The sequence below is a fragment of the Achromobacter sp. 1014246743 genome (assembly GCF_059760725.1).
In genome coordinates this window covers 1-49,934 of the sequence record NZ_JCBANA010000050.1, presented here as the reverse complement: position 1 = coordinate 49,934, position 49,934 = coordinate 1, and the positions used below count along the sequence as shown (strand labels likewise).

Here is a 49,934-nt window from a genome sequence, read left to right as displayed (position 1 = left end):
CCGTGTGACGCGGCCTTGCGTCACACGGGGTGCGGCAGGGCAAAGGCGGCTCAGGCCGCCGCAGGCGCCAGCCGCGCTTCAAATGCCGCTGCGTCTTCCAGCAGCCAGAACACGCGGCCCCGGTTGGTCTCGTAGGCAAAATCGCGCAGCGACTTGCTGGCGGCCAGGTGCGCCGAGATGTCGCCCACCACCGCGCAATGCAGGTGGTAGTTGACGAACTTCTGGATCAGTTCGCCCGCGATGCGGGTGTCGAGGCGGAAGAAATCGGGATGCACGCGGGCGGCCGGCAGCACCAGCCACTCGGCCTCGTGTTCCCACGCGGCGCTGATCAGGTCGTTGGTGTCGTGTCCCGTGGCCAGGACGGGGCCGCTGTCTTGGAACATCAGGGCGCGCTTGCCGCCGATGTTGCGCAGGGTCGGTGGTGAAAATTGAGCGTTCATGTCCGCTAGAATAACGCCCGTCCACCGAAGTCTGCCAACATGATCCTCGCTGCCTGAACACATCGTTCGCTGCCGCGCCTGAACGCCGGCCGCTGCCCGCATCACGTTCATGGAGGCCTCATGCCTGCTCATACTTCGTTCGACCTCATCGCCCACAACCGGGCCGCCTGGGACCAGCTCGCCGTGCAAGACTGCGAATGGTCGCGGCCCGTCACCGTCGATCTCATTGCCGCCGCCCGCCACGGCGACTGGGCCGTGCATCTCACGCCCGGCCCCTTGCCGGCCGGCTGGCTCGACAACGTCACCGGCCTGTCCATCCTGTGCCTGGCGTCCGCCGGCGGCCAGCAGGCGCCGGTGCTGGCCGCGGCCGGCGCGCAGGTCACGGTGTTCGACCTGTCCGAACGCCAGCTGGAACAGGACCGCGCCGTGGCCCGCCGCGACGGCCTGGCGCTGACCTGCGTGCAAGGCGACATGCGCGATCTGTCGGCCTTTGCCGACCAGTCCTTCGATGTCGTTTTCCACCCGATTTCCAACCTGTACGTGCCCGACGTGCGGCCCGTGTGGCGCGAGTGCTTCCGCGTGCTGCGGCCGGGCGGCAGCCTCTTGTCCAGCTTCTACAACCCGGTGGTTTTCGTTGGCGACCGCGATCCGGCGCTGGCCGAGCAGGGCCTGATCCGGCCATTGCACGCACTGCCGTATGCCGATGTCGACGCCCTGGACCCGGCCGCGCTCGTCGCCAAGCGGGCTCGCGGCGAAGCGCTGGTGTTCGGCCATACGCTGCAGGACCAGATCGGCGGCCAGCTCGATGCCGGCTTTGTCCTGGCCGGCTTTCACGAAGACCGCCAGCCGCGGCCGCGCTTTGTGATCGACCGCTACTTGCCGACGTTCCTGGCGACGCGCGCGGTGAAACTCACTGGCGCGTGATGTCGTCGATCATCCGTTGCGTCTTGCCGTTCGGAAATTGCAGCACGTAGGCCTCGCGCGGGGACTGCTCGTTCATCCAGCTGCCTGCCAGGGTGCCCAGGCGATCCAGCACGGCATCGGACACGCCTGCCAGCAGCGCTTCCAGCCCCTGGGCGTGCGTGTCGGCGCGCGTGGGGAAGTAGTCGTGCGGACCAGGGCCCCATTGAAAAGGCTGGTTGGTCATGCCGTCCGGGAACAATGCCTGGCCCGAAACCTGCCGGCTGAAGTAGGGGATGTCGTGCTGCTGGTAGGCGCCGTACATGGCTTGCCGAAGCGCGTTCAGCTTGGCGGCATCCTGGCTGCACAGGGTGATGTCGGCGAGTTTGTCGTCCAGCGATTGGGTATGGGTGGTCCCGTCGTACAGGTCGTTCACCGCCTGCAGGGCGCTGGCGTTGAATGATTCAAAGCGCAGATCGCTCAGCACGGTGCGCTGGTCCCCCGTGCTGATGGGGTGATAGCGCAGGTGGAAATCCGGGATCGACGCATGAAACTGAGGCAACCCCTGGCCGGCGGCATCGCGTACGGCCTTCAGGCCCGCCGTTACGCCTTGGCCGAAAGGCTGGTGGTAGCGCGCGTAGAGGTTGTCGTCTTCCCCGTCGGGGGCGTGCCGGTTGTCAAGGTATTGCGTACCGTCCGGACCCACCGTGCGCAGGATGACCAGGCTTTCGATGACTTCACTGCTGGTGTCGGCCGGATGGAACCGGCCCTGGGCCACCGTGCAAGGGCTGCATAGCGGATTGTTGTCGGTCGCTCGCTGGAATGTATCGTTCAATATCATGCTGCGCATGAGGTCGTCGTACTCGGCCCGCGCCGCCACCTGGTCGGAAGGCACGCCATCCGCATCGAGCGGGCCCGGCTGGCGCGACAACAGTTGCGTCGCATAGCCGATGGCTTGCGGCGACAGCGCGAATTCCAGGTCCGTGAAATAGAAGCGGCCGCCGCTGACCATGATGTTCTCGTGGTGCAGGTCGCTGGCGCCGGCCAGCATCAGCGCGCCGATGGCCCGGCCCAGGTCGCCGAACACGCGCGGGGCGTCGGTCGCGTCGATCACATGGTCTTGCGCGTCGCCGTGGGGCAGGAACTGCACGTAGCCATAATCCACGCCCGCTTGCTGCCGCGGCAGAAAGCGGTAGGTCATGGCGTCCGCGCCGGCCATTTCCAGCAGGCTCTGGCGGGGGCCTTGGGCGTCGGGCGCCAGGTGTGCGCCGGAAAGCGCCTCGTCGATGCGCACGTCGCGCGGCTTGTACACGACCTGCCGGTCTGCGCCGAAGCTCAGGATGGCGACGCGGTTGCCCTGCTTGTGGGGGTCGCTGTCGGTCAGCCTGATGCCTTGCAGCTTGCCCGGCGCGTTGTCGCCGAAGAAGCGCGTGCCGATGTCGGCCTTGTCCTGGTCGACCCGGTTCAACAGCGTGTTCAGGCAGGTCACGAAGCCCGCGACTTCGCGTTGCAGATGCACGTTCAGGGCCGGCACGTCCTGATGCAGGCGGGCCAGGCCGCCCAGGCTGTCCAGGGTCGCGATCACCTCATCTGCGGATTTGCCGTTCAGCCCCTTGACCGTGCTGGCGGGCTGCATCGATTGCGCAAACAGCGCACGCACGATGTATTCCTCGATCCGCGGGGCCAATTGCGAGGCCAGGCGGCCGGCCAGTTCCAGCCGGGCCGTGCCGTCGGCCTGCACCAGGGCAGGCAGCACCTGCCTCAGGGCATCACGCAATGTCGGCACGATGAGCGCGCTGTGGGCACCTTCCGGCAGCTCGCATTCGCCCAGGACATAGTCCAGCGCGGTATCCATGTCCGAGGTCGAGGCGCCGGGCTGCGATGCCAGCTGCAAGGCGGCCATGCGCGTGGCTTCCCAGCCTTCGGCCTGCTGGATCAGCGTGGCAACGCGGCCGGCTGTCAGGGGCTGTATCGGTTCGCGGGCCAGCACGGCATCGGCGGCTTGTGGGCTCAGGCCCTGGCTCAAGGCATCGTGGAAGGCCTGCAGCACTGCCTGCTGCTGCGCGAACAACGGGCCTTCGAGCAGGTTGTCGCCAAACTCGATGACCTGGTCGAGCAACCAGGCCAGCCCGCTGCTCTCGGGCCGCGTGGTCAATGTCGGCGCCTGCGGATTCTGCCTGTCGATGTCGATCTGGTCGCTCGCCGCGCGGTTGGCGGCGATGTTCCTGAATTGGCTGATGTCAAAGCCCATGGCGTGCTCCTCAGGCTGGCATCCAGGTGCCGGGGGCAGGCGCGGCGCCGGCGGTATCGTCGGCCGGCGCCTGCAGCGACGCCTGCCAGCGCAGGGCGTTCTGGGCGAATGCCGCAATGCCGTCCGCCAGGTCCGGCACGGCGGGCTCGGCCAGCGGCCGGCGCGCGCTGAGGATGGCGGTGTCGCCCTGGCGGGTCAGTCCCAGCGTGTAGGGCGAGGCGCCCGCACCATTGGCTTGCAGCATGCGGACATGGACGGCGGCACGGTGTTCGGCGGGCACGTGGCCCAGCGGGGCGAAGATCAGCACGTCGCGGCCCTGCGGATCCACTGCCAGGTTCACCGCCAACCGGCCGTCGATGATCAGCGTGCAGGTGCCGTCCTGCCCCACGGGCAGGGATGGCTGGCCCAAGGCCTGGGCCAGTGCCGCCAGCAGTTCCTCGAAACGTACTTGGGGGTTCATGCGCCTCTCCTGGTGCGATGCGTCGGCCGCCACGGCCGGGATGCCAGGAAAGTGAGTAACGCCCCGTCGCGGATGGTTCCGTCAGCCGGGGCGGCAGCGTCAGCCCGGGATCGGTCGGTCGCTGCTGCCGCGCACCACCAGCGCCGGCGCCAGCCGCACGCTGTCCGGCTTGCCGCCCGCGATCTTCTGCAACAGCAGTTCCAGGCCCAGCCGGCCCATCTGGTGCATGGGCGAATGGATGGTGGTCAGGCCGATGGGCAGGGCGCCCGCCAGCGGCGTGTCGTTGTAGCCCACGATGGCCACGTCGCGGCCGGCTTCCAGGCCCTGTTCGCGCGCCGCGCCCATCACGCCCACCGCCAGGAAGTCGTTGACCGCGAAGATGGCGGTCGGGCGGTCGGGGCCGGCCAATAGACGAGCGCCCACGTGGCGGCCCGCGGCGGTGTCGAACGGGCTTTCGATGCGCCAGTGGGCCGGCACGTCCACCCCTTGCCGGGCACAGGCCGCGAAAAAGCCCGCCGAGCGGTCGCGGCCGGTGCTGGCGAACGGCTCGCCCACCATCACCGCAATGCGCCGGTGGCCCATGGCCAGCAGGTGTTCGGCGGCCAGGCGTCCGCCTTCGACGTCGTCGCAGGTGACGGCGCAATGGGCATCGGCATGGCGGCTGACCAGCACGAAGGGCACGTCCCGCTGGGCCAGTTCGGCCAGCAGGGGATTGGCGGCCGTGCCGTCGTGGCTGTGGGCGTCGCCCAGGATCAGGCCGTCCACGCGCCGCGCCAGCGCCATCTCGATCAGCTTGCGCTGCTTGTCCGGCACGTCCTGGGTGTTGGACACGAAGGTCAGGTAGCCGTGTTCGGCCGCGGCTTCGTCCACGCCTTCGTAGATGGTGGCCAGCACCATGTCCGACAGGCGGGGCACCAGCACGCCGATCGTGCGGCTGCGGCGCGTCTTCAGGCTGGCCGCGTGCGGGTTGGCTTGGTAGTGCAGTTCGGCGGCCAGCGTGCGGATGCGTTTGACGGTGTCGGGCGCGGCGGCGGCGCGTGCGTCGTCCTCGGAACCGTTGAGGACGCGGGACACGGTCGAAACGTTCAAACCGAGCTGCCGCGCCAGGCTTTGCAGCGTGACAGGGCGCGATTTATTCATGGGGCTGGAGGATACACGCTCGAATACCTCTGGTGGGCGTCCCAGGGCAACCTAGGGTTTACACGGTGTCGATTTTTGGATTCCTAACCCTTAGTATTCCGCAACCCAAACGTTTGGGTAAAACGACTGGATTGATTCGCAATGACACCTGACACCCAGAATTCCCGGTTCCGCTACCGGATCTTCACCATGGTCGTGCTGCTGGCACTGATCAACTACATCGACCGCGGCGCCATGTCCTATGCCGCCGCCCACATCACCGGCGAATACGGCCTGGACCGTGGCGACTGGGGCTCGGTGCTGGGCTACTTCGGCTACGGCTACATGGTCGGCGCGCTGTTCGGCGGCATGCTGGCCGACCACTTCGGCCCGCGCAAGGTCTGGATCGTGGCCGGCGTGACCTGGTCCATCTTCGAGATCGCCACCGCCTGGGCGGGCGACTTCGGCCTGGCCTTCCTGGGCGGCTCGGCGCTGGCCGGTTTTGCCACCATCCGCATCCTGTTCGGCGCGGCCGAAGGCCCGGCGTACTCCATCATCAACAAGACCATCGCCAACTGGGCCACCACCCGCGAACGCGGCTTCGTCGTCGGCTTCGGCCTGCTCAGCACGCCGCTGGGCGCCTTGCTGACCGCCCCGGTGGCCGTGGGCCTGCTCAGCCTGACCGGCAGCTGGCGCGCCATGTTCTACATCCTGGGCGCCGCCGGCCTGATCGTGCTGGTGTTCTTCATGCGCATCTTCACCGACCGCCCGGAGACCAACCCGCGCGTGTCCCCGGCGGAATTGCAGGAAATCCAGGCGTCCCGCGCCCAGGCCGCGGCCGGGCAGGACGAAGACGCCCCGGCGCTGCCGTGGTGGAGCTTCTTTCGCAGCAAGACCCTGGTGCTGAACACCCTGGGCTACTTCTCGTTCATGTACGTGAACTTCCTGCTGCTGACCTGGACGCCGAAGTACCTGCAGGACAACTTCGGCTACAGCCTGTCGTCGCTCTGGTACATGGGCATGATTCCCTGGACCGGCGCCTGCGTCACCGTGCTGCTGGGTGGCCGTATTTCCGACCTGCTGTTCAAGCGCACCGGCAGCCTGAAGATCGCCCGCAGCTGGTTTGCCGCCGGCTGCCTGCTGGCCACCACGCTGTGCTTCCTGCTCGTGTCGCAGGCGCAATCGGTGTTCGCCGTGATTGCCCTGATGACGCTGGCCAACGCCCTGAACGCCTTGCCCAACTCGGTCTACTGGGCTGTCGTCATCGACACTGCGCCCGCCAACCGCGTCGGCACTTTCAGCGGCCTGATGCACTTCTTTGCCAACATTGCGTCCATCCTGGCGCCCACGCTGACCGGCTACCTGGCCGCGCGTCACGGCTATTCGGTCATGTTCGTGGCCGCCTCGGTCGCCACCGCGGTCGGCATGTGTGCGATGCTGCAGGTTCGCCCCGGGGTCGGTCCGCGCCTGTCGTCCGCCTCGCGCCAAGGAGCCGCACGATGACCTCGCAACACCCCTCACGCCCGCCTATGGCCGTCGAGCCCGGCTTCTTCGCCGGCCGCACGCTGGCCGACCTGCAGGACGCCCTGCGCCAGGGCGCGCTCAGCGCCGAAGCCCTGGTGCGCCATGCCGGCGCCGCGATCGACCGCCTGAACCCGCTGCTCAACGCCTTCGTGCACGTCGACATCGACGCCGCCCTGGCCACCGCGCGGGCCCTGGATGACGAACGTGCCCAGGGCCGCGTGCGCGGCCCGCTGCACGGCATTCCCGTCGCCATCAAAGACAACGTCGACACCGCCGACATGCCCACCACCATGGGCGCCGCGCATTTCCTGGGCCACCGGCCCGCGGCCGATGCCGACTGCGTGGCGCTGCTGCGCGCGGCCGGCGCCATCGTCGTCGGCAAGACGCTGACGCACGAATTCGCCTATGGCCCCACCGGCGACCGCAGCGTGCAGGGCGCCTCGCGCAACCCGTGGCGCACCACCCAGATCACGGGCGGCTCCAGCGCCGGCAGCGCCGCGGCGGTGGCGTCCGGCATGGTGCCGGTGGCGCTGGGCACCGATACCGGCGGTTCGGTGCGCGTGCCGTCCGCGCTGTGCGGCCTGGTGGGCTTCAAGCCCACGCATGGCCGCGTGTCGGCGCAAGGGCTGTTCCCGCTGTCGCCCAGCATCGAAGATGCCGGCGTGCTGGCCAACACGGTCCAGGATGCCCAGGCCTTCATGCAGGCCTTGTCCGGCGGCGCCATCGGCGCCTTTGCCGACGCCGCCGATCCGGGCCTGGCCGCGCCGCGCATGATGTGGGTGCCCAACGCGCCGTTCGCCATCGACGATGCGGCGGTCACCGCCTGCGTGCGGGCGGCGGCGCTGCGCTTTCTGGGGTCGCGGGACGACGCCGGCCTGCTGGACGGCGCCGAGGTCACGCGCCATGCCCGCGCGCTGCAAGGCGCGCTGGGCGCCATCCAGCGTTCGGAAGCCTACGCCGTGCATGCCGAACGGGTCGAGGACGAGCCCGAAAAGTTCGACCCCGAAGTCCTGGAACGCCTGCGGGCCTCGCGTCCGGTGCAAGGCTGGGAATACGTGCGCGCCATCAATACCCGGACCCGGCTGCGCGCCGTGTTCGCGGAACTCTTCGAGCGGGTCGATGTGCTGGCATTGCCGACGGTGGCGATCACCGCGCCCGCACTGCAGCAGCGCAGCGTGGCCGGCCCCGGCAGCGCGGGCGTGCGCGAAACCCTGCTGGGCCTGACCAATCCGTGGAACCTGCTGGGCTTGCCGGCCATCGCCTTGCCGGCGGGCTTTGTCGACGGCATGCCCGTGAGCCTGCAACTGGTGGCGGCCGAAGGGTCGGACGCGCGCCTGCTGGCCTTGGCGGCGCAGCGTTGGCAGCGGCCGGCCTGATCCGCCGGCGCCTGATCGTCAGTGCCATTCGGCAGCCGTGGGGCCGCCGATCCCTGCGGGACGTTCTGCCCCTTGGCTGGGCAGAACGCGCTGACCGACCTCAGCCGTTGTCGCCCTCAACCGGGCCGATCGATGTGTCGGTCTTGGTCACGTTGCGCTTGCCGACCAGATTGAACGTCTCTTCCTTGCCGTCCGGCCCCGGATCGCGGATCCAGAGCTGGGCGGCCAGGCCGTCCTTGTTGTAGCTGCCGAACCAATCCACCACCCGACCGATGTAGCAGCGCGGGCCGACGTACACGGCCATGTCGCCCACGATTTCGTAGCTGTAGTGGCCGGCACCGAAACTGTAATAACCTTCGCGCTCGTCCTGGGGCACGCCGTCCGGCATCGGGCACAGCGGTTCTTCGCCGCCGTAGGCCTCGCGCGCCTGGCTGGTGTCGATGCCCTTGAGCGCGCGGGTCAGCCCGGCGTGCAGCGTGTCGTCCAGCGTGCGGGTCGTGCCGCTTTCGTTCTTCTGTTGCTGGGGCACCGACATTCCGTAGCGGTAACGCACCGTCAGCGTCGGCACATCGCCGATGCGGTGCAGCGGCCGCATCAGGTACACGCGGTCCTGCCCGTAGGCGCCCACGCGGTAGGCCACGTAGACCCGGTCACGCAGACGGATCCAGCTTCCTTCCTGGTTGGCGCCGCGGCCATTGATCGTGTAGAGCGACGAGCCGGCGTCGCCATTGGCGTCACCGACGTCGGCGGGCACGAAGCGCGCCCCGTCGCGGCGCCAGGCACTGACATCCGAAAACAGGCCGGTGCCGCCCACATAGGCATCGATCACCAGGTCGCGCCGGCCGTCGCCGTCCAGGTCCATCAAGGTGTAGCCGACGTTGCCGCCTTCGGCCTCGATGTCGAGGTTCGACGCCTGCAGGGCGCGCCATTCGTCTTCCGTCACGCCCTGCGGCCGCGCCGAAGGAAAGTGCGCGGCGTCGTCGCTGTCCTTGTCGCGCACGTTGGCAAACGCCGTCGTGCCGGCCCTGACCGTCAGGGCCTCCAGCGTCTTTTCCAGCGCGAATTCCGGGTCGTTGGCTCGGGCGGCCTCCACGGCCTGGCGCAGGTCGTCCAGCGCCAGCCGGTCCGTTTCGTCGGGCTGGTAACCCTGTGCCCGGCTCAGTTGTCCCTGCAGGTCGGTCACGCGGCTTTCATAGCGCGCCCGCAGGCAGGCGGCATCGGCGCGGCACAGATCGCGCTGCTTCAACCAACTGCGCTGCGCCTGCCGCAATGCGTCGGCCTGCTGCGGCTGGGCCTTGCGCAGCTTGCCATAGGCCGTGCCCAGCTCGGCATCCAGCGCATACAGGCCCGGATCGGCGCAAATGGCGATTTCGGCCGTCGTGCGGGCGCGGCCACAGTCCATGCCGGCCGCCACCGCGGGCGCGGCAAACGCGGCAAGCGCCAGGGGCAGGGCGGCGAACAGGCAATGCGAGAAACGGCGCATCAAAGGGCAAACTCCTGAAGGGCGAAAAGGGGGCGGCGGCCGCATCGATCAACCCGACGCCATCCGCACACGCAGGCGGCATCGTATCGAAACCGGGATCAGGGTAAATACTAGAACTTGCCTTTGCTTACATTACACTAGAGGGCCTGGTGCACATCGGTGCAGGCGGATCATTGCGCGCCTGCCCCGATCCGCCGTTCTTCCCCCGCCGCGATGATTGATGATCTGGTTCAACTGGGCAAGCTGGTCAGCCTGGGCCTGGCGCTGATGCTGCCGCTGGCCAACCCGCTGACGTCGATGACCCTGCTGCTGTCCCTGGGGCAGCACATTCCCTACAAAGAGCGCGAACGCCAGATCCGGCAGGCCGCCTGTTATGTGGTGGGCATCATGCTGGTGACCTACTACGCGGGCGCCTGGATCATGGCCACCTTCGGCATTTCCATTCCCGGCCTGCGCATCGCGGGCGGCCTGATCGTGGCCAGTATCGGCTTTTCCATGCTGTTCCCGTCCAGTACCGCCACCGACGAACGCGAGGCGGACGTCGCCGCCGACGTGGCGGTGCACCGCCAGGTGCCCAACATTGCCTTCGTGCCGCTGGCGATGCCGGGCACCGCAGGCCCGGGCACCATCGCCATGATCATCAGCGCTGCCTCGACCGTGGGCGGTGAAGCCGCCGGCCAGTACCCCGCCTGGACCATTGCCGCCACGCCCATCATCGTATTCGTGCTGCTGGGCCTGCTGTTCTGGATCTGCCTGCGCTCGGCCGGCCGCATCGTCGCCCTGATCGGCAACAGCGGCGTCGAAGCCATCTCGCGCATCATGGGCTTTTTGCTCGTGTGCATGGCGGTGCAGTTCGTCATCAACGGCGTGCTTGAAATCGTGGCCCAACATGCCGCCGGCGCCTGACGCTTCCAGCCTTGGCCGGCGCTGCCTGCGGGTGCTGGGGCTGGCCGCGCTGAGCCTCGTGATCCTGTTTTCCATGGGGTGGGCCTGCCTGGCCCTGTGGTACCAGGGGCCGTCCGCGGCCTGGGCCAAGGGGCTGCTGATGCTGGCCTGGACGGCGCTGGGCCTGTATGCGCTCTTGCGCCTGTGGCATGGCATCGGCCGGCTGCGGCGCCGGCCCGCGTTGTGGGCCTACGGCGTGGCGCTGGTGTTGCTGGCGCTGTGGTGGCAGGCCATTGCTCCGTCGAATGACCGCGTCTGGGCCGACGATGTTGCCAAGACACTGCGCGGCACGGTTGCCGGCAATATCGTCACGCTGGACAACGTGCGCGACTTCAAGTGGCGCTCGGACACCGACTACACCCCGCGCTGGGAAACCCGCGTCTACGACCTGAACGACCTGCAATCGGTGGACATGGTGCTGTCGTACTGGGACGGTCCGGCCATCGCCCATACACTGGTGTCGTTCGGCTTTGCCGACGGCCGCCACCTCGTGTTCTCGGTCGAGATCCGCAAAGAGCGCGGCGAACAATTCTCGGAACTGGGTGGCTTTTTCAAGAAGTTCGAACTGAGCGTGGTGGCCGCCGACGAACGCGACGTGCTCTACGTGCGCGCCGGCCCCCGGGCCGAGAACGTCTACATCTACCCCGTCAAGATGCCGGTCGCGGACATGCGCGAGCTGTTCCTGTCGTACCTGCGCACCGCCAACGACCTGGCCGACACCCCGCGCTTCTATCACACCGTCACCGCCAACTGCACCACGCTGGTCTACCGCATGGTGCGCGCCATCGTGCCGGGGCTGCCGCTGGACTATCGCATCCTGCTGTCGGGTTACCTGCCCGAATACCTGTACGACCAGGGCGGGCTGGACACCCGCCTGCCGCTGCAGACGCTGCGCGAACGCGGCTTCGTCGGCATCCCGCCGATCCTGGGCGAGGACTCGATCGGTTTTTCGAAGACCATCCGTCGCCACCTGCGCGCCGGCCAGGCCGAGGGGGCGCCGTGATACCGGGCCGCGCCGTGCTGCTGTCGCTGCTGCTGGGGCTGCTCGTGTTCCTGCTGATGCGTGCACCGGGCGTGCGGCTGTATGACTACATCGCCACGCGCCTGCGGGGCGGTCAAGCCGTCAAGCCCGTGGCCCAGGCGCAGACGGCCGAGACGCCCGCCGCGTCCGCCAGCCAGGCCCCTGGCGGCCAGGTGCGTCAGCCGGGGTAGGCTGTCGGCGCAGGGCTGGTCACGTGGGTCTTTCGCAAACTCAGCCCGGTGCCCCATCAGCCCGGATAGCGTCGCGCCAGGCCCTGGCCCAGCAGCGAAATCACCGGTGGCGCCACAAAGGCCCACAGGCCGATGCCGGCGTGCAGCAACGCCGCCGCGCCGCAGCCCACCGCAAATGCCAGCACCGCCCGGCTCATCCGCGCCATGCGGCGCTTGCCCGCCTCGTCGCATTCGCCGCGCGCGACGTCCGCCAGGTCCAGCATGATCTGCGTGGTGGTGCCCGTCATCAGCGTCGACGGTGGGGCCGCGCTCAAATGCACCCGATGCACCGCGTTCTGGATCGACATCGCCAGCACCATCGTCATGCCGGTGGCGAACAGCCCCCAGGTGTCGCCCACCGGAAACGGCCCCCAGGTCAGCGCTATCGCCGCCGCTACGCCCAACAGCAGCGTCTTCATCGACAGCAGCCACATGAACGCCGGCCGCCCGGCATCGCGCCGCGACTGGCCATACAGCCGCGCCAGGAACACCCCCAGGCAGAACACCGGCAATGCCGCCAGCTTGGTCCACGCGCCGGACGCGCCGTTGCCCAGCGCATAGCCGATCGTCACGAAGTTGCCCGTCACGTGCGCCGAGAACAGGCCGTGCAAGGCAATGAACCCCAGGGTATCGACATAGCCGCCGTTCAGGCTCAGCAGCAAGGGCAGGCGTTCATCGGTGGGGGCGGCGGGGGAGGGCATGGGTTGTTCCGATAGCGTGTCTACGGGCGGCGCGGACGACAGCATGCCGTCGTTCGCGAATAGGCGCGGTTTCAGCGGCTCGAATCGCTTCCGTTGTCGTGCCTATGACCCGGGTCATTTTCACGGTGTGTTCCAATCGTTGCAGCGGTAAAGTGATTTGCCCTGTCGGGTGTCACGGTGAGGCTTGGCAGAGCATACCCGACGAGGCGCCTGCGCTAAGATAGCGGCCGCCGCAGCAGCCACCGGCAGATATCCAACGACTTGAAGGAAGCCGGTTGAAAATCGTTTTGATGAGGCATGGACAGCCCGATGTCGACAGGCGTGCCAGGCTCAATGCCGCGCAGTTCGGCGATTGGGTGAAGGCATACGATGTGGCGGGCATCGATACGGCGTCTCGGCCTTCGCAGGCTGCCATCGATCTAGCGGCCGAATGTGCCATCACCGTGTGCAGCAATCTCGCCCGCTCCCAGGAATCCGCCAGGCTGCTGGGCGCCAGGCGTATCGTCGCCGCGGACCGTCTGTTTCGCGAGATGGAGATGCCCCACGCCGCATGGCGTTTTCCCAGGATCGGGCTATCGCTGTGGCTGGTCTTTTTCAGGCTGGCCTGGCTGATGGGGTACGCGGGCGATATCGAATCTTTCAAAGCGGCCAGACGCAGGGCGCATACCTGCGCAGAGCGATTGGCAGCGATGGCGGCTTCGGAGGGCGGCGTGCTGTTTGTGGGGCATGGCTCGCTCAACTGGTTCATCGCCAGGCGCCTCAAGAAAATGGGCTGGCAGTCGTCGGATGCGTCCCCCAGACGGTATTGGGAATTCGCCGTCTTTCACCGCTGACGGGCAAGGCGCGCTGTTTCCCGATTGCTGTTTCGTCGTGTTTCCAAGCGCCACCAGGCGCTACCATGTTTGCGTGGCCGTTGGTAGACTGCGCAAACGGGTGTGGCGCCCGCTGCGGTGGCGCCCTCTGCGCCGCCACGCCCTTGCACGGAGAGCAAATCATGAGCACTTGGGAACTGGCCAGTACCGTCGCCGCCTTGGCCGCGGTCGCGGGCGGCGTGCTGATGCATTATCCCGGCGCGGTTCTGTACGACATGGTGGCCACGCGCCTGCGGCGCCAGCCGTCTGCCCGGCCTGGCGTGGCCCAACCCAAGCCGGCCCCTCGGGCGGGCAGGGCCCAGCCCGTGCCCGCGGCCAGGTTGCATAACCTGGCGCAATAATCCGCGGGCCGCGCATCGGCGGCCTCTGGATTGCGGCCTCTGGCATAAGAGGCCACGAACAAAAAAGCCTTGGACGCGAGTCCAAGGCTTTTTTGTCTGGAATGTGGTGGAGCGGAGGAGGATCGAACTCCCGACCTTCGCATTGCGAACGCGACGCTCTCCCAGCTGAGCTACCGCCCCAATCAAGCAAGACCAAAACTATACAGGAATATTTACAGGCCGCGCAAGCAGGCGGCCTGCGAAATCTGCCTTCAATCAAACGCCAGCGTCGCCACCACCGGCGCGTGGTCCGACGGCTGCTCGTTGCGCCGCGGTTCCTTGTCGATCACGCAGGCGATGCAGCGCTTGACCAGCGGGGCCGACAGCAGGATGTGGTCGATGCGCAGGCCGGCATTGCGGCGAAAGGCGAACTGGCGGTAGTCCCACCAGGAAAACGATTTTTCGGGCTGGTCGAACAGGCGGAAGGAGTCGGCCAGGCCCAGGTCGATCAACTGCATCAGCGCCTGGCGTTCGGGTTCGGACACCAGCACCTGGCCTTCCCACTTTTCGGGGTTGTGCACGTCTTCATCGGCCGGGGCGACGTTGTAGTCGCCCAGCACGGCCAGGCGCGGGTATTGCTTGATCTCGTCGGCCAGCCAGGCGCGCATGGCCTCGAACCATTCCAGCTTGTAGGCGTACTTGTCCGAGCCGACCGCCTGGCCGTTGGGGCAGTACGCGCAGACGACGCGCACGTCGCCCTCGGGGCTGGGGAAGGTCAGCGCCAGCACGCGCTGCTGCGGGTCTTCGTAGCCGGGGATATTGCGCACCATGGACGTGCCCGGCATGCGCGAGACGATGGCCACGCCGTTGTACGTCTTCTGTCCGGCCCAGACGGCGTGGTAGCCCGCCTCTTTGAAAGCGGCTTCGGGGAACTTGTCGTCGGTCAGCTTCAGTTCCTGGATGCACAGCACATCGACAGGGTTGGCGGCCAGCCAATCCTGGACTTGCGGCAGGCGCACGTTGAGGGAATTGACGTTCCAGGTGGCTAATTTCATGTTTCGCGTAGACCTTGTATTGATGCGGCCAGATGATACCGCGACCGCGCTGGCGGACTACCCCTTCACCAAGCCCCCATCCACGATCAGGTTCTGTCCCGTCACCGCGCGCGACCACGGGCTGGCGAAGAACAGCACCGCGTCCGCGAACTGTTCTGGCGTGGTCACTTCACGCAGCGGCGTGCCTGCGGCGATCAGGTCGAACACGGCTTCGGGGGTGGCGGCCGATGCGTCGGTGGTGCGCAAGAGGCCGCCGGACACCATGTTGACGGTGATGCCGTCGGCGCCCAGTTCGTGCGACAGAGTGCGGGTAAAGGCCAGCAGCGCCGCCTTGGCGGCGGTGTAGTCGTGGTACGGCACCACCGGGTTCTGGACCAGGTTGGTGCCCACGTTGATGATCCTGCCGCCGCCGGCCGCGCGCATCAGCGGCAGCACGGCCTGGGTGGTGTTCAGGGCCGCGCGCACGCTGCCTTCAAGCTGCGCCTGCATCTGCGCCCAGTTCAGGGTGTCGGCATGCGGACGGGCGTCGCCGTTGAACTGGAAGGCGGGCAGGGCGTTGTTGACCACGGTGCCGATGGGGCGGCCAAAGTGCTGGCTGGCGCGGGCCACCATCGCGGCCACGGCCTCGGCGTCGCGCACGTCGGCCTGCACCGCCAGGGCGCGGTCGGGGGCGCTCGCGGCCAGTTCGCGCGCCTGGGCCTCGCTGTGCAGATAGTTGATGACTACCTGCGCACCCTCGCGCAGGAAGGCGCGGGCAATGGCCGTGCCCAGGCCGCGGCTGGCGCCGGTGACAAGGACGAGTTGCTGGTTCAGGTTCAAGACGGGACGTTGCATGGGGGATTCATGGCGCGGCAGGCGCCGCGCTTCGGATTCAGGAAAACGGTCGCTGGCCGGCGGCGTGGCCGGGCAAGCGTCGAAGGCGCAGTGGCGCCGGTTCAGTGTTCCGAGCCGCTGTTGAGCATGCGGCTGCGGGCCTTTTCGATATGGGCCAGCATGATGTGGCGGGCGCCGTCGGCGTCCTGCTGCTGGATCAGGCGGTAGATCTGGCGGTGTTCGTCGATGGCGGCGCGGGTGCGCTTCCAGGGTTCGCTGTGCACCAGGTGGCGCATCATGTTGACGGCATGGCTGACGTCGTATTCCAGGGATTTGAGCACCTGCACGAAGCGCTGGTTGCCGGTGGCCGCGGCGATGGCCCGGTGAAAGCCATAGTCGTGGTGGTGGGCGATGGCGCCGGACGCGTCCGCGGCTTCATAGCCGGTCAGCATGCGGTCCATTTCGCGCAGGTCGTCGTCGGTGCGGCGCAGCGCGGCCAGGTAGGCGCATTCGGGTTCGATCACGCGGCGCAGTTCCAGCCCTTCCAGGATGTGGCCCACGCGGCGGGCGGGGTCCACGGCGGGCATGCCGCCCATCAGGTCGGGCTTGGCGCGCACGTAGCTGCCGGACCCGCGCACCGATTCCACCAACTGGTCTTCGCGCAGCCGGTCCAACGCCTGGCGCACCACGGGGCGCGACACTTCGAACAGGGCGGCCAGTTCCAGTTCGGTGGGCAGCTTGGCGCCCGGGCCGATCTTGCCGGTGGCGATGGCGTAGAACAGGCTTTCGTAGACGCGCTCGGCAAAGCGTTCGGCCCGCACGTAGCCCAGGCCCGAGGCCACTTCGGCCAGCACATCCAGTTCAGGCCGCGGCCGGCTGGCCGCGATCAGCAGCTTGTCCAGCTGCGGGTCACGCACATTGCTCATCGCCTTCGCTCCACCGGCGGACCGGTCGGGTTTGTTATTCGTCATGACAAATCAGGGGGGCGGCAGGATAGTGGGCAATGCATTGCGATACCTAGGGATTTCCCGAAGGCGGCCCAAATTATCCTGAAGCTTGGGACGAAAGGTGTCAATTGAATTGACAAGTCAGGGAGGGCTCCCGTACCTTGGCTGGATACCGACACCCCGGCCATACGGCCCACACTTTACTCCGCACATCGTGACTCAGAAGAACTTTATCGCCAACCAATGGGTGGCTGCCGCCACCGGTGAAACCATTCCCGTCCTGAACCCGTCCGATGGCAAGCCGTTCGAGGCCATCGCGCGTTCGGGCGAGGCGGACGTGGACCGCGCCGTGACGGCCGCGCGCGAGGCCTTCGAAGGCGAGTGGGGCCAGATGGCGCCGGCCGCCCGCAGCCGCCTGCTGATGCGCATTGCCTTCGCGCTGCTGGACCGCCAGGAGGAACTGGCGCAGATCGAGTCGGCCGACACCGGCAAGCCGATCAAGCAGGCCCGCGCCGACGCGGCCGCCGTGGCGCGTTATTTCGAGTTCTATGCCGGTGCGGTCGACAAGCTGCACGGCGAAACCATTCCCTACACCCCCGGCTTCACCGTGCTGACCGTGCGCGAGGCGCATGGCGTCACCGGCCACATCGTGCCGTGGAACTATCCGCTGCAGATCTTCGGCCGCAGCGTCGGCGCCGCCCTGGCGGCGGGCAACGCCTGCGTCGTCAAGCCGGCCGAAGACGCCTGCCTGTCGCTGCTCAAGGTGGCCGAGATCGCCGCCGAAGCGGGCCTGCCGGCCGGCGCGCTGAACATCTGCACGGGCTACGGCCACGAAGCCGGCGCGGCCCTGTCGGCGCACCCGGGCATCGACCACATCTCGTTCACCGGTTCGCCGCAGACGGGCAAGATGGTGGCGCACGCCGCCGCCGACAACCACGTGCCGGTCACGCTGGAACTGGGTGGCAAGTCGCCGCAGATCGTGTTCGACGATGCCGACCTGGATGCCGCCATGCCGGTGCTGCTGGCCGCCATCATCCAGAACGCCGGCCAGACCTGCTCGGCCGGCAGCCGCGTGCTGATCCAGCGCGGCGTGTACGAAAAGGTGCTGACCCGCCTGGGCGAGGCCTTCTCGGCCACCGTCACCGGCCCGGCCGCGCAGGACCTGGACGTGGGCCCGCTGATCAGCGCCCGCCAGCACGACCGCGTGCGCGGCTTCCTGGCCGAGGCCGAAGCCGAAGGCCTGAAGGTCGCCGCGCGCGGCAAGCTCAAGGACGGCACGCCGGATTCCGGCTTCTACCAGCCGCCCGTGCTGTTCCGCGACGTGCCGCCCAAGAGCCGCCTGGCGCAGGAAGAAGTGTTCGGCCCGGTGCTGGCGGCCATGGTGTTCGACACCGAGGAAGAGGCGCTGGAAATCGCCAACGGCACGCTGTACGGCCTGGTGGCCGGCGTATGGACGCGCGACGGCGCCCGCCAGCTGCGCCTGGCGCGCAAGCTGCGCGCGGGGCAGGTGTTCGTCAACAACTACGGCGCCGGCGGCGGCGTGGAGCTGCCCTTCGGCGGGTCGCGCCAATCGGGCTACGGCCGCGAAAAGGGCTTCGAGGCGCTGTACGGCTTCACCACCCTGAAGACCATCGCCATTCGCCACTGATCCGGCGGCAACCGGGCGCCGCGCCCCGCCCGGGGCGGGCGTCCGGTGGCAAAATATCGGTTAACTTTGATGTTTTGCCAGGGGCGCCACGCCCCGTATCCAGGATCAGCATGTTCACCGGTATTGTCCAAGGCACCGCGAAGATCGCGAACATCGCGGACCGCGAAGGCCTGCGCACGTTTACGCTGCAATTTCCCGAAGGCTTCTGCCAGGACCTGGCCATCGGCGCCAGCGTCTCGACCGACGGCGTCTGCCTGACCGTCACCGACATCCTCGACGCCAACCAGGCCACTTTCGATGTCATGCTGCAAAGCCTGGCCATCACCACCCTGGGCAGCTACCGGGAAGGCGATCGCGCCAACGTCGAGCGCGCCGCCAAGGATGGCGCCGAGATCGGCGGCCACCCGCTGTCCGGCCACGTCGATTTCACCTCGGAAGTCGTGATGGTGAAGTCGTCGGACACCAACCGGCTGATGCGTTTTTCCATCCCCGAGGCATTCCGCAAGTACGTCTTTGCCAAGGGCTACATCGCCATCAACGGCGCCAGCCTGACGGTATCGGAAGTGAACCGCGCCGAAGGCTGGTTCGAAGTCTGGCTGATCCCCGAAACCCGCCGCATGACGGTGTTCGAAGACAAGCAGGTGGGCGACTCGGTCAATGTCGAAATCGAACGCAGCACCCAGGTGGTGGTGGACACCGTGCGCGAAACGGTCCAGGAAAGCCTGGGCCGCCTGCAGCCGCTGCTGGAAGCCATCCTGAAAGAAAAAGGGCTGACGCTCGAAGATTTCGTCAGCCCCCAGGGCAAGCTCAAGTAACGCTGGCCATGCGCGGGGCGGCGGCCGTCGTGCCGCTTGCCGCGTCATTCGCGCCTATTCGCGCCCATTCGTTCACTCGGTAAACGCGCGCCCCAGCGGCTTGACGCGGATGCCCGGCTGCAGCCGGGTCCAGGGCAGGTCGGCAGGGTCGGCCTGCATCGGGCCGGGGGCCTTGGCCACCAGCACCTCGTGCGCGATCGGCTGGAAGTCGGCGCGAAAGTGCACCGAGCTCTTCACCACCAGGATGGCCATTTCCTCGGGCTGCACGCCGCCCACGCGGAACAGGTTGCGGTCCAGCATCTGGGTCTTGGTGGCGCTGACCACCACGCGCACGCCGCCCAGCCGCAGGCCGGCCACGGCTTCCAGGTCCACGTCCATGCCGTGCATCATCGGACCGTCATAGCGCAGCTTGCCGGGCGACAGTGTTTCCACCACGAAGTCGCCCTCGAAGGGCGCATCGCCGGCCACGCCGGACTGGCCACCCAGCCGCAGCCGCACCGTGTTGCCCACGCCCGCGGCGGTGGCCTGGCGCACGGCCTCGGGGTCGCAGATCAGCCCCAGCGCCGCGTTCTGTGCATCGGCCTCGACCAGCGCGCGCAGCATGCCGGTGGTGTTGGCGTCGCCGCCCGCACCGGGGTTGTCCTGTGTGTCGGCGATGACCACGGGCCGCGATGCGCCCGCCGCCAGGGCCTGCGCGCGCTTGACGGCGTCGGCTGGCGCCAGGAAGTCGGGCGACCACTGCGGCTCCAGTGCCAGCACGCGCTGGTACAGCGCTTCGGTCACGCGTTCGACCGCGGCGGCGTCGGTGCCATAGGCCCAGACCACCGGCCCGCATTCGGGAAAGTCCGCCGCTGGAAAGCCCGGCGCGAACGAGATGGACGCGACGCCCGGCGTCTGTTCCAGGCGTTCCAGTTCTTCGTACACGCCCTGCGAGGGCTGCAGCAGCGTGCACATGCCATTGATGGGAATCAGGAAGGGCAGGCGCCGCTCGGCCCGCACCCAGCGGTCGCCCGCCTGGAGGCGCGCGGCCAGCAGGCGCGCGGTGTGCTCGCCGGTATCGGCCATGTCCACGTGCGGGTAGGTGCGAAACGCCGCCAGGCCATCGGCCTCTTGCAGCATCTGGGCCGTGACGTTGGCGTGCAGGTCCAGGCTGGCCACCACCGGCAGATCGGGGCCGGCCACGGCGCGCACGCGCGCCAGCAGTTCGCCTTCGCCGTCGTCCAGGTGCTCGGCCACCATGGCGCCGTGCAGGTCCAGGTAGATGGCGTCGTAGCCGCCGGCGCGCGCGGCCTCGACGATCTCGCCGGCGATGCGCTCATAGGCGTCGCGGGTGACGTGGGCCGACGGGCTGGCGCCCGCCCAGATCACCGTGCTGACGGTATGGCCGTCGGCCAGCACGGCGTTGATGAAGCCGCCCGCGGGGATGTTGACCTCGCGCAGCGCCAGCATGTCTTGCCCGCGCACCATGGCGGGAAAGCCCTCGCCGCGCACGAAGTTCTCGTAGGCGGCCTTGGACGGCGCGAAGGTATTGGTTTCGTGCTGGAAGCCAGCCACCAGGATATGCATGATCGATTCCTTGGTTCGTCAGGCGCGCGCGGGCGCGGATTGCGGAGGACGGTTCACGAGCAGCAGCAGGGCCCCGGCCACCAGCAACGCGGAGATCACGTACAGGCCGCCGGCCAGGCTGCCGGTGGCCTGTTTGGACCAGCCGATGATGGATGGGCTGAGAAAGCCGCCCAGCAGGCCGATGCTGTTGATCAACGCGATGCCGCCGGCCGCGGCCTCGCCTTGCAGGTACTGCGACGGGATGGCCCAGAATACCGTGTATGCCGCCCACATGAACCCCGTGGCCAGCGTGATGGCCGTCAGGGATAGCGCGAATTGCGTCGGCGCGGCGGTGGCCACGCACAGGGCGATGCCGGCCAGCAGGGCGGGCGCCAGCGTGTGCCAGCGGCGCTCGCGGCGGCGGTCCGAACTGCGCGCGAACGCCAGCATGAAGATGGCCGCGGCGATGTACGGAATCGCCGAATACAGGCCGATCTCCATGGTGTCCTGCACGCCCGCCAGCTTGAGCAGGGTGGGCAGCCAGAAGCTCACGGCGTAGATGCCGCAGATCAGGCAGAAGTAGGTCAGCGCCATGCCGTAGATGGCCGGGTCGCGCAGCACCTGGGCAAAGGCGTGCTTCTTGTGCGCGCCGCGGCTTTCCAGGTCGGCGGCCAAGAGGGCCTTTTCGTCGGCGCTGAGCCAGCGGGCGTCGGCCGGCTTGTCGTCCAGGAAGCGAAAGGCGATGACGCCCAGCAGCACGCAAGGCAGGCCTTCGAGCAGGAACATCCATTGCCAGCCGTCCAGCCCGTGCGCGCCGGAAAACGCCGTCATGATCCAGGCCGATACCGGGCCGCCGACGATGCCGCCAATGGGCCCGGCCAGCATCACCACGGCCATCACGCCGGCCATGCGCGACTGCGAATACCAGTAGGTCAGGTAGAAGATCATGCCGGGCGCGAAGCCGGCTTCGAACACGCCCAGCATGAAGCGCAGGACGTAGAAGCTCCATTCGCCCTGCACGAACAGCATGGAGGCCGACGTCAGGCCCCACAGCACCATGATGCGGCTGATGGTGCGGCGTGCGCCGATGCGCGTCAGCAGCAGGTTGCTGGGCACCTCGAACATGACGTAGCCCAGGAAGAAGATGCCGGCGCCCAGGCCGTAGACGGCATCCGAAATGCCGATGTCCTGCTGCATCTGCAACTTGGCAAAGCCGATGTTGATGCGGTCCAGGTAGGCGAACACATAACAGAGCAGCAGGAACGGCAGCAGGCGCCAGGTGATCTTGCGGTAGAGGGGTGCCAGGCGCGGATCGGCGCCTGGTGTGGCCTGATGGGGCATTGTCGAGTCTCCTCGCGCGGGTCTGCGCCCGCGGCGGCTGAAATGGGGGGCCGGTCCCGGGGCGGGTCCGCGCGGCGTCCATATTGCGAGAGCCGGGTGTTCGAAACAATGACCGGGGTGATAAATTATCGTTGCCTTGAAGGCAACACAGCAGGCAACACAGCAGGCAACACAGCAGGCAACACAGCAGCCGGCGCGCCAGGCCAGGCCGTGGGCAACACGACGGGCGGCTCGACACACAACCAGGAAAACCAGACGCAGCGCAGGACGGTTGCGCGGCAGGGACGGCATGCGCGCTGTCGCGGGCCGCGCCGGTCGCGACGCGTCGGACGGGGAAGCACCATGCAGGAAATCAGCCAGACGCGACTGAAATACTTCAACGAGGTCGTCGCCTGCGGTTCGATCCGCGGGGCGGCGGACAAGCTGGGCACCGCGCCGTCGGTCATCAGCCGCCAGATCCAGCTGCTGGAAAAAGAGCTGGACGTGGCGCTGTTCGAGCGGCGCTCGCGCGGGCTCACGCCTACCGAGGCCGCCGACATGCTGCTGGAATACCACCGCGGCTGCCGCGCACAGCAGGAACACCTGAATACGCGGCTGCAGGAATTGCGCGGCATGCGGCGCGGCAATGTGCACCTGATGATCAGCGAAGGCTTCATCGACAGCCTGATGGAACACGTGGTGGGGCCGTTCTGCATCGAGCACCCACAGATCAACATCAGCGTCAACGTGGGGTCGGTGAACGAGGTGGTCGAGGCGGTGGCCACCGATGCCGCGCATATCGGCCTGGCCTACAACCCGCCGGTGGACCCGCGGCTGCGCTGCCGCGTCAGCCGCAAGCATCCCGTGTGCCTGCTGGCGGCGCGCGGCCATGCCCTGGCGCGGCACCGCGCGCCGCTGACCATCGCGGACATCCTGCCGTATCCGTTCGCGCTGATGTCGGCGCCCTATGGCCTGCGCCAGGCGGTGGACCTGCTGGAATTCACCGAGCGCATTCACCTGACGCCCAGCCTGACCACCAATTCGCTGCGTGTGCTCAAGCAATACGCCATCAGTGGCGCGGGCGTGACGCTGATGCCCAACCTGGGCGTGCACCACGAACTGGCCAGCGGCCAACTGGTGGCGTTGCCGATTGCGCATCCGATCCTGAGCGCACCCGAATGCCAGGCACTGCTGCGGCTGGGGCGCCCGTTGTCGTCGGCGGCGCTGGATGTGATGCGGCGCATCGAGCAGCGCCTGCCTGCTTTTGCGACGCCGTAGCACGACATGCCGTACTACGGCCATGGGAGCGGCCGGGCAGGAAGCCGGGCGGCGTCAGTCTTGCTGGCGCGGCCGGACCTGCCGCCAGATGTCCGCCGGCATCAGGTTGGCCAGCCATTGCTGGCGCTGGCGCAGGATGTCGTCGGCGTAGGTGGACCCGAGCACCTGGCAGAAATCGCTTTCGATGGCACCGGTGAGCGCCGAGGTGATGCGGGCACACCAGGCGGGATCGTCGTACAGCGCGGTGTGCACACCGATGACGACGGTGCGCAGGGCCTCGAGCTGGGCCTGGCTTTGCAGCAGCGCGATGTGCATTTTCTGGACGGTTTCGGCCAGCGTCAGCAGCAGGTCGTGTTCTATTTTTTTCAAGCGGTGTCTCCCCTTGCACCCCCAGGGGCAGGAGCGCCGCGGGCGGGTACTGGAGATCATGGGCCGGCGCACCGGGGGCCAGGAATCAGAACTTTCTGAAAAGTGTCCGCTCGTCCGAAGGGCGTGGATGCGGTTGCCGTCGGTCAGGTGGAAAATAATGGATATCCAGCATTCATGCGCTTTTTGGGGCATTTTTTTGCTGTAGGTCAATGAATACGCCACTTTCATTCAGAGAAAACCGTGTGACGGGCATTTCAGGGCGGTGTCAGCTACAATGAAGGCACTTTCGGAGGTTTCTATGTCGGTCATATCCGATATCAAAATACGCCCCCTGGAGCGCGGGGACCTGCACTTCGTGCACAAGATCAACAACAACGACGTCATCATGCGTTATTGGTTCGAAGAGCCCTACGAGGCCTACGACGAACTGGTCGCCCTCTATGACCGCCACTTGCACGACCAGAACGAGCGGCGCTTCATCATCGAGCACGACACCGGCCAGCCCGCGGGCCTGGTCGAACTGGTGGAAATCGACTACATCCACCGCCGCGCCGAATTCCAGATCATCATCGCGCCCAGCTACCAGGGCCGGGGCTACGCCAAGGCCGCGACCCGCATCGCGGTGGGCTATGCGTTCCGCGTGCTGAACCTGCACAAGGTCTACCTGGTCGTCGACAAGGACAACACCGCCGCCGTACACGTTTACGAGCGCTGCGGCTTCCAGATCGAAGGGCTGCTCAAGGAAGAGTTCTTTTCCAACGGCATGTACCGCGATGCCTACCGTATGGCGCTGCTGCAGCACGACCACCTGCGCGACGTGGGGCCGGGCGCACCCGATGCGCCGGTGCTGCGCGACTGGCCGCAGGAAGAGCAGACGGGCTGACGGCCGGCCCCAACGCAAACGCCCTGGAGGTCTCCCTCCAGGGCGTTTTGCATGGCGACGGCCGTGGCGCGCGGGATCAGGCCGCCTGCGGCGCGGCGCGCAGCAGGCGCAGGCCGTTGGCCACCACCAGCAGGCTGGCGCCCACGTCGGCGAACACCGCCATCCACAGGGTCGCGTTGCCGGTCATCGCCAGCGCCAGGAACACCACCTTGATGCCCAGCGCCAACACGATGTTCTGGATCAGCACGCGGTGGGTGGCACGCGACAGCCGCAGGAAGGTGCCGATCTTGCGCAGGTCGTCGTCCATCAGGGCCACGTCGGCCGTTTCGATGGCGGTGCCGGTGCCGGCCGCGCCCATGGCGAAGCCGATGTCGGCGCGGGCCAGCGCGGGGGCGTCGTTGATGCCGTCGCCCACCATGCCGACCTTGCCCGCAGGCGCCAGCTTGCTTTCGATGGCGGCCAGCTTGTCTTCGGGCAATTGGTCGCCGCGGGCTTCGTCGATGCCTACCTGGCGGGCAATCGCCTGGGCGGTGGGCGTGTTGTCGCCCGTCAGCATCAGCGTGCGCACGCCCAGTGCGTGCAGGTCGGCAATGGCGGCGGCGCTGGTGGGCTTGACCGTGTCGGCCACGGCCGCCACCGCCAGCACGCGGCTGCCGTCGGTCAGGGCGATGGCGCTCTTGCCCTGGCGTTCCAGCTCGTCCACACGGGCTTCCAGCTTGGGGCTGGACACGCCCAGCTCGCGCATCAGGCGGCGGTTGCCCAGCTGGAATTGCACGCCGTCCACGCGGCCGCTGACGCCGCGGCCGGGCAGGGCGCTGAAGTCGTCGACTTCCAGCAGGGGCTTGCCGGCTTCGCGCGCCGCGTTGGCCACGGCCAGCGACACCGGGTGGTCCGAACGCGCAGCCAGACTGGCGGCAATCAGCGCAGCGGGCTGGCGCGTCTGGTCGGACACGTCCCAATCCAGCAGGTCCGTCTGCACGGGCTTGCCGTGGGTCAGCGTGCCGGTCTTGTCCAACGCCAGCCATTTCAGGTTGCGGCCTTCTTCGAGGTAGACGCCGCCCTTGACCAGGATGCCGCGGCGCGACGCCGCGGTCAGGCCGCTGACGATGCTGACCGGCGTGGAAATCACCAGGGCGCAGGGGCAGGCGATGATCAGCAGCGCCAGCGCGCGGTAGATCGCGTCGAACCAGGGCTGGCCCCAGAACAGCGGCGGCAGCACCGCCACCAGCAGCGCCACGCCGACCACGGCCGGCGTGTAGATGCGCGAGAAGCGGTCGATGAAGCGCTGGGTCGGGGCGCGCGCCCCCTGGGCCTGCTCGACGGCGTGGATGATGCGGGCCAGCGTGGTATTGCCCGCCGCGGCGGTGACACGGTAGTCGAACGAACCGGCGGCGTTGACGGTGGCAGCGTAGACGGGGTCGTTCTCGGCCTTTTCCACCGGCAGGCTTTCGCCGGTGATGGGCGATTGGTCGACCGCCGATCGGCCGCTGACGATGATGCCGTCGGCGGCGATGCGTTCGCCGGGGCGTACCCGCACCACGTCGTCCACCTGCAGTTGCGCGGCCGGCACCTCGCGCCAGCTGCCGTCGGCCTGGCGTACGGTGGCGGTTTCAGGCGCCAGGTCCAGCAAACCGCGGATGGCGTTGCGGGCGCGGTCCAGCGAGCGCGCTTCGATCAGTTCGGCGACGTTGAACAGGAACATCACCATGGCGGCTTCGGGCCATTGGCCGATCAGCACGGCGCCGGTGACGGCGATGCTCATCAGGGCGTTGATGTTCAGGTTGCCGTTGCGCACGGCGATCCAGCCCTTGCGGTAGGTGCTGATGCCGCAGGCCAGGATGGCGGCCAGGGCCAGCGCGGCGGTGGCACCCCAATGCATGCCGGCAAAGTGCGAGGCTTCGGACAAGGCGGCCAGCACGCCGGCGCCGCCGATGGCCCACCAGTTCACGGGGGCGGCGGCGGGGGCCGGCGCGCGCGGGGCGTCGTCGGCGAGCGGTTCGGGCGTCATGCCCAGCGAGTGGATGGCGGCGATGACGCGGTCCAGCGCGCCTTCGGCGTGCACCACGGTCAGGATGCGCTGCATCAGGTTGAAGTCCAGGGCGTGGACTTCATTCATGCCGTCCAGCTTCTTGCGGATCAGCGTTTCCTCGGTCGGGCAGTCCATCTGGCCGATGCGCAGGCGCGCCAGCACCTGGCCCGGGCCGGCTTGCAGCACGGCCGCGCCGCCCGCGGACAGGCGCACATCGGCCGCGCCATGGTCGTGGCCGCAGCAGGCGGCGGCGGGGGCGTGATCGTGGGCGTGGCCGTCAGTGTGGTCGTGCTTGTGGCCGTGGTCATGGTCGTGCCCATGGTCATGGCCGTGATCGTGCCCGTGGTCATGTTTGGGGTCATGATCCTGCGCCCGGGCCTGGGCATCGCCGTGGCCGCCACAGCAGGCGTCCGGCTGCGCAGGAGGGGTGCCGCGAGAGTTTTTGATGGGTGCCAGGGACATGCGCGTTGCCTTTTCGTAAGCGATTGGGCGCATTTCACACCTTGGAGTTACTATAGGGTCAACCCCCAAATCCATCGGATGCGTTCCGGGAGGCGTCATGCGTATCGGCGAATTGGCCACGGCGGCCGGCACCACGGTCGAAACCGTCAGGTATTACGAGAAGGAAGGGCTGCTGCCCGCCCCGGATCGGGGCCTGAACAACTACCGCAGCTACGGCCAGGCCCATCTCGAGCGGCTGCGGCTGATCCGCAACTGCCGCGCGCTGGACATGACGCAGGACGAAATCCGCGCCATCCTGTCGCTGGCCGATAACCATCAGTCGGGGTGCGGCCCCATTAACGAGCTGTTCGACGAGCACATCTCGCACGTGGACGAGCGCATCGCCGAACTGACCCAGCTGAAGTCCCAGTTGACCGAGCTGCGCCAGCGCTGCCTGTCGGCGCGGCCGGACACGGACGACTGCGGCATCCTGCATGGCCTGTCGGAAATGCAGGTCGAAGAACGCCAGGAACGCCATACCCACCTGGGATGATGCGCCGGGCGTGTGCCGCGCCCGCGGACCCCGAGTCGCCATGCCCGGGGCAGGGGGATAGCCCACCCCCATCGCGGTCGTGGCGTAATATGAGAACCTTTCCTATTTACGCTGTTGCTGTCTTTCCCGCTTCAGCCCCATTGCGCCAGATCCATGACCCAGACCACCACTGCCACTCCGCTGCACGCCATCACCTCGCGCCGTTCCGTCAAATTCCTGCGGGCCCCGGCGCCCAAGCCCGACGAACTTGAACAGATCCTGCAGGCCGCCATGTCGGCCCCCGACCACGGCGCGCTGCGTCCGTGGCGTTTCGTGGTGATCCAGGGCGAGGCCATCGGCAAGCTGGCCGACGTGGCGCTGGACGCGGTCAAGCGCAGCGGCGATCCGCGCATGACGCCCGAAAAGGAAAAGTCGGTGCGCGAATGGATGGCGGGCGTGCCGCTGTTCATCGCCGTGGCGCAGAAGATCGCGCACGACAACACCAAGATCCCCGAAACCGAGCAACTGCTGGCCACGGGCTGCGCCACCATGAACATCCTGAACGCCGCCCACATGCTGGGTTACGGCGCCTTCTGGAGCACCGGCATCGGCACCTACGTCGAAGACGTGCAGCACGCGCTGGGCCTGGATTCGCTGGATTACCGCTTCCTGGGTTTCCTGGCCATCGGCACGCCCGCGTGCGCGGTGCCCCCGGCCAACCGCCCGGCGTACAGCGAATTCGTCACCACCTGGACCGGTCCGGTCTGACGCGGGGCGCATGTCCGACATCAAGTGAAAAACCCGGCCGCGAGCCGGGTTTTTCGTTCTCCCGCCGGGCCATCGCAAGCCCTCGTGCCCTGTGCTAATCTGGCCCCCGGCCATGCATGATCATCCCTTTGCATGCGCCGACGATGGCAATGTTCGAGGTCACCCCCTTGAACAGTGTCTTTGGCAAGAAGAAGACGCATGACACGATCAAGCGTGGAGACAATACATGAGCCAATATGGGCCGCTGAAGTTGCACGTCCCCGAGCCTACCGGGCGTCCGGGTTGCAAGACAGACTTTTCCTACCTGCGCCTGTCGCCGCCAGGCGAGGTGCCCAAACCCCCCATTGATGTTGCCGCGATCGATACCGGCCCCCTGGCATACAGCCTGATCCGGGTCATCGACGATGAAGGGCACGCCGTCGGGCCGTGGGCACCGCAGATCAGCAACGAGCTGTTGCGCGCGGGCATGCGCGCCATGCTCAAGACGCGCATCTTCGATGGCCGCATGCTAACCGCCCAGCGCAAGAAGAAGATTTCCTTCTACATGCAGAGCCTGGGCGAAGAAGCCATCGGTTCGGCCCATGCGCTGGCGCTGGAGCAGGGCGACATGTGTTTCCCGACCTACCGCCAGCAGAGCATCCTGCTGTCGCGCGACGTGTCGCTGGTGACCATGATGTGCCAGCTGATGTCCAACGAGCGCGACCCGCTCAAGGGCCGCCAGCTGCCGGTGATGTATTCCGACAAGCCCAACGGCTTTTTCACCATTTCGGGCAACCTGGCCACGCAGTTCATCCAGGCGGTGGGCTGGGCCATGGCCTCGGCCATCAAGGGCGACACGCGCATCGCGTCGGGCTGGATCGGCGACGGCGCCACCGCCGAAGCCGATTTCCACACCGCGCTGACCTTTGCGCACGTGTATCGCGCGCCGGTCATCCTGAACGTGGTCAACAACCAGTGGGCCATCTCGACCTTCCAGGCCATCGCCGGGGGCGAGGGCGCCACCTTCGCCGGCCGCGGCGTGGGCTGCGGCATCGCCTCGCTGCGGGTGGACGGCAACGATTTCCTGGCGGTGTATGCCGCCTCGCGCTGGGCCGCCGAACGCGCCCGCCGCAACCTGGGCCCGACCCTGATCGAATGGGTGACTTACCGCGCGGGCCCGCACTCTACCTCCGATGACCCCTCCAAGTACCGTCCGGGCGACGACTGGAGCCACTTCCCGCTGGGCGATCCGATCGAGCGCTTCAAGAAGCACCTGATCCTGCTGGGCATCTGGTCCGACGCCGAACACGACGCCGTGCGCGCCGAGCTCGACGCCGAGATCCAGGCGGCCCAGAAAGAAGCGGAAAGCTACGGCACCCTGGTGGACGGCCACGTCCCCAGCGCCGCCAGCATCTTTGAAGACGTCTACAAGGACATGCCGGAGCATCTGCGCCGGCAGCGTCAGCAGCTCGGAGTGTGAGTGATGGCTATCGATAACAACGCTGGTCCGGCCTCTGCGCCGATGACCATGATCCAGGCTTTGCGCTCGGCCATGGATGTCATGCTGGAGCGCGACAACAACGTGGTGGTGTTCGGCCAGGACGTGGGCTATTTCGGCGGCGTGTTCCGCTGCACCGAAGGCCTGCAGGCCAAGTTCGGCAGTTCGCGCGTGTTCGACACCCCCATTTCCGAAGGCGGCATCGTCGGCGTGGCGGTGGGCATGGGCGCGTATGGCCTGCGGCCCGTCTGCGAAATCCAGTTTGCCGACTATTTCTACCCGGCTTCCGACCAGATCGTGTCCGAGGCCGCGCGCCTGCGCTACCGCTCGGTGGGCGAATTCACGGCGCCCATGACCATCCGCATGCCCTGCGGCGGCGGCATCTACGGCGGCCAGACGCACAGCCAGAGCCCCGAGGCGATGTTCACGCAGGTCTGCGGCCTGCGTACGGTGATGCCGTCCAACCCGTACGACGCCAAGGGCCTGCTCATCGCGTCCATCGAGAACGACGACCCGGTCATCTTCCTGGAACCCAAGCGCCTGTACAACGGCCCGTTCGACGGCCACCATGACCGCCCCGTCACGCCCTGGACCGGGCGCCCGGGCAGCGTGGTGCCCACCGGCTACTACACCGTGCCGCTGGATACGGCCGCCATCGTGCGGCCGGGCAATGCGCTGACGGTGCTGACCTACGGCACCACCGTGCACGTGTCGCTGACGGCCGCCGAGGAAACCGGCATCGACGCCGAAGTCATCGACCTGCGCAGCCTGTGGCCGCTGGACCTGGAAACCATCGTCAATTCGGTGAAAAAGACCGGCCGTTGCGTGGTGGTGCATGAAGCCACGCGCACCTGCGGCTATGGCGCCGAACTGATTGCGCTGGTGCAGGAGCACTGCTTCCATCACCTGGAGGCGCCCGTCGAGCGCGTGACCGGTTGGGACACTCCCTACCCGCACGCGCAGGAATGGGCGTACTTCCCCGGCCCGCGCCGGGTCGGCGAAGCGTTCAAACGCGCGATGGAGGTGTGAGATGGGGATTCATGTCATCAAGATGCCTGACATCGGCGAAGGCATTGCCGAGGTCGAACTGGTCGGTTGGCACGTCAAGGTCGGCGACACGGTCGCCGAAGACCAGCCGCTGGCCGACGTCATGACGGACAAGGCCACGGTCGAGATTCCGTCGCCGGTGGTGGGCCGTGTGGTCGCGCTGGGCGGCGACGTCGGCCAGGTGATGGCCGTGGGCGGCGAACTGATCCGCCTGGAAGTCGAAGGCGAGGGCAACCTCAAGGCCGACGCGGCGCAGAAGCCGCCAGCGGCGACGGTGTCGACGGCTGCCCCGGCGGCGTCCTCGCCGGCGCCCGCCAAGGCCGACAAGGCGCCCGCGGGCGGGGTGGCGGGGCAGATCGCCGCGTCGCTGCAATCTGCGGCGCCAGCGGCTTCGCCAGGCGCTGCGACCGCAGCCGCGCACGCGAGTGCGCCGCAAGGCCAGGGCCGTTCGACCGCTGCGCGCCAGGCGCCCGCCGCGGTCCGCCAGCCGGGTGAAAAGCCGCTGGCCTCGCCGGCCGTGCGCAAGCGCGCCTGGGACCTCGGCATCGAACTGCGTTTCGTGCCGGGCAGCGGCCCGGCCGGGCGCGTCATGCACGAAGACCTGGACGCCTACCTGCAAGGGCAGGGCGTGGCCAGTGCGCGCAGCGGTCCGGCCTACGCCGAACGCAACGACGAGGAACTCGTGCCGGTCATCGGCCTGCGCAGGAAGATCGCGCAGAAGATGGCCGAGTCCAAGCGCCGCATTCCGCACTTCAGCTACGTGGAAGAGATCGACGTCACCGAGCTGGAAGACCTGCGCGTGCAACTGAACCAGAAGTTCGGCGAGGCGCGCGGCAAGCTGACGCTGCTGCCGCTGCTGGCGCGCGCCATGGTGATAGCGCTGCGCGATTTTCCGCAGATCAACGCACGCTATGACGACGAGGCCGGCCAGGTGACGCGCTACGGCGCCGTGCACATCGGCATCGCCACGCAAAGCGACGGCGGCCTGATGGTGCCGGTGATGCGCCACGCCGAAGCGCGCGACGTCTGGGCCATGGCGGCCGAGATCGCGCGGCTGGCGCAGGCGGTGCGGTCCGGCAGCGCCGGGCGCGACGAACTGTCCGGGTCGACCATCACCATCACCAGCCTGGGGCCATTGGGCGGCATCGTCACGACGCCGGTCATCAACCATCCCGAGGTCGGCATCGTGGGCGTGAACCGCATCGTCGAGCGGCCCGCCTTCCGCCAAGGCGCCGTGGTGGCGCGCAAGCTGATGAACCTGTCGTCCTCGTTCGACCACCGCGTGGTCGACGGCATGGACGCCGCGCGGTTCATCCAGGCCGTGCGCGCGCTGCTGGAACAACCCGCGCTGCTTTTCGTGGAGTAAGCATGAGCCAGACTACCAAGACGACAACCTTGCTGGTGATCGGCGGCGGGCCCGGCGGCTATGTGGCCGCGATCCGGGCCGGCCAGTTGGGCGTGCCCACCATCCTGGTCGAAGGCGACCGCCTGGGCGGCACCTGCCTGAACATCGGCTGCATTCCGTCCAAGGCGCTGATCCACGCGGCCGAGGAATTCGACAAGGCGCGGCACTACGCCGGGCAGTCGGCGCTGGGCATTTCGGTGTCGGCGCCGGCGATCGACATCGGCCGCACCGTGGCCTGGAAAGACGGCATCGTCGGCAAGCTGACCGGCGGCGTGGGCGCGCTGCTCAAGAAGAACGGCGTGCAGGTGGTGCACGGCTGGGCCAGCCTTCTGGACGGCAAGACGGTCGAGGTCGATACCGCCGACCAGGGGCGCCTGCGCATCCAGTGCGAACACCTGCTGCTGGCGGCGGGGTCCGAGCCCACGCCGCTGCCGTCGGTGCCGTTCGGCGGCATCGTGGTGTCCTCCACCGAAGCGCTGTCGCCCACCGACATTCCGAGGAAGTTGGTGGTGGTGGGCGGCGGCTACATCGGCCTGGAACTGGGCACGGTGTACCGCAAGCTGGGCGCCGAGGTGGCCGTGGTCGAGGCGCAGGACCGCATCCTGCCCACCTACGACGCCGAACTCACCAAGCCCGTGGCGGCCGCGCTGGCCAGGCTGGGCATCGAATTGCACCTGGGCCGCAAGGTGCTGGGGCTGAACGGCGCGGGCAACGCGGTGCGGGTGCAGGACGCCAGCGGCGCTGAAACCCAGCTGCCGGCCGATCGCGTGCTGATCGCCGTCGGCCGGCGCCCGCGCACGCAGGGCTGGGGCCTGGAAAACCTGCAACTGGACCGCAAGGGCAACGCGCTGCGCATCGACGATCAATGCCGCACGTCCATGCGCGACGTCTGGGCCATCGGCGACATTGCCGGCGAGCCGATGCTGGCGCACCGGGCCATGGCCCAGGGCGAGATGGTGGCGGAATTGGTGTCCGGCAAGCGCCGCCACTTCCAGCCGGCCGCCATCCCGGCGGTGTGCTTTACCGACCCCGAAGTGGTGGTGGCAGGCTTGTCACCTGCCGACGCCGAGGCCGCGGGGCTGGACTGCCTGGCGGCCTCGTTCCCGTTCGCGGCCAACGGCCGGGCCATGACGCTGGAATCCACCGACGGTTTCGTGCGGGTGGTGGCGCGCCGTGACAACCACCTGATCGTGGGCTGGCAGGCGGTGGGGCGCGGCGTGTCCGAGCTGTCCACGGCCTTTGGCCAGTCGCTGGAAATGGGTGCCACGCTGGAAGACGTGGCGGGCACCATCCATGCGCATCCGACGCTGGGTGAAGCGGTGCAGGAAGCGGCGCTCAAGGCGCTGGGGCACGCGTTGCATATCTAGCGGGCCTGGCCTGAACTGACTGGTTCGGCGTGACCGGCCGCGGCGCGAGGAAATCGCGCCGCGGCTTTTTCATGGGAAATGACGATGCCGCCGCCACGTATTGGGCGGCACGGCGGCGCCGCTTAACGGCGGCCGTCGACGTAGGGCCGCGATTGCAGGATGACGATCTTGTCGCCCACCACGGCCCACTCGATGTCCTGGTCCACGCCGCCCAGCCGCTGCTTGATCTGCCGTCCCACGGTGGCCAGCCGCGCGACCAGCGCGTCATTCAGCACCTGGCGGTTGTCGGTCAGCGCCACCTCGCGCACGCCGCCAGCGGCATCCGCCACCAGTTGCGTGTCTTCGGCGGACCGGGTCAGCACCTGCACCGCCTTGGACCAGCTGGAATACATCACCTGTTCGGCCTGGCGCTTGCCTTCGACCACCTTGATGCCCAGGCCGCGCTTGGCCGAGATGTAGCTCACGTAGCGCCGGCTGGCATCGAACGGGTCACGCGTGATCATCACGCCGGAGCTGTCGGACGGCGCGGCCAATTGCACCAGCACGGCCATCACTACAGCGTCCTGGCCGATGCCGGCGGCGCGGCGCGCCTCGTAGGCCTCGAAGTTGTAGACCGAGGCCCACACGGTCAGCACGGCCTGCGTCAGCGCGTCGGCCTGCACGACGTTGGGCACGGTGGTGTACAGCCCGGCGCCGCTGAAGCCCGGCAGGTCTTCGGAATTGGACGAGCTGCGCACGAACACGCCGCGGCCCTGCAGCTGCCGTTGCCAGCGCGCCTGCCAGGTGGCCACCAGCGCCGGGTCGGGGCGGGCCGCCTGGATGTCCTGGCGCAGCCTGGCCAGTTCCTGCCGGCGCACGGTGGCGTCGGCCTTGAAATCGTCGCGCTGTTCCAGCGCCGCCACCCGTTGGGCAATGCCCAGCTGCTTCATGAATGCCGCGTATTGCGCGAACGGAATGCAGAAGCCGTCCGGCACGCTGGCGGCCGGGCGCAGGGCGGATTTCAGCGCACCCAGGTTCGCGGCCTTGACGCCGCAGTGGCGGCTGTCGCGCACGGCCAGGGCGTCCAGCGGCTTGAGGGCCTGCACCGTCAGGTCGGGCCGGGGCAACTGCGCCTGCGCTTTCGGCGGCGTGGCGGGCGGGCTGCCCGGGCCAGCGGTGGCCGGGCGTTCAGCAGGCTGGACCTGGTAGTCGTTGCCCGTGACGGTCAGCGTCACCCATTGGCCGTCGTACTGGCGCAGGGTCTTGGCTGCGTCGCGCACGTAGGCGTTGGGTACCCCCCAGCCCTTGGCCAGCAGGTTGACGTGCGACAGCAGGGTGGACGGCCGCTGCGTGATCAGCCCGGCAACCGGCGGCAGCCAGATCGGCACTTCGTCCAGCACCACGATGTCGTCGCGCGCCAGGTCGGGGGTGTTGTCCACCGAGGCCACGATGCGCAGCCGGCCCTGCGCACGGCCCGGGTTCAGTGGCAGGAAAGGCTGCTCGCGCAGCAGGGCTTCCTGCGTCACGAAGGTCACGCCGGCATCTTTGGCGGTCTGCTCGTGCAGGGTGGAATTGGTCTTGAAACTGGCGTGCGCGAAAAACGAGCGCTTCACGGCGTCGTCGGCCAGTTTCAGCAGGGCCGGCGTCAGGCGGTCGCCTTCCCAGAATTCGTAGGTATAGCCGGGCAGGTCGCGTTGCTGGCTGAGCGTGCCGAACAGGAAGCGCCGTTTCGGATCCTTGTACTGGGCGATCAGGGTGCTGCGGGTCAGATCGGGCGCCAGGCGCGTACGGCGCACGAAGTTCTCGTGCAGGTCGAAGCGCGGGGTATTGATGTAGTAGATGCGGTTGCCGTGCTGCCGGTCGATGGCGAACAGCACATGCGGGATCTCCAGCGGCGTGCCGGCGTTGTAGGTGCGCGCCAGCCGCAGGAAGTCCTCCTGGCTCGCGATGTTGCCCAGCGAGTCCGGGGCCGCCGGATCGCCTTGCGACGTGGCACCCGCATCCGTGGGTTCGCCGATGCGCAGGTCGACCCGGTTTTCGTATGGCGACGGCTTGCGCGCGGTCTGCGCCTGGGCAAGCGGGCCGGCCGCCAGCGCTATCAGACTGGCGCCGGCCAGCAGGGCCAGACGAAAACGGGGCAGGGCGAACGGCGTGATGACAGGCGCGCGCAAGGAGGGCATGGGCAGGAAATGGGGCCAGAAAGCGAACATGATAGCGAACCTGACGGGGCTTGCGGCGGACCCGCAAGTTCGAACGCCCGGGATAGCTTCAAACAGGCGTCCGTCTGATAAATGCCCTGCATTTCCCAGGTCGAGCCGTCTCTGCCGACGAAGGGCCACGCTTCGGTGACTTTGCCTGCCTTGGTCACCAGCAAAGTCTTCTTGTCTAACGAGATGATCTTCCAAGGTGTTCGCAAGGCGGAACTTGCCCGCCGCATGGGAGTGCACATGCCGCAGGTGGATCGCCTGTTGAATGTGAGGCATGCGTCGCGAATTGAACAAGTCGAATCGGCTCTGCAACAGCTTGGGCGGCGCCTGGATGTTTCGATCGCTTGAATCGGATCTGCTGGCCCCAAGCATCCAGTCGATCTCGGCGCTCCATACCGACAGACAATGAAAAAAGTACAGATTACGGCCATCACCGACTTTGAATGGTACGACGGTTTCGTATCCGGCTTGGTCTTCCATGCCGGCGGCGCGATGTGGGTGGCAACGGTCGCCTTTTATCCTGACGAACTTCGCAAAGAGTACGTTCTGGTCGAGCTCGCTGACGGCGCGCTCGACGAGGTGCAGGCGGTGTTTTCTCAATACGGCTTCGGTGACGCCCTTGATAGCGTATGGAAAAAATGCTGCAACACGTCCTATGTTGCTAGCGGAATAGTGGCCGTGGGCAGCGCATTGGTGCTTGAGGCCGCCCCAGCGCAATGGCTAAGGAATGCACGCGAACTACGGTTTCCTTGTCTGGAGAGATCGATAGACCATCCTTGGGATGCCGCGCCTGAAAGTTAGACCGCAGGAAGAGAGACTCTGAATGAATACGGCCCCGAGATCGGGGCCGTATTCATTTCATATCTGCAGCCGATTGGCGTGTCAGGTTGCCGTTTCCTGCAACACGCGGCGGGCTTCTTCGGCCACGCGTTCGGGGGCGGTGCCGCCCACGTGCTTGCGAGCGGCGACGGAGCCTTCCAGGGTCAGGACCTGGTGGACGTCGTCGCCGATCTGGGCGTGGTAGGCCTTGAGTTCGGCCAGCGACAGGTCGGCCAGGTCGCAGCCGCGTTGTTCGCAGTCGCGCACGGCGTGGGCCACGACTTCGTGGGCGTCGCGGAAGGGCACGCCGCGCTTGACCAGGTAGTCGGCCAGGTCGGTGGCGGTGGCGAAGCCTTGCAGGGCGGCGGCGCGCATGTTGTCGGCCTTGACCTTGATGCCGGCAGCCATGTCCGCGAAGATGGTCAGCGTATCGCGCACGGTGTCGACCGTGTCGAACAGGCCTTCCTTGTCTTCCTGGTTGTCCTTGTTGTAGGCCAGGGGCTGGCCTTTCATCAGGGTCAAAAGGGCAACCAGGTTGCCGTTGACACGGCCGGTCTTGCCGCGGGCCAGCTCGGGCACGTCGGGGTTTTTCTTTTGCGGCATGATCGAGCTGCCGGTGCAGAAGCGGTCGGCCAGGTCGATGAAGCCCACGCGCGGGCTCATCCAGAGCACCAGCTCTTCGGACAGGCGCGAGACGTGCGTCATGATCAGGGCGCCGGCGGCGCAGAATTCGATGGCGAAGTCGCGGTCGGAGACGGCGTCGAGCGAATTGCGGCAGACGCCGTCAAAGCCCAGCGTCTTGGCGACGCGTTCGCGGTCGATCGGGAACGACGTGCCGGCCAGGGCGGCGGCGCCCAGCGGCAGGCGGTTGACGCGGCGGCGGCAGTCGGCCAGGCGCTCGGCGTCGCGACCGAACATTTCGGCGTAGGCCAGCAGGTGGTGGCCAAAGGTGACGGGCTGGGCCACTTGCAGGTGGGTGAAGCCGGGCATGATGGTGCTGGCGTTGTCCAGCGCGACCGAGGCCAGCGCGTGGCGCAACTGGCGCAGCAGGTCGATCAGGGTGTCGATTTCGCCGCGCAGCCAGAGGCGGATGTCGGTGGCGATCTGGTCGTTGCGCGAACGGCCGGTGTGCAGGCGCTTGCCCGCGTCGCCGACCAGCTCGACCAGGCGCTTTTCGATGTTGAGGTGGACGTCTTCCAGGTCGAGCAGCCACTGGAAGCTGCCGGCATCGATTTCGGACAGGATCTGGGCCATGCCGCGCTGGATGTCGGCCAGGTCCTGGGCGCCGATGATGCCCTGGGCGGCCAGCATGTCTGCATGCGCGAGCGAGCCTTGAATGTCGACGTGCGCCAGGCGCTTGTCGAAATCCACGGACGCCGTATAGCGTTTGACGAGTTCGGAAACCGGTTCCGAGAACCGGGCGGACCAGGCCTGCGCCTTGTTGGCGAACTGGTTTTGATCGGGGGAGGGAGTGTTTGCCATGATGGCCCGAATTATAGGGCCTGCCATGGGGGGCTGACGAATCCGGACTTACCGAGTCCGTAGTGACCGTAGGGCACGGGGGCGCCGCGGCCCGGCGTCCTGGTAGCGCCTGGAAACCTTGCCCCGCCGCGACTTGTCGGATAATTCAGGGTCGCATCCGCGGGCCACCGGGATATATCCTGGCGGCAGCGATCTTGCCGGTTCGCGCCGCGCCCCCTTGTCCGAATCATTAGAGAGCACTCGAGCTATGCCCATGGAATGGGAAGAACTGGCCACCGAACTTGATACCTACATGCCGCACCAGCCCTGGGCCCAGACGCTGGTCGGCATCGGCGTGCTGATCCTGACGGCGTTGTTCGTCCAGTGGGTGGTCGCGCGGGTGGTGCTGCTGCTGGCCCACCGGCTGCTGGTGGTGAGCGGCCACGAAGACTGGGACAAGGCGCTGCAGCGCCGCCGGGCCTACCAGAACCTGTGGTACGCCGTGCCCTTCGCGGTGGTGTCGATCGGCATCGAGCTGGTGCCGCACGTGGAAAAGGCGGCCGCGCTGGTGGGCCGGCTGGCGCATGCCGGGGCCTGGATCTGCGTGTTCGTGGCGTTTTCCGGGGTGCTGAGCGCCTGGCAGGACACCTATTCGGCCACCACGCGCGCACAGACCCGCTCCATCAAGGGCTACATCCAGATCAGCAAGCTGATCCTGATGGCGGTATGCACCGTTTTGGTGCTTTCGATCCTGATCGACCGGTCGCCGCTGTGGATGATTTCGGGCCTGGGCGCGTTGTCGGCGGTGCTGCTGCTGGTGTTCAAGGACACGTTGCTGTCGCTGGTGGCCAGCACCCAGCTGACCAGCAACGACATGCTGCGCATCGGCGACTGGATCGAGATGCCGCAGTCCAACGCCGACGGCTTCGTCAAGGATATCGCCCTGCACACGGTCAAGGTGCAGAACTGGGACAACACTGTCACCACGGTGCCGACCTACAAGCTGTTTTCCGAAAGCTATCGCAATTACCGTCATATGTTCGAGTCGGGCGGCCGGCGCATCAAGCGCACGCTGCGCATCGACGCCAGCAGCGTGCGCTTTCTGACCGACGAAGAAGCCCAGCGGCTGATGCGGTTCCGGCTGCTGCACGACTACCTGCGGGTCAAGACGCACGACATCGCCCAGGCCAACCAGACCATGGGCGAACTGGCCAGCGTGCCGGCCAACCGCCGCCGGTTGACCAATATCGGTACGTTCCGCGCCTATGGCCTGGCGTTCCTGAAGCAGAACACCGAGGTGCGCCAGGACATGGCGATGATGGTGCGCATGATGGAACCCACGGCCGACGGCATCCCGGTCGAGGTCTATTGCTTCACGGCGGTCACGGCCTGGGTCGAGTACGAGCGCATCCAGGGCGACATTTTCGACCACCTGCTGGCGATCCTGCCGGAATTGGGCCTGCGGCTGTACCAGCAGCCATCGGGCGCCGACATCGGCGCCATGGGCAGCTACCTGCGCGACGGCGCCATCCAGGCCGCGCTGGCGGCGGAAGGCGCACGGCAGGGGCCGGACCGCGACCGCCTGGCGCCGCCGCCGTCCGCGTAGACCCTCGCCGGCCGGGCGGGGGCTCGGCCCGGGGGCTTGCCGCACCCTGTCGTCCCCAGGGGATTGCCCGCTTGGCCGGATGACGCCGTGAGATAATCGGCGCTTGGATTCCCAGGCGATAGAAACCCGATGTCGAACCCGTTCTTCAACCTGTATTCCCACGGATTCGCCCGCGTGGCGGTGGGCGTGCCCGAGTGCCGGGTCGCGGACCCGGCCTTCAATGCCGCGCAGACCATTGCGCTGGCGCAGCAGGCCGCCCAGGGCGGCGCGGTGCTGGCCGCTTTTCCCGAACTGGGCCTGTCGGCCTACACCTGCGACGACCTGTTCCACCAGCAGGCCCTGCTGGATGCCTGCGAGGCGGCGCTGGACCAGGTGGTGCAAGCCACGGCCGAACTGGACATCGCCCTGATCGTCGGCGCGCCGCTTCGGGTAGCGCACCAGTTGTTCAATTGCGCGGTGGTGGTGGCCGGGGGCCGCATCCTGGGCGTGGTGCCCAAGACCTACCTGCCGAACTACGGCGAATTCTACGAAGCGCGCCAGTTCAGCGCGGCCGATTGCACCGCGGCGACCGAAATCGCGCTGCTGGGCCAGACGGTGCCGTTCGGCGCCGAGCTGCTGTTCCAGATGGAAAAGCTGCCGCTGTTCCAGTTCCATGTCGAGATCTGCGAGGACGTGTGGGTGCCGATCCCGCCGTCGTCGTTCGCGGCGCTGGCGGGCGCGACGGTGCTGGTGAACCTGTCGGCCTCGAACATCGTGGTGGGCAAGTCCGCATACCGCCATCAACTCGTGGCGCAGCAGTCGGCGCGCTGCCTGTCGGCGTACATGTATACGTCGGCCGGGCGCGGCGAGTCATCGACCGACCTGGCCTGGGACGGCCAGGCGCTGATCTACGAAAACGGCGAACTGCTGGGCGAGTCCGAGCGCTTCCTGGCCGAATCGCATCTGTTGTTCTCGGACGTGGACCTGGAACGCCTGTCGCGCGAGCGCATGCGCCAGACGACCTTCGGCCAATCGGTGCGGCGCCACCAGGACGAGGTGCGCAAGTTCCGCAACGTGCGGGTGCCGGTGAATCCCCCGCTCGAAGACGCCGAGCTGCCGCTCGAGCGCCGCGTGGCACGGTTCCCCTATGTGCCGGCCGACGCGCAGCGCCGCGACGCGCGCTGCAAAGAGGTCTACAGCATCCAGGTGCAGGCGCTGGCGCAGCGGCTGTCGGCCAGCGGCATGTCCAAGGTGGTGATCGGCATTTCGGGCGGGCTGGATTCGACCCATGCGCTGCTGGTGTGCGCGCAGGCGATGGATACGCTGGGGCTGCCGCGCGCGAACATCCTGGCGATCACCATGCCGGGCTTTGCGACCAGTACGCGCACGCTGCAGCAGGCGCGCCAGCTGATGGCGGTGGTGGGCTGCACGGCGTCCGAGATCGATATTCGCCCCAGCTGCCTGCAGATGCTGAAAGACCTGGGGCATCCCTATGCCGATGGCCAGCCGGTGTACGACATCACGTTCGAGAACGTGCAGGCGGGCGAGCGCACCAACCACCTGTTCCGCATTGCCAATTTCAATGGCGCGATCGTGATCGGCACGGGCGACCTGAGCGAATTGGCGCTGGGCTGGTGCACGTACGGGGTGGGCGACCATATGTCGCACTACAGCGTGAACGCCAGCGTGCCCAAGACGCTGATTACGCACCTGGTGCGCTGGGTGGCCGAGTCGGGCCGCCTGGGGCCGGAAGGCGCGGCGGTGCTGCTGGATGTGCTGGGCACGGACGTGAGCCCCGAGCTGGTGCCGGGTGGCGCCGACGGCAACCCGGGACAGAAGAGCGAGGACACGATCGGGCCGTACGAGCTGCAGGATTTCAACCTGTATTACACGCTGCGCTACGGCTTTTCGCCGACGAAGGTGGCATTCTTGGCCCTGGCGGCCTGGCGCGACCGGGATGCCGGGGCGTGGCCGGAAGGCGGCCACGTGGCGCGCAACCAGTACGACCTGGCGGCAATCAAGCGCAACCTGAAGATCTTCCTGGACCGGTTTTTCCGGCTCAGCCAGTTCAAGCGGACGTGCGTGCCGAATGCGCCGAAGGTGGGCTCGGGCGGGTCGCTGTCGCCGCGGGGCGACTGGCGGGCGCCGAGCGATTCGGAATCGGTGGTGTGGATGCGGGATGCGGACCGAATTCCGGACGAGGCGCCGGGCAGCTAGGCTGCGGGTTTTCCCGGCGGCATGGGAGGCGGCGCCAGGGTGGCGGCCGCTATGCCGGGTGGTATTCTCTTAATCATTGCGCTTTGCCGGCATGTGGCCGGGGCAGGGCGTTGCAACAGATCAAAAACCAGGACGACGAACGTGAAACAAGTCACCGCCATTATCAAACCCTTCAAGCTCGACGAAGTCCGCGAGGCGCTGGCCGAGGTGGGCGTCAGCGGGCTGACCGTGACGGAAGTGAAGGGGTTCGGGCGCCAGAAGGGGCATACCGAGCTTTATCGGGGGGCGGAATACGTGGTGGATTTCCTGCCGAAGATCCGGGTGGAAGTGGTGTTGCCGGATGACCAGGTCGAGGCAGCGATCGAAGCGGTCGTGAAGGCGGCGCGTACGGGCAAGATCGGGGACGGGAAGATTTTCGTCACGCCGGTCGAGCAAGCCATCCGGATTCGGACGGGTGAGAGTGACGAAGAGGCGCTTTGATTTTTTTATTTTTGCGTGGGTTGTTTTCTTCGTAGGTACCCTTTCTTCGTAGGTCGCCCGGCACGGGCCGCGCACCGCGTGTGCGCGCCAACGATTGCGGTCCGGAGCCTTCGCTCCGGACTTGCCTCGGCGGCCCCCCCCCTTCGTCATCTTCGTCCTCGCCTTCGGCGACTCCTACAGATTCCCTCGGGCGCATCGACGGCGCGCACACGCGGTGCGCGGCCCGCGCCGGGCTACGAGCGTCTAGGGTTGTCGCGCTGTCAGACCTGTGTGTGGGGGAGAGGTTTGCGGGGCCCGCCGAAAACTGCCGCGCGGGCGGCCGTCCCCGGCTTACGCGTTGTGCTGCGTCGTCGCGATGCTCGCGGTGCGCTGGCGATGAATGCTTTTTGTTTTCGGCGGTATTGCAGTTTTTAGCCTGCTATCGCTTGCTTTGGCACAGCGCGTGCAATGCGCGCCTCGCCTTTCTTTCCCTTCTAGCGGATCAGCTGATTCATCTCCAGGATCGGCATCATCACCGCCAGCACGATCAACAGCACGAATCCCCCCATCAGCAGGATCAGCGCGGGCTCCAGCAGCGCGGTCATGGCCATGGCGCGGCGTTCCAGGTCGCGGGAGAGGTTTTGGGCGCCGCGGTCCAGGAGTTCGGGGAGTTGGCCGGTTTTTTCGCCGCTGGAGATCAGGTGGACGAGGAGGGACGGGAAGACTTTCTGGGCGGCCAGCGAACTGGACAGGGCGGCGCCTTCGCGGACGCGGGCGGAGGCTTCGTCGACGGCGGTGCGCAGCACGTCGTTGCCGAGGGTGCGGCGGGCGGCTTCGAGGGCGGTGAGCAGGGCGACGCCGCTGCCGCACAGGATGGCGAGGGTGGAGGCGAAGCGGGCGGCGTTGACGCCCAGGACGAAGCGGCCGGCCAGGGGCAGGCGCAGGACGCGGGCGTGCCAGGCGTGGCGGGCGGCGGGCACGCGCAGGGAGTAGCGCCACAGGATGATGGCCAGGGCGATGGCGGCGCCGGTGGCCAGGCCCCAGTCGCGGACGTAGTCGGACAGCGACAGCATGATGCGGGTGAGCAACGGCAGCTGCTGTTTGGCGTGGCTGAAGGCGGAGACGACCTGGGGCACGACGTAGCCGAGCAGGAAGATGACGATGATGACCGAGACGCAGCCGACGACGGCGGGGTAGATGAACGCGGTCATGACCTTGCTGCGCAGGGTGTTGCGTTCTTCGATGTAGTCGGCGAGTTTTTCCATGACCTGGGCGAGGTCGCCGGATTCTTCACCGGCGCCGATGAGGGCGCGGTAGATCTCGGGGAAGTCGCGGGGGCGCGAGGCCAGCGCGGTGGACAGGCGATGGCCGGCGCGCACGTCGTCGCGCACGCCTTCCAGGGTGGCGGCGATGTGCTTCTTTTCGGCTTGTTCCAGGGTGGCGGACAGCGCGGCGTCCAGCGGCAGGCGGGCGGCGAGCAGGCTGGCGAGCTGGCGCGTGAGCCAGGCGAGGTCGGCGTCGGACAGGCGCGTGCGCAATGCCGCGCCCAGGCCTTGCGCGCGCGCGGCGGGAGACGTGGACAGGGGCAGGAGGCCGCGGCCGCGCAGCTGGTTGCGCGCGCCGCGTTCGCTGTCGGCGTCGATCGTGCCGTGCACGATTTTTCCGAGCGCGTCAGTGGCTTCGTAACGAAAGGATGGCATGGTGGGAGGGTGATCCGGGTGCCTGCCCGCAGGCGCGAGAGGCCCGTGAATAAAGGCTTTCCAGGCCGTCACCTTGCCTTTGGATTATGACCGTAGTGTTGCAGTGTCACCCCGTATACTCCGACGCGCTTTCACGTCTTTTCACATGTCTTCACGTCTCAGGCACATCTCGTCATGCGTCATATCGCGCAGTTCAGCCTTGCGGTCTTGCTCGCGGCAAGCCAACTCGGACCCACGGCCAGCCAGGCCTATGCTCAACAGGCAGACAATCGCGTCAGCCTGAATTTCGTGGACACGGATATCCCGGCCGTGCTGCGTGCGCTGTCGCTGTTCACCAAGCGCAATTTCCTGGTCGATCCCCGGGTCAAGGGCAAGCTCACGCTGGTGTCGGACCGGCCCGTCGATAGCGGGCAGGCCTTGTCGATGCTGACGGGCGCGCTGCGGCTGCAAGGCTTTGCGATTGTCGAGGTGGACGGTGTGACGCGGGTGGTGCCGGAAGCCGATGCCAAGCTGCAGGGCAGCGCGGTGGTGGGCGATCCGCGGCCGGCAGCGCCCGTGGGCGGTGCGGGCAAGGGCGCGGTGCCGGTGTCGACGTTTGCGCGTGGCGCTTCGGGCAACAGCGGCGAGATGCTGACGCGGGTGTTTCCGTTGAAGTACGAGAATGCGGCGAACCTGGTGCCGGTGTTGCGCCCGATGGTGCCGCCGAACAACCCGATCAATGCGTATCCGGGCAACAACACGCTGGTGGTGACGGACTACGCGGACAACCTGGACCGCATCGCGGCGGTGATCGCGCGGATCGACGTGCCCAGTTCGATCGACACGGACGTGGTGCCGGTGCGTTCGGGCATTGCGTCGGATATCGCAGTGCTGGCGTCGCAATTGCTGGACACGCAAAGCAACGACCCCACGCAGCGCATCGCGGTGGTGGCGGACCCGCGCAGCAACAGCGTGCTGGTGCGCGCGGGCAGCCCGGCGCGCACGCGCCTGGCGCGCGACCTGATCCTGAAGCTGGATGCGCAGCAGAACCGCGCGGGCAATCTGCACGTGGTGTACATGCGCAACGCCCAGGCCACGCGCATCGCGGAAGTGCTGGGCGGCCTGCTGGCCGGCCAGGCCAATGCCGCGCCCGGCGCCAACCCGGCGGGCGGCAATGCCGGCGGCGCGCAGACGGGCGGCAACCGGACGCAGCAAGCCACGGGCAGCAGCACGGGCAACAACGGCCTGGGGCTGTCGGGTTCGACCGGCGCGTCCGGGTCGTCCAAGGGCGGCATGTCGGGCGACCAGGAACGCATCGCGCGCGACGAGACCGGCAACCAGGCGGTGTCGTATTCGGCGGGCGGCGCCACCATCCAGGCGGACCCGGCCACCAATTCGCTGATCATCTCGGCGCCGGAACCCTTGTACCGCAGCCTGCGTGAAGTGATCGACCAGCTCGACCAGCGCCGCGCGCAGGTGCTGGTGGAAAGCCTGATCGTCGAAGTGAGCGAAGATGCCGCGGCGGAATTCGGCATTCAGTGGATGACGGGCGCGGGCAACATCAACAGCGGCGGCACGAGCTTCATTGGCGGCACCAACCTGGGCGGCAGCGGCCTGTCGGGCAAGGGCCCGACGTCGATCGACGCGCTGGGCGGCGGCCTGAGCCTGGGCGTGGTCAAGGGCACGGTGGACGTGCTGGGCAACAAGGTGATCAACCTGGGCGTGCTGGCGCGCGCCATGCAGAACACGGGCCAGGCCAACATCCTGTCCACGCCGAACCTGCTGACGCTGGACAACCAGTCGGCCAGCATCCTGGTGGGCAAGACGGTGCCGTTCGTGACGGGGCAGTACGTCACGTCGGGCAGCAATGGCAGCTCGAATCCGTTCCAGACCATTGAACGCGAGGACGTGGGCCTGAAGCTGAACATCCGACCGCAGGTGTCGGAAGGCGGTTCGGTCAAGCTGGACATCTACCAGGAAGTCAGCAGCATCGATGAAAGCCGTTCGACGGCCACCACCGGCATCGTGACGAACAAGCGCGCCATCGACACCAGCGTGCTGGTCGACGACGGCGAGATCATCGTGCTGGGCGGCCTGCTGGAAGAGAACGTGACGGTCACGTCGAACAATGTGCCGGGCCTGAGTTCGATTCCCGTGCTGGGCGAGCTGTTCAAGTACGAAAGCCGCAAGCGCACCAAGACCAATCTGATGGTGTTCCTGCGGCCTTACGTGGTGCGCGACGCCAACCGCAGCGCCGCCGTCACGCTGGATCGCTACGATTACATGCGCCGCGCCCAGGCGGCCACGCAGCCGGGCAACCACTGGCTGCTGCCGGATGCGCAGGCGCCGATGCTGCCGCCGGCCGGCGCCGGTGCGGGCTCGGTGTCCAACAACGTGTACGACTTCCGCGGCGGCCAGCCGGCCCAGGCCGCGCGGCCGGCGGCGGCCAGCGTGCAGTCGTTCGCGGTGCGGCAGTATCCCGACCTGGTGCAGACGGGCAATGCGTCGGTGCCGATTCGTGCCCCCCGGCCGCTGGCTGCGAGCGTGGCGCGCGACCTGTCGTCGCTGCAATGAGCGCGCACCCCTTGCCCTATGCCTGGGCCCGCGCCCAGCGGGCGGTGCTGTCGCTGCGCGCGGGCCATGCGCAACTGACGGTCAGCCCGCGCACGCCGGAATGGGCGGTGCGCGAGATCCGGCGTTGCCATGGCGATATCGCGGTGACGCAGGTGGAGGACGAGGCGCTGGAAACGTTGCTGGCCGCGGCCTACAGCCACGCCGAGGACGCGGCATCGGTGATGGGCGTGGCCGAAAACGAGATCGACCTGGACCGCCTGCTGCAGGACATGCCCGAAGTGGCGGACCTGCTGGACGCGCAGGACGACGCGCCGGTGATCCGGATGATCAACGCGCTGTTCGCGCAGGCCGCGCGCGACGGCGCCAGCGACATCCACATCGAACCGTTCGAGACGCATTCGGTGGTGCGCTACCGGGTGGACGGCACGTTGCGCGACGTGGTGTCGCCGCGCAAGGCGCTGCACGCGGCGCTGATTTCGCGGATCAAGATCATGGCGCACCTGGACATCGCCGAAAAGCGCTTGCCGCAGGACGGCCGCATCGCGCTGCGGGTGGGCGGCCGGCCGATCGACATCCGCGTGTCCACGCTGCCCACCGGACACGGCGAACGCGCGGTGCTGCGCCTGCTGGACAAGGAGGCCGGCCGGTTGCGGCTGGAAAAGCTGGGCATGGCGCCCGGCGTGCTGGGCCAGCTGGACCGGCTGATCCGCCAGCCGCACGGCATCGTGCTGGTGACCGGGCCGACAGGCAGCGGCAAGACCACCACGCTGTACGCCGCGCTGAGCCGGCTGGATGCGTCCACCAGCAACATCCTGACGGTGGAAGACCCGATCGAATACGACCTGCCGGGCATCAGCCAGACGCAGGTCAACGCCAAGATCGACATGAGTTTCGCGCTGGCGCTGCGGGCCATTTTGCGGCAGGACCCGGACGTGATCATGATCGGCGAAATCCGCGACCTGGAAACGGCGCAGATCGCGGTGCAGGCCTCGCTGACGGGCCACCTGGTGCTGGCCACGCTGCACACCAACGACGCGGTCTCGGCCGTGACGCGGCTGACGGACATGGGGGTGGAGCCCTTCCTGCTGTCCTCGTCGTTGCTGGGCGTGCTGGCGCAGCGGCTGGTGCGCAAGCTGTGTCCGGCGTGCAAGAAGCCGTCGATGCAGGATGGCGTGCGGGTGTTCCACCCGGTCGGCTGTGACGCCTGCAACCACACGGGCTACAGCGGCCGCTCGGGTATCCACGAGCTGTTCACGGTGGACGACGAGGCGCGCAGGCTGATCCACGAAGGCAGCGACGAGCGCGAACTGCGCCGCGCGGCCAGCGCTGCGGGCATGTTCAGCATGCGTGAGGATGGCGCGCGCTGGGTGGAAATCGGCGACACCTCGCCAGAAGAAATCCTGCGGGTGACGCGGGACGCCTGAAGCCTGCGCGGCGAGAAGGCACGAGGCCCGCACGGCGGGGCGGCACGCGCCGGGGCGTGCCGGGCCGGGCCCCTCCAGCCCGGCGCCTTAATTTCCCGTGCCGAACGCCACCGTATCGCCGCTGCGCAGGCCCAACGTGGACATCAGGCCGTCCAGCGCGGCGCGGTCGGCCTCGCTGGCCGACGGGGCGAACGTGGCCTGGCCCGTGAAGCGCACGCCGCGCGCGCTGGCGCTGCCCTGGCCGGTGACGGCCAGCGGGCCGTTTTCGGTGGTCAGCGCCAGCGTGGCGCCGGACTTGCCGTTGCCGCGGATCTTCAGCAGATAGGTGCCCACGGGCGACACACGCGTGAGCGCCGTGCCGGCATCGCGCCAGCGCAGGTCGGCCAGCGGCGCCTCGGGCAGGTTGCCGCCCAGGCGCAGGGCCTGCCAGTTGATCTCGATCGTGCCTTCGGGCGCCAGCGTGTTCCAGGGCGCGCCCAGTGCGGGCAGCGCCGTGGCCGGCAGGCGCAGCGATTGGGCCGACAGCGTGACGCCGGTCCAGCCCACGCCTGCGCGCAACGGCCCTTGCAGCCAGGGGTGCGACAGTTCCAGCGTCATCGACGACCAGCGCCATTGCCAGTGCAGCGCCTGCGGCAGCAGGCGGCGTGCGCCGGGCGGGCCCAGCGCGATCCAGGCGCTGCCGTTCCAGAGGGTGCCGGCGGCGTCGGCCAGCGTGACCGGTGCGTCGGCGGGCAGCAGCGCCAGCAGCCAGCGCGCAGGCAGCACGGCGGCGGCCGCCGCCAGCGCACAGGCGCCGCAGGCCAGTGCCAGACCGGTGCGCTTGGGCAAACGAGGCAGACGCATCAGGATCGGGCCTTGCGAGCCGGCAGCGCCAGCGTGAGGCTGCCGTTGACCAGCCCCGGCAACGGGCGGCCATTGGCGTTGGCGGCGCGGGTCAGGTCCACGTCCTTGACGGTCAGGCCCCAGTCACCGGCGGCGTTTTCCAGCCAGCGCAGCAGGGCCGACGACGGGATGTCGGTCAGGGCCAGCGTGACGCTGTCGCCCTGGCCCGGGTGGTCCAGCTTCCAGTGGTCGGCCGGCAGGCCCGCGCGTTCCAGGCTGGCGCCGATGTCGGTCGCGGTGGGCAGCGTGGCGGCGGGCGCGGCGGCCTTGCCGCGCAAGGCGGTTGCCTGCGCGGCCAGGTCGGCCACGGACGCCGCCTGCGTGCGCAGCAGGGGCAGTTCATCGCGCAGCTTGCGCGTGGTGTCCAGCGCCGGCTCGATCAGTACGGTGAAGACCACCACCGCACCGAGCAACGCGCCGGCCGCGTTGACGAGGCGGCGTTCGCGCGGGGCCAGGGCCAGGTAGCGCTGGCGGGCGCGGTCGGCGGCGGGCGCCAGGGGTTTGCGGACGGCGCGCCAGGCGGCGTCAAGGCGTTCGAGGGGCGTCATGGTTGGCTGCGCGTGATGCGCCAGGTGTTGTCGTTGTCACCGCGTTCCAGCTTCAGGCCTTGTGCGGCCGCTTGCTGGACCAGCGCGGGGGTTTCGGCCACGCGTTGGGCGGTGGGGCCGGCGTCGGCCAGTTGCAGGGTCAGGGCCTGGTCGGCGTAGGTCAGCCGCGCCACTTTGTCGGCGGCGAAGGGCAGGGTCTGCGCCGCGGCGCGGGCCAGCGGCAGGAAGTCGCCCGCGCTGGCGGCGCCGCGATGGTCGCGCAGCGCGTCCAGGCCTTGCCGGGCCTGGCGGGCCGGGTCCAGCACCACGGGAATGTCCGGGAACGCGGCCAGCACCTGGCGGCGCATGCCGTCGCGCAGGGACTGGGCCTCTCCGCGCAGTTGCGCGGCGTGCAGGTTCAAGCCGCCGATCCAGACCACGGCGGCCGCCGCACCCCAGCGCCAGACGGGGCGCCAGCGCGACACGCGTGCGGGTGCCAGCTGCGGCATGGCCAGCGACCAGGACGGCGACGGCGCCCGCCAGCGCGGGTCGGCGGGGTCGCGCAGCGGTGTGGCGTCGTCGGGCGCCAGGGTCTGCGGCGCAATCAAGGCATGGGCGCGCAGGCCGTGCGTGTTCAAGAGGCTCCAGGCGCGGCGCACCGGCTCGCGCGCCGCCCAGGCCAGCGGCACGCCCAGCGTGTCTTCCATGCCGCGGATGCGTTCGCTGGCGGACGCCAGGGT

General features: G+C 68.0%; 44 protein-coding genes and 1 tRNA gene. 25 read left to right on the top strand and 20 right to left on the bottom strand.

Annotated features, from left to right (window positions below):
* Positions 1-50 precede the first annotated feature (50 nt).
* A complete protein-coding gene (locus AC6LJ2_RS20415) occupies positions 51-440 on the bottom strand; it encodes a DUF4180 domain-containing protein (RefSeq protein ID WP_263911883.1) in 390 nt (129 codons plus the stop codon).
* 120 nt (positions 441-560) lie between these two features.
* Here AC6LJ2_RS20415 and AC6LJ2_RS20410 point away from each other — a divergent pair, with 120 nt between their 5' ends.
* On the top strand, positions 561-1,364 hold the full coding sequence (locus AC6LJ2_RS20410) for a class I SAM-dependent methyltransferase (RefSeq protein ID WP_498152047.1): 804 nt from the start codon (positions 561-563) through the stop codon (positions 1,362-1,364).
* On the opposite strand, the gene AC6LJ2_RS20405 is transcribed toward AC6LJ2_RS20410, so the two are convergent.
* The 3 genes from AC6LJ2_RS20405 to AC6LJ2_RS20395 form a co-directional block, all read right to left on the bottom strand.
* Positions 1,351-3,591 (bottom strand): DUF4135 domain-containing protein, encoded by a 2,241-nt coding sequence (locus AC6LJ2_RS20405; protein ID WP_445658769.1) that lies wholly within the window; start codon positions 3,589-3,591, stop codon positions 1,351-1,353. The two genes, AC6LJ2_RS20410 and AC6LJ2_RS20405, sit on opposite strands and share 14 nt — an antisense overlap.
* Positions 3,592-3,601: 10 nt before the next feature.
* Entirely contained in the window at positions 3,602-4,051 is a 450-nt protein-coding gene (locus tag AC6LJ2_RS20400; protein ID WP_498152046.1) for a type III secretion system chaperone, read from the bottom strand.
* A 99-nt stretch (positions 4,052-4,150) separates the two neighbouring features.
* Positions 4,151-5,191, bottom strand: coding sequence for a LacI family DNA-binding transcriptional regulator (locus AC6LJ2_RS20395; protein ID WP_498152045.1), 1,041 nt, complete (start codon positions 5,189-5,191; stop codon positions 4,151-4,153).
* Between the two features lie 141 nt (positions 5,192-5,332).
* Here AC6LJ2_RS20395 and AC6LJ2_RS20390 point away from each other — a divergent pair, with 141 nt between their 5' ends.
* Positions 5,333-6,673, top strand: coding sequence for an MFS transporter (locus tag AC6LJ2_RS20390; RefSeq protein WP_498152044.1), 1,341 nt, complete (start codon positions 5,333-5,335; stop codon positions 6,671-6,673).
* Complete coding sequence (locus AC6LJ2_RS20385) at positions 6,670-8,070, top strand: amidase (protein ID WP_498152043.1); 1,401 nt, start codon at positions 6,670-6,672, stop codon at positions 8,068-8,070. The genes AC6LJ2_RS20390 and AC6LJ2_RS20385 overlap by 4 nt, the downstream gene beginning before the upstream one ends.
* A gap of 100 nt (positions 8,071-8,170) precedes the next feature.
* On the opposite strand, the gene AC6LJ2_RS20380 is transcribed toward AC6LJ2_RS20385, so the two are convergent.
* The gene (locus AC6LJ2_RS20380) at positions 8,171-9,553 is read right to left on the bottom strand and encodes a lysozyme inhibitor LprI family protein (protein WP_498152042.1); all 1,383 of its coding nucleotides are present in this window, start codon (positions 9,551-9,553) and stop codon (positions 8,171-8,173) included.
* A 213-nt stretch (positions 9,554-9,766) separates the two neighbouring features.
* Here AC6LJ2_RS20380 and AC6LJ2_RS20375 point away from each other — a divergent pair, with 213 nt between their 5' ends.
* From AC6LJ2_RS20375 to AC6LJ2_RS20365, 3 genes are read left to right on the top strand one after another with little or no spacing between them, the layout of a single operon-like run.
* Positions 9,767-10,459 (top strand): MarC family NAAT transporter, encoded by a 693-nt coding sequence (locus tag AC6LJ2_RS20375; RefSeq protein WP_445658775.1) that lies wholly within the window; start codon positions 9,767-9,769, stop codon positions 10,457-10,459.
* A complete protein-coding gene (locus AC6LJ2_RS20370) occupies positions 10,443-11,501 on the top strand; it encodes an Lnb N-terminal periplasmic domain-containing protein (protein WP_498152049.1) in 1,059 nt (352 codons plus the stop codon). Before AC6LJ2_RS20375 ends, AC6LJ2_RS20370 begins: the two co-directional genes overlap by 17 nt.
* Positions 11,498-11,710, top strand: a complete 213-nt coding sequence (locus AC6LJ2_RS20365) for a hypothetical protein (protein ID WP_263911895.1) — start codon at positions 11,498-11,500, stop codon at positions 11,708-11,710. The genes AC6LJ2_RS20370 and AC6LJ2_RS20365 overlap by 4 nt, the downstream gene beginning before the upstream one ends.
* A 56-nt stretch (positions 11,711-11,766) precedes the next feature.
* Here the strand turns inward: AC6LJ2_RS20365 and AC6LJ2_RS20360 are convergent, their stop codons facing one another.
* The gene (locus AC6LJ2_RS20360) at positions 11,767-12,450 is read right to left on the bottom strand and encodes a YoaK family protein (RefSeq protein ID WP_263911896.1); all 684 of its coding nucleotides are present in this window, start codon (positions 12,448-12,450) and stop codon (positions 11,767-11,769) included.
* Positions 12,451-12,725: 275 nt separating this feature from the next.
* Between AC6LJ2_RS20360 and AC6LJ2_RS20355 the strand changes: the two genes are divergently transcribed.
* Together AC6LJ2_RS20355 and AC6LJ2_RS20350 are read left to right on the top strand one after the other, a co-directional pair.
* Positions 12,726-13,283 carry a histidine phosphatase family protein gene (locus AC6LJ2_RS20355; RefSeq protein ID WP_498152041.1) on the top strand — a complete coding sequence of 186 codons (558 nt, stop codon included), beginning with the start codon at positions 12,726-12,728 and terminating at the stop codon, positions 13,281-13,283.
* Between the two features lie 161 nt (positions 13,284-13,444).
* On the top strand, positions 13,445-13,663 hold the full coding sequence (locus AC6LJ2_RS20350; protein WP_263911900.1) for a hypothetical protein: 219 nt from the start codon (positions 13,445-13,447) through the stop codon (positions 13,661-13,663).
* A gap of 104 nt (positions 13,664-13,767) precedes the next feature.
* Here the strand turns inward: AC6LJ2_RS20350 and AC6LJ2_RS20345 are convergent.
* The 4 genes from AC6LJ2_RS20345 to AC6LJ2_RS20330 form a co-directional block, all read right to left on the bottom strand.
* Positions 13,768-13,843 (bottom strand) — tRNA-Ala (locus AC6LJ2_RS20345).
* 71 nt (positions 13,844-13,914) lie between these two features.
* Entirely contained in the window at positions 13,915-14,697 is a 783-nt protein-coding gene (gene xth, locus AC6LJ2_RS20340) for an exodeoxyribonuclease III (RefSeq protein WP_498152040.1), read from the bottom strand.
* A 57-nt stretch (positions 14,698-14,754) separates the two neighbouring features.
* Complete coding sequence (locus AC6LJ2_RS20335; RefSeq protein WP_498152039.1) at positions 14,755-15,531, bottom strand: 3-oxoacyl-ACP reductase; 777 nt, start codon at positions 15,529-15,531, stop codon at positions 14,755-14,757.
* 101 nt (positions 15,532-15,632) lie between these two features.
* Positions 15,633-16,436 (bottom strand): FadR/GntR family transcriptional regulator, encoded by an 804-nt coding sequence (locus tag AC6LJ2_RS20330; RefSeq protein ID WP_263911903.1) that lies wholly within the window; start codon positions 16,434-16,436, stop codon positions 15,633-15,635.
* Between the two features lie 232 nt (positions 16,437-16,668).
* Between AC6LJ2_RS20330 and AC6LJ2_RS20325 the strand changes: the two genes are divergently transcribed.
* Together AC6LJ2_RS20325 and AC6LJ2_RS20320 are read left to right on the top strand one after the other, a co-directional pair.
* Positions 16,669-18,105 (top strand): aldehyde dehydrogenase family protein, encoded by a 1,437-nt coding sequence (locus tag AC6LJ2_RS20325; RefSeq protein WP_445659153.1) that lies wholly within the window; start codon positions 16,669-16,671, stop codon positions 18,103-18,105.
* A gap of 110 nt (positions 18,106-18,215) precedes the next feature.
* Positions 18,216-18,920 (top strand): riboflavin synthase subunit alpha, encoded by a 705-nt coding sequence (locus tag AC6LJ2_RS20320; RefSeq protein ID WP_498152038.1) that lies wholly within the window; start codon positions 18,216-18,218, stop codon positions 18,918-18,920.
* Positions 18,921-18,992: 72 nt separating this feature from the next.
* On the opposite strand, the gene AC6LJ2_RS20315 is transcribed toward AC6LJ2_RS20320, so the two are convergent.
* Both AC6LJ2_RS20315 and AC6LJ2_RS20310 read right to left on the bottom strand, forming a co-directional pair.
* Positions 18,993-20,486: a M81 family metallopeptidase gene (locus AC6LJ2_RS20315; protein ID WP_263911905.1), complete on the bottom strand. Its 1,494-nt coding sequence runs from the start codon at positions 20,484-20,486 to the stop codon at positions 18,993-18,995.
* Between the two features lie 18 nt (positions 20,487-20,504).
* Positions 20,505-21,806, bottom strand: a complete 1,302-nt coding sequence (locus AC6LJ2_RS20310) for an MFS transporter (protein ID WP_445658779.1) — start codon at positions 21,804-21,806, stop codon at positions 20,505-20,507.
* A 342-nt stretch (positions 21,807-22,148) separates the two neighbouring features.
* Between AC6LJ2_RS20310 and AC6LJ2_RS20305 the strand changes: the two genes are divergently transcribed.
* Positions 22,149-23,063 carry a LysR family transcriptional regulator gene (locus AC6LJ2_RS20305; RefSeq protein ID WP_498152037.1) on the top strand — a complete coding sequence of 305 codons (915 nt, stop codon included), beginning with the start codon at positions 22,149-22,151 and terminating at the stop codon, positions 23,061-23,063.
* A gap of 54 nt (positions 23,064-23,117) precedes the next feature.
* Here the strand turns inward: AC6LJ2_RS20305 and AC6LJ2_RS20300 are convergent, their stop codons facing one another.
* Positions 23,118-23,432, bottom strand: a complete 315-nt coding sequence (locus AC6LJ2_RS20300; RefSeq protein WP_263911909.1) for a hypothetical protein — start codon at positions 23,430-23,432, stop codon at positions 23,118-23,120.
* Positions 23,433-23,730: 298 nt separating this feature from the next.
* Here AC6LJ2_RS20300 and speG point away from each other — a divergent pair, with 298 nt between their 5' ends.
* The gene (speG, locus tag AC6LJ2_RS20295; protein ID WP_175193867.1) at positions 23,731-24,315 is read left to right on the top strand and encodes a spermidine N1-acetyltransferase; all 585 of its coding nucleotides are present in this window, start codon (positions 23,731-23,733) and stop codon (positions 24,313-24,315) included.
* 76 nt (positions 24,316-24,391) lie between these two features.
* Here speG and AC6LJ2_RS20290 read toward each other — a convergent pair whose 3' ends face one another.
* Positions 24,392-26,806: a heavy metal translocating P-type ATPase gene (locus AC6LJ2_RS20290; RefSeq protein ID WP_263911911.1), complete on the bottom strand. Its 2,415-nt coding sequence runs from the start codon at positions 26,804-26,806 to the stop codon at positions 24,392-24,394.
* Positions 26,807-26,903: 97 nt separating this feature from the next.
* Here AC6LJ2_RS20290 and cadR point away from each other — a divergent pair, with 97 nt between their 5' ends.
* From cadR to lpdA, 6 genes are all read left to right on the top strand, one after another.
* The gene (cadR, locus tag AC6LJ2_RS20285; RefSeq protein ID WP_263911912.1) at positions 26,904-27,338 is read left to right on the top strand and encodes a Cd(II)/Pb(II)-responsive transcriptional regulator; all 435 of its coding nucleotides are present in this window, start codon (positions 26,904-26,906) and stop codon (positions 27,336-27,338) included.
* A gap of 153 nt (positions 27,339-27,491) precedes the next feature.
* Positions 27,492-28,085 (top strand): nitroreductase family protein, encoded by a 594-nt coding sequence (locus AC6LJ2_RS20280; protein WP_263911913.1) that lies wholly within the window; start codon positions 27,492-27,494, stop codon positions 28,083-28,085.
* A 226-nt stretch (positions 28,086-28,311) separates the two neighbouring features.
* Positions 28,312-29,544 (top strand): thiamine pyrophosphate-dependent enzyme, encoded by a 1,233-nt coding sequence (locus AC6LJ2_RS20275; RefSeq protein WP_263911915.1) that lies wholly within the window; start codon positions 28,312-28,314, stop codon positions 29,542-29,544.
* Positions 29,545-29,547: 3 nt separating this feature from the next.
* Positions 29,548-30,591 carry an alpha-ketoacid dehydrogenase subunit beta gene (locus tag AC6LJ2_RS20270; protein ID WP_263911917.1) on the top strand — a complete coding sequence of 348 codons (1,044 nt, stop codon included), beginning with the start codon at positions 29,548-29,550 and terminating at the stop codon, positions 30,589-30,591.
* 1 nt (position 30,592) lies between these two features.
* A complete protein-coding gene (locus AC6LJ2_RS20265; RefSeq protein ID WP_498152036.1) occupies positions 30,593-31,975 on the top strand; it encodes a dihydrolipoamide acetyltransferase family protein in 1,383 nt (460 codons plus the stop codon).
* Between the two features lie 2 nt (positions 31,976-31,977).
* A complete protein-coding gene (lpdA, locus tag AC6LJ2_RS20260) occupies positions 31,978-33,381 on the top strand; it encodes a dihydrolipoyl dehydrogenase (RefSeq protein ID WP_498152035.1) in 1,404 nt (467 codons plus the stop codon).
* 122 nt (positions 33,382-33,503) lie between these two features.
* Here the strand turns inward: lpdA and AC6LJ2_RS20255 are convergent, their stop codons facing one another.
* Positions 33,504-35,540: a PEP/pyruvate-binding domain-containing protein gene (locus AC6LJ2_RS20255; protein ID WP_498152048.1), complete on the bottom strand. Its 2,037-nt coding sequence runs from the start codon at positions 35,538-35,540 to the stop codon at positions 33,504-33,506.
* 111 nt (positions 35,541-35,651) lie between these two features.
* On the opposite strand from AC6LJ2_RS20255, the gene AC6LJ2_RS20250 reads away from it, so the two are divergent.
* Positions 35,652-35,915: a hypothetical protein gene (locus AC6LJ2_RS20250; RefSeq protein WP_498152034.1), complete on the top strand. Its 264-nt coding sequence runs from the start codon at positions 35,652-35,654 to the stop codon at positions 35,913-35,915.
* 57 nt (positions 35,916-35,972) lie between these two features.
* The gene (locus AC6LJ2_RS20245) at positions 35,973-36,368 is read left to right on the top strand and encodes a hypothetical protein (RefSeq protein WP_498152033.1); all 396 of its coding nucleotides are present in this window, start codon (positions 35,973-35,975) and stop codon (positions 36,366-36,368) included.
* A gap of 81 nt (positions 36,369-36,449) precedes the next feature.
* On the opposite strand, the gene argH is transcribed toward AC6LJ2_RS20245, so the two are convergent.
* Entirely contained in the window at positions 36,450-37,868 is a 1,419-nt protein-coding gene (argH, locus tag AC6LJ2_RS20240; RefSeq protein ID WP_263911924.1) for an argininosuccinate lyase, read from the bottom strand.
* Positions 37,869-38,121: 253 nt separating this feature from the next.
* Between argH and AC6LJ2_RS20235 the strand changes: the two genes are divergently transcribed.
* The 3 genes from AC6LJ2_RS20235 (at position 38,122) to AC6LJ2_RS20225 (ending at position 42,129) form a co-directional block, all read left to right on the top strand.
* Complete coding sequence (locus tag AC6LJ2_RS20235) at positions 38,122-39,453, top strand: mechanosensitive ion channel family protein (protein ID WP_263911926.1); 1,332 nt, start codon at positions 38,122-38,124, stop codon at positions 39,451-39,453.
* Positions 39,454-39,582: 129 nt separating this feature from the next.
* A complete protein-coding gene (locus AC6LJ2_RS20230) occupies positions 39,583-41,649 on the top strand; it encodes an NAD(+) synthase (protein ID WP_498152032.1) in 2,067 nt (688 codons plus the stop codon).
* A 141-nt stretch (positions 41,650-41,790) separates the two neighbouring features.
* Positions 41,791-42,129, top strand: coding sequence for a P-II family nitrogen regulator (locus tag AC6LJ2_RS20225; RefSeq protein ID WP_006386376.1), 339 nt, complete (start codon positions 41,791-41,793; stop codon positions 42,127-42,129).
* Positions 42,130-42,602: 473 nt separating this feature from the next.
* Here the strand turns inward: AC6LJ2_RS20225 and gspF are convergent, their stop codons facing one another.
* Positions 42,603-43,808 carry a type II secretion system inner membrane protein GspF gene (gene gspF / locus AC6LJ2_RS20220; RefSeq protein WP_498152031.1) on the bottom strand — a complete coding sequence of 402 codons (1,206 nt, stop codon included), beginning with the start codon at positions 43,806-43,808 and terminating at the stop codon, positions 42,603-42,605.
* A 174-nt stretch (positions 43,809-43,982) separates the two neighbouring features.
* On the opposite strand from gspF, the gene gspD reads away from it, so the two are divergent.
* Positions 43,983-46,361, top strand: coding sequence for a type II secretion system secretin GspD (gene gspD, locus AC6LJ2_RS20215; protein WP_263911931.1), 2,379 nt, complete (start codon positions 43,983-43,985; stop codon positions 46,359-46,361).
* Positions 46,358-47,785 (top strand): type II secretion system ATPase GspE, encoded by a 1,428-nt coding sequence (gene gspE / locus AC6LJ2_RS20210; RefSeq protein WP_263911932.1) that lies wholly within the window; start codon positions 46,358-46,360, stop codon positions 47,783-47,785. Before gspD ends, gspE begins: the two co-directional genes overlap by 4 nt.
* 87 nt (positions 47,786-47,872) lie before the next feature.
* Here the strand turns inward: gspE and gspN are convergent, their stop codons facing one another.
* The 3 genes from gspN to gspL form a co-directional block, all read right to left on the bottom strand.
* Complete coding sequence (gspN, locus tag AC6LJ2_RS20205; protein ID WP_498152030.1) at positions 47,873-48,628, bottom strand: type II secretion system protein N; 756 nt, start codon at positions 48,626-48,628, stop codon at positions 47,873-47,875.
* Positions 48,628-49,215, bottom strand: coding sequence for a type II secretion system protein M (locus AC6LJ2_RS20200; RefSeq protein ID WP_498152029.1), 588 nt, complete (start codon positions 49,213-49,215; stop codon positions 48,628-48,630). The genes gspN and AC6LJ2_RS20200 overlap by 1 nt, the downstream gene beginning before the upstream one ends.
* On the bottom strand, positions 49,212-49,934 hold a 723-nt coding region (gene gspL, locus AC6LJ2_RS20195), incomplete at its 5' end, for a type II secretion system protein GspL (protein WP_498152028.1). The genes AC6LJ2_RS20200 and gspL, both read right to left, overlap by 4 nt.

Coding starts and splice junctions, on each gene's coding strand:
- AC6LJ2_RS20270 (WP_263911917.1), top strand. CDS start 29,548: ATGGCTATCGATAACAACGCTGGTCCGGCCTCTGCGCCGATGACCATG.
- AC6LJ2_RS20310 (WP_445658779.1), bottom strand. CDS start 21,806: ATGCCCCATCAGGCCACACCAGGCGCCGATCCGCGCCTGGCACCCCTC.
- AC6LJ2_RS20315 (WP_263911905.1), bottom strand. CDS start 20,486: ATGCATATCCTGGTGGCTGGCTTCCAGCACGAAACCAATACCTTCGCG.
- AC6LJ2_RS20280 (WP_263911913.1), top strand. CDS start 27,492: ATGACCCAGACCACCACTGCCACTCCGCTGCACGCCATCACCTCGCGC.
- AC6LJ2_RS20335 (WP_498152039.1), bottom strand. CDS start 15,531: ATGCAACGTCCCGTCTTGAACCTGAACCAGCAACTCGTCCTTGTCACC.
- AC6LJ2_RS20360 (WP_263911896.1), bottom strand. CDS start 12,450: ATGCCCTCCCCCGCCGCCCCCACCGATGAACGCCTGCCCTTGCTGCTG.
- gspE (WP_263911932.1), top strand. CDS start 46,358: ATGAGCGCGCACCCCTTGCCCTATGCCTGGGCCCGCGCCCAGCGGGCG.
- AC6LJ2_RS20235 (WP_263911926.1), top strand. CDS start 38,122: ATGGAATGGGAAGAACTGGCCACCGAACTTGATACCTACATGCCGCAC.
- speG (WP_175193867.1), top strand. CDS start 23,731: ATGTCGGTCATATCCGATATCAAAATACGCCCCCTGGAGCGCGGGGAC.
- AC6LJ2_RS20375 (WP_445658775.1), top strand. CDS start 9,767: ATGATTGATGATCTGGTTCAACTGGGCAAGCTGGTCAGCCTGGGCCTG.
- AC6LJ2_RS20200 (WP_498152029.1), bottom strand. CDS start 49,215: ATGACGCCCCTCGAACGCCTTGACGCCGCCTGGCGCGCCGTCCGCAAA.
- AC6LJ2_RS20245 (WP_498152033.1), top strand. CDS start 35,973: ATGAAAAAAGTACAGATTACGGCCATCACCGACTTTGAATGGTACGAC.
- AC6LJ2_RS20255 (WP_498152048.1), bottom strand. CDS start 35,540: ATGCCCTCCTTGCGCGCGCCTGTCATCACGCCGTTCGCCCTGCCCCGT.
- AC6LJ2_RS20370 (WP_498152049.1), top strand. CDS start 10,443: ATGCCGCCGGCGCCTGACGCTTCCAGCCTTGGCCGGCGCTGCCTGCGG.
- AC6LJ2_RS20275 (WP_263911915.1), top strand. CDS start 28,312: ATGAGCCAATATGGGCCGCTGAAGTTGCACGTCCCCGAGCCTACCGGG.
- AC6LJ2_RS20400 (WP_498152046.1), bottom strand. CDS start 4,051: ATGAACCCCCAAGTACGTTTCGAGGAACTGCTGGCGGCACTGGCCCAG.
- AC6LJ2_RS20250 (WP_498152034.1), top strand. CDS start 35,652: ATGCCCTGCATTTCCCAGGTCGAGCCGTCTCTGCCGACGAAGGGCCAC.
- AC6LJ2_RS20330 (WP_263911903.1), bottom strand. CDS start 16,436: ATGAGCAATGTGCGTGACCCGCAGCTGGACAAGCTGCTGATCGCGGCC.
- gspN (WP_498152030.1), bottom strand. CDS start 48,628: ATGCGTCTGCCTCGTTTGCCCAAGCGCACCGGTCTGGCACTGGCCTGC.
- argH (WP_263911924.1), bottom strand. CDS start 37,868: ATGGCAAACACTCCCTCCCCCGATCAAAACCAGTTCGCCAACAAGGCG.
- lpdA (WP_498152035.1), top strand. CDS start 31,978: ATGAGCCAGACTACCAAGACGACAACCTTGCTGGTGATCGGCGGCGGG.
- AC6LJ2_RS20395 (WP_498152045.1), bottom strand. CDS start 5,191: ATGAATAAATCGCGCCCTGTCACGCTGCAAAGCCTGGCGCGGCAGCTC.
- AC6LJ2_RS20410 (WP_498152047.1), top strand. CDS start 561: ATGCCTGCTCATACTTCGTTCGACCTCATCGCCCACAACCGGGCCGCC.
- AC6LJ2_RS20380 (WP_498152042.1), bottom strand. CDS start 9,553: ATGCGCCGTTTCTCGCATTGCCTGTTCGCCGCCCTGCCCCTGGCGCTT.
- AC6LJ2_RS20405 (WP_445658769.1), bottom strand. CDS start 3,591: ATGGGCTTTGACATCAGCCAATTCAGGAACATCGCCGCCAACCGCGCG.
- AC6LJ2_RS20320 (WP_498152038.1), top strand. CDS start 18,216: ATGTTCACCGGTATTGTCCAAGGCACCGCGAAGATCGCGAACATCGCG.
- cadR (WP_263911912.1), top strand. CDS start 26,904: ATGCGTATCGGCGAATTGGCCACGGCGGCCGGCACCACGGTCGAAACC.
- AC6LJ2_RS20230 (WP_498152032.1), top strand. CDS start 39,583: ATGTCGAACCCGTTCTTCAACCTGTATTCCCACGGATTCGCCCGCGTG.
- AC6LJ2_RS20350 (WP_263911900.1), top strand. CDS start 13,445: ATGAGCACTTGGGAACTGGCCAGTACCGTCGCCGCCTTGGCCGCGGTC.
- AC6LJ2_RS20290 (WP_263911911.1), bottom strand. CDS start 26,806: ATGTCCCTGGCACCCATCAAAAACTCTCGCGGCACCCCTCCTGCGCAG.
- gspF (WP_498152031.1), bottom strand. CDS start 43,808: ATGCCATCCTTTCGTTACGAAGCCACTGACGCGCTCGGAAAAATCGTG.
- AC6LJ2_RS20385 (WP_498152043.1), top strand. CDS start 6,670: ATGACCTCGCAACACCCCTCACGCCCGCCTATGGCCGTCGAGCCCGGC.
- AC6LJ2_RS20415 (WP_263911883.1), bottom strand. CDS start 440: ATGAACGCTCAATTTTCACCACCGACCCTGCGCAACATCGGCGGCAAG.
- gspD (WP_263911931.1), top strand. CDS start 43,983: ATGCGTCATATCGCGCAGTTCAGCCTTGCGGTCTTGCTCGCGGCAAGC.
- AC6LJ2_RS20390 (WP_498152044.1), top strand. CDS start 5,333: ATGACACCTGACACCCAGAATTCCCGGTTCCGCTACCGGATCTTCACC.
- AC6LJ2_RS20265 (WP_498152036.1), top strand. CDS start 30,593: ATGGGGATTCATGTCATCAAGATGCCTGACATCGGCGAAGGCATTGCC.
- xth (WP_498152040.1), bottom strand. CDS start 14,697: ATGAAATTAGCCACCTGGAACGTCAATTCCCTCAACGTGCGCCTGCCG.
- AC6LJ2_RS20305 (WP_498152037.1), top strand. CDS start 22,149: ATGCAGGAAATCAGCCAGACGCGACTGAAATACTTCAACGAGGTCGTC.